Here is a 55657-nt window from a genome sequence, read left to right on the forward strand (position 1 = left end):
TTCGTTTCCGGCTCTTCCAAGGCCGGAATTAGAATATATCACATTTCATTATGACTTGTAAAGTCTTTTCTCGAAATATTTTTCGAGGTTTCCCATGTCTCTTGCGGCCGGAAAAATAATATATCATGTTGAAGAATTGTTTGTAAAGTGTTTTTTCGAGTATTCTCGACTTTCTACATCTGGAGATCAAATTATATATTTGAAACGTCTGCTTTGAAATAACTGCCCAATGGCTTAATGAAAAAACAAAAAACAAACAACCGACTAGTCAGCCGGCTGTCAACTTATTTTATTAGGGTTCACAGCAATTAGAGATGAATGACCACACCATACTACGCTTGCTACTCAAACTTATGGATAAAACAACTGATCCTTCTACGAGTTAAGTCACTCGTTCACCACTGATGACATGCCAATGCAGATGCTTCGAATCCTGGAAACTACCGAGGTTCGTCACAATTTTGGAAGCGCCCGTACGCTCCACCATATCGGCAGCGATCTTTTTAATGACCTGCATGATTTCAAGCATCAGCTCATCGTCATTCGTTTCTTCTTCTGAGATGAAGGATTGTATGTGGATCTTGGGAATTACAACAATATGATGTTCATAGAAAGGCCGGGTATGGTGATAGGCTAACACGTTATCCGTCTCTATAACAATTTCCACTTCCGTCTTGCCACTGAGGACTTCCTCACAATAAAAATCTTGTGTCAAATGGAACGATCCTTTCTTTAGTCGGATTTAATATAGCCTGCCTTTTTTAGTACATACTCTGTAAAGGGATTAATCTCCGGTACCGGCTGGTCCAGATCGAAGTATCGGAGTTCTAACCCTTCATCGTCCATAACCATTGGATTACCCTTGATTCCTTTAGCTTCATAAACAGCCGTCACATTGTATACTTCGTCTCCATGGGGATACTTATAATACATATCTTGACCCGAGAAAACGGTAATGAGCTTGTACGTCTCTGCCCTTAAACCCGCCTCCTCATACAATTCCCGTGCTGCCGCCTCTTCCAGCGACTCACCCGGTTCAAGCGAACCACCGAGCGTCCCCCAGTCGAGACTGTCTGTACGTCTTTGCAGCAACAGATGGCCTTCTTCGTTGAACACCAATACACAAGACCCTGCCATAATCAGCGGCCGCGAGCCAACCAGTTTTCGAAGTTCCATAATGTAGCCCATGAGTGCTCCCTCTTCTCCCTCAATGAATATGCCCAGTCCATCCGTGTTGCTATGATTTGGTCAGGATTCCCTGATCTATGGAATTTTGAATTAACTGCTGCACGTACGTCCACAATGTATCCGAAGCGTCTGCCATTTCACGATTTCTGTTGATGACTTGATCACTTGTAACGTTGTATTTTAGCCACGTATCTCCTTCATTCTGATAATTGTGAATCAGAGGCTGTAACCGATCCAGAGCCGAGGCAAATTGTGCCTCATTCGTTTCCTTTGCCTCAAACTCTAGCCATAGATTATGCATTTCTTCAGCCTGTTCCTTGGGCAGCATGCCAAACAACCGATGAGCTGCCTTGATCTCACGATCGAATTTATCCGTGTACCCAGTTGTATCGTAAGCAAAGGTGTCTCCGGCATCGATTTCAACCAGATCATGAATAAGAAGCATCTTAATGACTTTCAGGATGTCCACCTCCTTATTCGCGTGGCTCTGTAAAACCAACGCCATCATGGCCAGATGCCATGAATGCTCCGCATCATTTTCACGTCTATCGCCATGGATAATTCTTGTTCTCCGTTCAATTGTTTTCAGTTTATCAATCTCAATTAGAAATTTAATCTGATCCTGTAAAGATTCACTCATGATATATCCTCCTTTAAATGCGAAACCAACTCTATTTTATAAGATCATACCAGTAAACTTCGCCACACCAATTTCAACCGTTATCATATGTAGTCTCAATTCATTACAAGTCCGTAGGATGCTTCACCTTATCGAATTCAAGTTGATTAAGCTCAGTAATCATACGCCCATTCCCTCCCGAACTACACTCAGGAAATAGTCGCGATACTCCGGATGACAGGCAATCAGATAAGGCTCTGAACTCATACCTTCGAATAAATTCCCATCAAAATCCATAACCATGGCACCCGCTTCTTTTACCATCAGGATTCCTGAGTACAGATCGTCCCCCTCTGAATTGTAGAGCACAATACCATCGATATCTCCCTTGGCTAGCATACACCACTGCAGGGTCGGAGCCCATAATCTCATCACTCTCTTAAAACGTATATCCAGATGTTGTCGCAGCCGGACAGCATTCTCCTCATGCTGCACCTGATGACCCTGTATCCAACCAATCGTTCCCTTTAGAAGATTCTCTTTCTTCTTAACTGTCAGCGGATTCAAGTTACAACTTGCGCCTTTCCCCCGTGACGCCACAAATAAACGGTCTACCATCGGTTCATAAATAACCCCTAGAACAGGTTCTGAACGGTACATCAATGTAATGGAAACGGAAAATACGGGAAATCCTATGGCGTAATTATTAGTCCCATCTAACGGATCGATCATCCATAACCATTCGCTCTTCTGTCCGTTATGTCCCCGCTCTTCACTATGAATCTCATGCTCGGGAAAGGTATGGCTGATTGCATCACATATGATTCGCTCTGTTTCATGATCTACGTCAGTTACAACGTCGCCGAACTTGTCCTTTTCCACTGCACAGGTGATCTGGTCAAAGTGAACTCTGACGATCTGACCCGCTTCACGTATGACTCTCTCTGCGACTTCTTGTGCTAAACGAATGGTTTGTTCCATAAAAGTCCCTCCGCTCGGTTACTTGATCAGTCTTTCTGGATTTGGGACAAAGTCACTTCGAATGATCACTGGCAAGACAACCTTCTATGGAATGGATTAATCTCCCCATTTTCGTGAGAGGCACGAATAGTTTTTTACTTTCTTATGAGGAAAATGTTGATCCATTACAGCCCCTCCCGACACGTTCAAGTTGCATTTGTCTCCATTACATACTTATGAAGCAATTGTTGAATCTGTACATCATGCTCTGCCAGCCAGCTTATATTCCTTTCAAACTGATCTATCATAAACGTAAAAGGCGATTCAATTGCTGCTTCCGCATAATGCAGACCAATATAGAAATGCAACACGGCGACAAAATAGATTTGAGTTAGCAGCCGTAAATAGCCAAATTCAAAAGAGGAGTGCTTGCGAACATTTCCATATCCCTGAAGGAAGGCCGCAATCAAATCCAGGGAACCGCTAGACTCCTGAATAATATGATTCAGGCTAATCGTAAGCTCCATGAAAGCAGCGTCCATCCCTATAAAGTCAAAATCTAATACCCCTGTAATTTCACCCGATTCACCCAGTAGATTATAAATCAATACATCATGATGAACGAGCTGTCGCGGCAGCACTTCTAGATCAAGATGGGAATTGTCGATCTCAGTAATCATTGCTTGATAAAACGTAAACCGCTCTGCTGTTAATTCAAAAGGCAAATTTGCAAAAAAGGACTTCACCGAATCACGATTAGCGAGCGGATGAATGTTGTACATATTATAAAATGATATGCCCGTATACATATTCTTCTTCATCGGGAACTCACTCATTTGAAACGAAAACTCCCCTACCAACCTGCCGAACTTCTCGGCTTTGTCTACGTCAGACAATTGTGGAAGCTTCCCCTCCAAAAAAGTAGTCATTGCCGCAAGCGAACCATCTCTCATAACCACATAATCCTTACCATTACAAGTATGAAGAAAGATCGGGACTTCGAATGAAGCCTGTGCTTTATGTAGAAATGCTGTTACTTGGGATTCAAGTTCCAATCCACCAATCGTTTTGATGTGGCTGTTATAAATCCGTATAATAAACCTCTCTCCATTGACTTCAATGACTTTGGTTGTATTAGTCAAACCGAACGGAACGGCCTCCAAGGTATACTCCGCATATTGGAAGTAGTGCCTTATGACTTCATCAAATTTGCAGTTCATAGATTCTCGTCTCTTCATCATCGAGCAAATATCCTTTGCCAATGTAGGTCCAATCATTTTTCTCATAATAACCTTGTAAATCCGTGCACAAATAGAGTTTGTCGTATCCCTTCAACTTCACCTGATTTACTGCGTGCTTCTGTAATTGGCCTCCCAAATTCCTTCCCCGGTATTCCGGAGAGACATGAAGACATGCAAACCAGGGAAAGAGATCCTGCCGGCTGTTCAGGTCGCTTCTTAGCAGAGCATATCCTCCGATAATGCTATCTCCATCCAACATTACATAAAACCTTGGAACATCACTGTTCGTATCCACTGAACGCTCCATGCAATCCCGGTAAAAATGATAACTTGTTTCTGTACCCCACTGCTTCCAAAAGTATTGAACAGCTGCCTGAAGCATGTCTGGCTTTTGCCGGATATCCATAATCTCAAACATCTTTGCACCATCTTTCTTTCCTTATGATCTTGAATATTTCTGTGGTAGAAGCTGCCCAATTGTTGTTTTGGTGTATCCTTCTTCTCCCTGCAAAATGACCTGCGTGCTCTGCCCATAATCACTGATCAATTCTCGGCAGATACCACATGGTGAAACCACGTCCAATTGTGGATCAGCATTTTCCGTGGGATCATCCGGATTGATTTCCGGATGCCGTACAGCAACGATTGTCGCAAATTCGTGCTCCCCTTCCGAAATGGCTTTGCCAATCGCAATGGCTTCCGCACACACCGAGACACGACCAATGTAGGCTTCCAGATGTACCGCGGTATATATCTTTCCGGATTGAGTTCGCACTGCGGCTCCAATGTGATGTTTACCCTCGCAGTACAGATGCTTGATGATGTTCTTGGCTTCATGGATTAATTCCAAATCTTCTGTCGTGATTGTCATGATGTTTCTCCTTTTAAAAAAACTATTGATACTTGTAATGTTCAAATCAGTAATTGCAATTCGTAAATTATTGAATCGTTTATTTCTTACAGCTGTTGATTTCACTCAACATATAATCTGCATATTCCAACAGCAACGACTCACTGAGATTCAGGTTCTCCAGCTCTCCATTATATTTTGCAAGACATTGCGAGATAACGTTCTTATACTTCGTAGGAAGTCCTTCCAATGCCCACTCTCCGGCTTCTCGCTTGGAATAGATCACTGAATCTCTCATATACAGCAAAACACGCGACAAGTTCAATACATAGTAGACAGGGTTATCCACGATTTCTTCCGAAGCTGCACTGGCGTCTGACGTAATGGAGGCGAGCATATACTCACGTTTCACAGGATGGAAGAGTTCCTTAATAGGTGTGCCATGCAAAACAATTCCCCTGTCATAGATGACCGCCATGTGTGCGACGAGATCCGGATCATCATACCCTCCGCAGAGATAGTGCTCATCCGTTCGATATCTTTCCCGGTGATAAGCGGAGTAATGGAATTCGAACGGAGTTGGATATGCCAGGTTTGCGATTGTGGATTCCAGTACAATACTGAGCTCGAAGCCTTTAGTCATGTGCATCTCGTCTTCGATATGCATTAGCTTCTGTGCAGTTCTTCGATATAGATCAGCAGATTGTTTGTCCTGGCTGACCACCAAGATATCGATATCGCTCTGGTTCGGATGGAAGCACCCCATAGCCATGGAACCGTGCAAATAGATTCCCACGAGCGAATCCGATAATTCTTCTTTTAAAATATGAGTAACATCTTGCAAAACAATTCGTTCATCCAAGGAAAAGCCTCCTTTCAGGTACGTTGTTAAATATCCAATTCAATGTTCATCTCACGCACAAAAACAGCCGTCCCTTTAATTCTCACATCCATGCCCTGTCCTTGTCGGGTCACGCTCACTTCAACTTTTCCATCTCTTCCGATCTCATGTCCCTGCTCCACGACGAACTTGACCTGATCTGCTTCACGGTTCACATAGGTTAAATAGTAGGCACCCATCACTCCGGAGGCCGTTCCTGTTACAGGATCTTCCGTGGTACCTGAGTAAGGGGACGAAAAATGTCTGGCATGCATCATCGCCTCGGAATCACGCGTTTCGAAGCTAAAAGGATGCAAGGAAGCCTTGGGGTTTTCAAGCAAAATCTCAGGAAACTCAGCAGTATCCGGTTCCATTATAGAGAAAGAATCCAGTTTACGAATGGGAATCAACAACGTCCAGGTTCCTGTGCTCCCATACACGATAGGCATGGATAGATCCAGATCATCCGAGGTTAGATTAATACTGCTCGCCAGCTTACCGATATCACCTCTGAACGGTACAAACTGAGGTTGATCCTGCTTCATCTCCATGTTGATTGTGTCGCCATCCTGCTCAAACCGTATGGGCAATATGCCTACATTGGTCTCGATCGTGATTGGCTCTTGGTCCCCCAGTAGTCCACGTGTCTTCAAACCATACAGCGATGCCATCGTGGCATGACCGCACAGATTAATTTCATGGCCCGGTGTAAAATAACGCAATCTCACATCGGCTGTCCTGGAGTTAAGCACAAACACCGTTTCATTAAAACCAACCTTATGCGCAATCTGCTGCATGACCATCTCACTTAGATCATCAGCATGAAAGACAACTCCTGCCGGATTACCTTTGCCCGGAACTGCTGAAAATGCATCATAAAGGTAGACCTTAACCTCACCCATATTTAAATCCCCCTACTCCTAGGATCAATGAGACGCACATCCCCATATAGCTCTATTACATTTCCGTCGATTACGATCCCGTCGCCGTCTTGGCAGGCATAAACTTCCGTACCGATTGTATCTGCATAACTTCTGAGCGAATCGAGACTGTCTTCCTCTCCGTCCCAATGGGGTGCAAACTCGAAATCAACGAGTCCAAGAGCACGTTTGTCCTGAAGACTCACATGATTCTCGTCTGCCTCCTTGCCATATCCAGCTATTTCAATGGTTGGTGTGGTTAGAATACTGCCTGCGCTGACTCCGATCAGCATACCGCCTTTCTGCACATAGGAACGCAATAAATCCTGTACGTTTCTTCTCTGTAATAAATGTAGAAAATAAAATGTATTTCCGCCGGATAAATGAATCGCATCAGCTTCAAAAATCCGCTCAAACGAGCTTGGATCATATTCCTGGTCCAGATCATAATAATGAATATTCTCGATACCCATTTGATTATAGTAACGTACGGTATGCTCAAAATATTTCCGCTCCGGGTCGGAACAAGAAGGGATATAACCGATTGAAGGCTTGTCGCAACCGAGCAAATTCAATATCCTTTGATTCAATTCTTCATTTGGTTGAAAAGATAAATCACTTAATAAAACCAACTTGGTCATGCTCTTCCTCCTCTGCATATAAAGTCGAGATCCCGCTCTGTAACTGATCTTAGGCAAACCTTACTTCCTATCAATTCAAATGTCTCTCTATCCTTCTCATGACTACAGTTATAATACCAACACAGCTATTGCAACTGCCCGTTAACGTACCTTCTATGGTAGACAGAAGCATCCTGGGCCCACAGCAGCAATTCGTTCCTGCTTATAAAGAATTCATCCTGAACCTTGATAAAGGGGAACATTGCTCCGTTAAAGGAGCCCGATGCCGCAAAACTTCTTTGTTCAGCATGAATAATGCTCATCACCTGTTCTTCAGTCATACTTAGATACTCCGCTGTTTCCTGAATCGTCATTAACGCCTTATCCTTAGCAACTTCCTCCTGTGCTACTGGAGTTGGCTCGTTTACGCTCTCTTGATTCGATAGGAAGAAGCAGCCAATTATAAATGAAATACCTAAAACGACACTAGCAAGCAGAATTGAAACTGGAATAGATTTCATTGCTTAGCTGTCTCCCACTCTGTATTAAGTAATTCTCTACTAATATTCCATTTGGCAAGCATCGCCCTTTGTCTATTTTCCAGGTCAAGATATGGGGCTGCAACACAGGAAAGGGTGTCAAACAAATGGATGAAATGGGGACCTTCCTTGAAACGCCGAAGACCGCCATACTCTTCATCGTCCGCTGCCCATACAATTCTTTTGATTCCCGACATTAGTATGGTGCAAGAACACATGGGACAAGGTTCACAAGTCGTGTACAGTGTCAGGTTGTTTTTCGTGAATCTCTTCCGGTCTAAATCCAGCAAATGCTTTCCCGCTCGGCGAATGGCGTCAACCTCAGCATGTGCGGTAGGATCGCATTCGGAGAAAACTCGGTTCCTCCCTTTACTCACGACATCCCCATCCTCATCCACGATTACTGCGCCGATCGGATATGTCCCTTCAATAAACGCCTGATCTGCCTCTTCCAGCGCCAAAACTAAATACTCATAATCGGATAGCCTCATTTGGGATTCCTCCTTAAATTGGTTGTCTTATGAATTTGTTTACCTTTAAAAGTTCGTAATGGTGTACTTTCCCGCCTCACCAAGAAAATCTCTTCTTGATAGTCCTTTTTCTCCAAGTAAAATCCTGTAGTTGGTTATCGTGCCGTCATGTGAAATGATATAGGTGTTGCTACCCTGTTCCCTGCACCATTGGAGAAGCCCCTTAGCATGTACTTCAAATTGATGTCCATCCATCCGGTTAACACCTTCCTCCCAACACTCCAATCCAAAATCCAGTACGCTTAGCCCTGGGAACTGAGTATCCAGCTCCTCCTTGGAATAGATCTGATCACAGAGGAAGGGAGCGGAGTCCGGATTCTGAGGAAACATTCTTGGGCCAACAAGCGGACATATCGTAAGATGTTCTTCTCCGGTTAGAAGAAGTGCTGTTTCGATGGTACGTTTCGTTGGACTCACCAAGATAACGTCATTAGGATCAAGCTTCATCTGTTTACGCAGCGTTTTCACCTGACTCTTTCCCAGTTCGGTGAGACCCGGGTGAAGCTCATTTAATCGGTTCGGGTAATCTATCAGATGTTCACCATGACCATGACGAATAAATGTAATGTCCATATCTCCCTCTATTTCTGAATGAAATGTTGGATGCTCTTCACATCATGCAGATTATGCAGTTCCTTTTTCAAAAATACCGGGTAGACCTCCAGGTGCTCAAGCTCATCCAAGTAAAACCAACGGAACGTTAACTTTCCGTTATCCTCCAGCCCTTTGAATTCCATTCCACTAGAACTTATTGTTATTTCGCTCATATGAGATGTTATTATTGTTGGGATTCGTCATTGCACAAGCAAACCTCCGTTATGTATTGATATATCCCTACTCACTCTACTCGTAGATCTTGCCCATATACAGAGCTTCATTCTCAACTTCGTTGACAAGCTCGAATAACGTCTTTTTCATTTCCTGCGTCATTCTCCTTCCACATCTTTAAACGACTCATTCAAAATGTTCTCCAGTTCGTTCTGACAATCAGACCGGTTATATTCCGAATTATCCAGCCAATATTTGTCCATCTTCAGTATCTGATAAATCTCGGTTTCGAGCTCCTTTCTTGCCTGAAGCACCTTCACGGTGCCTGGAACCCCATGATATCCTCTTGAAGCTCCCCACCCCTGGTTCGTGTAATACTGAATAAATCCGTCAGACCATTCCTTGGGTCTTTCCTTCACTGCTTTATCAAAGGTATAAGCAATATCCTTCTGATCAATATAGATTAATAGTGGATTCAGTGCTTGAACCTTGCGTTCCAGCTCCAGCACATAGTTGACATTATCTTCTCGGGATTGATTGCATTTTACAAGACCCATCGTTAATGGGTTCTGGATAAAACAACATTCAAAGATAGTGACGGTATCATCATTAGCCGCTAACACGCTTTCGGTGAAGCTTCGCCATTTTGAAGTGATCAGATCTTTATTTTGTTCAAAAGATAATTCATAAATATCCCGGCTGAAAATCTCTTGCACCGTATGGTCAGGAAACGCCTCTCCCAGTTCCTCTTTTATTTTGCGATAAGGAATCAGATATCCATTACGATAAACTATGGCTCTGCTCTCCAATATATCTCTGCATGAATGATGAGCATCCAATAAATCTCCAAATTCATCTTCAGAGAAAAAGGCTACACCTTCATAATCAGCCGGGTGATTCAGATCCCCTTCCTGGAAAAGCTGTACTCGCAGCCCTCGCTGAATCAAGATGTCGGATACCATTTTGGCAATGGTAGACTTTCCTGAACCGGGTAACCCTTCAACCAGAATTAATTGTCTCGCCATAATTACATCACCTGAATTTCGTTTTAATTTAATAGACTTCCGGTATCATGACCTTATTTATCTTCAATCTTCAATCTTCAATCAATATCTGCAATAATCCATTGTGCCGAATCCCCCTCTTCTTTCTTTTTCCAAAAAACCATGGTTCGGCTGGATTCTTTGTCGTTCTCATCTAATTCCGTTACCGTTACTACTCCCTCGTAAAGCTTCCTTTGTTCACGAATAGTAATGTCGCTCATGGAGACAATCTTGCGAACTTTGGTTCTGGTCATGCCCCATACGGGCGACTGCGGATCAATAAGGCTCATGTACCCCTTCTCATCCTCTTCCCATATATAATGCAGGCGGGCGTTCATAAGTTTAACGATCTCCAGTTCATCACCTGTATAATTCGCTTCATCAATGTAAACTGGCGGGATGTCATGGGGCTCTGTTGGTGCCGTTACTTCTCCATTTTGTCCAGCTTTTACTGTGAGAACTTCCGGCGAAGGTTCTGCTGGGTTCTGTGCGTCTTCCATACCAGTTTTATTCTGACACGCGACCAAGAACAGAAATAATCCAAGCATAACGGTTAGCTTTCTCATATCCAGCCCTCTCATTATCCTTTTGTCTATTCTCCTAAACTTCCCAAAATCACGATCTGCGTTGGACGCTGAATCCCAACATTGTTCAGACGTTCCATGATGGAATAGCCGCGTTCTGCGAACACTTCATAATCTTCGAATGCTTTTGCCCGTTCCATATGCTGCTTACAGACCTTCGAGACCAACCGAATGTCCCGTTCTGCCATGACATCTTCTTTTGGCTCATTGAATTCATAGATTGAGCGGATGATAATACCATTGGTAGAGATGATATCCATAACCTCTTGGCGTGTATAGGTGTGACGATGATATATTCCCAACCGCTGATCTACATCTGCACCAAAATGATGGTAGAGGATGTGCGATAGCTGGGCTTCATTCGGATCATCACTGACCAGCTCATTTATGAGAAATAATCCGTTCCTTTTCACTACACGTTTCATTTCTTCGATGACATTTACGCCCGGGGGCAGATGGTGCAGTGCATTCGAGATGCAGACGGTATCAAACGTTTGATCCGCAAAATCCATCTTTGCTGCGTTCATCTGCATAAACTGGATCTTTTTATGGCTCGAATATGCGGCTTCTGCCTGTCGTAAAGAATCCGTGTCGGTATCAATACCCGTGATCCGTTCGATGCCGCTGAATATTTTAAGTAGGGTAGCCATATATTTTCCTGAGCCTGTGCCAACCTCCAACATCTGACCTGCCTGATACGTTGCCAACTGCTTTTTTAACTCATCCATGGATCACACCGTCCCCGTTATGACTTCCCCCAAACTTTCCAGACTCTACAGGATTTTCAGAACTTCCGTCAGATCCCTACACATAAATTCCGGATGGATATGCCGGGGCTTGGTTTTGCCTTTGCGGTTTAACCAGACAGCCTGTATGCCAGCATTTTGTGCTCCCTGTACGTCACTTGTCAACGAATCGCCGATATGTATGACATCTTGCCGGGACAGATCATATCTGGCTAATGCTTCATTAAACATCTCGGGTCTTGGTTTGTAAGAACGGACATCTTCACTGGTGATCACCCCTGCCGCCTCGATGCCATGCTTCTCCATTGCAGCTCTTACATCATCTGTATCGATATTCGAGAGGATATACACAGGGATGTCTACCGATTGCAAAAAGGGAATGGAATCCTCAAATATCCCCGGATCACGCCAGTGAGCCAATTGCTCCTGATTAAGCAGCTCCGCGATACCATCTGCTTGAAAATGTAGGAGTGTTGCTGTCAGGGACTGTACATTGAGTACTCGTTGGGTCGTAAACTGACTACCGTGGCTTGCATAGAACATTTCGGAAAATGCCTTCCACCAAAAATCACCTATTTCGGCTGTTGTACATTCAACACGCGCCGCAGCTTGTACTCGTTCGTAAATCACTGGAAGTATATCGTCGTCTTCATGAACAACCGTTCCATAGAAATCAAGAAAAATGCCCTTCATCCTGTTCCCTCCCATGTGTCAAAGATTCCAAAACCGTCCGATTCAAACTTCCTATGTATGTTACAATTTCTCTTTGATACATCATAACCCATAATGTGGAATTTGCGAACGCTTCAAGTATGCTATCTTTCATTCATTCTATTGAATAGAAAAACACGCCGCTCTGCATGGCTTGCCTCATGCAAAGGGCGTGGTATGGTGATAAAACTTGCTATCTACTTTCATCACCGGAAAAGCATCCGGTAGTTCCTCGCGTGTAACCGAAACAAATCCATTTTTCTCGTAAAATCGATGTGCTGCCACAAACTGCTGTGTCGTTCCAAGGTAAATATCATGCACAGCCTTCTCTCTAGCCCACTGAAATGCCTGATGCAGGAGACGACCCGAAACTTGAAGTTCCTTGCCTCTGTAAATTTGGGCTACAAACATCTTCCTAAGCGCAGCTTGCTCCTCTCCGATATCCAGCAGAGCAATCGTACCCACCACTTCTTCATTGGCAACTGCGATCCAGAAGTTCCCGATTCCTTTTTGATAAAAGGTTTCGATCTCAAGCAAATCCGGCTGATCCTCTCTGGTAATGGAAATTTGGTATTCCTGCTGCTGTATCTGCAAAATCAAATGGATCACCTGGGATTGATACTCGGCAGTGTACTCTTGTATATCGATAGTAGGGTTATTCATGAAGTAATCTCCTTAGGCGTCGTCATAATGAGAATCATCCCTCTATAACGCCATAATATTGCTTGTACTGGGCAATCCATTCCTCTTTCGAAAAGTCTACAAAATCATAGGGCTCACACTGTTTGAGATATTGCAGCTGCTCTTCTGCTTGCTGCTCACCCAATTGCTCCAGGTATATTGTCGTCTCCTCGAACCCGGCACCACACAGCAGTTGTACATCCACATAACTTCCCGTATCCTGGTTCTTTCTTTTGTCCTGCCAGATGAGCTGAGTGTCCTCTACATGACCGATTGCAAATAAAATGACACATAAGATTCTGAGGTAATCATTGTCCCTCGCACTTGAATTCTCGATCTCTTGTTGCAGTAGTGTACGAATACGCTCCCTGTCGCGGGAGCCCGGCTCCAAGCTGAACTCCTGAAGAACCTTTTCTTCATTCATATGCTTACTCCTTGTCTACTTCAGGATCTTGTTTAATTCTTCCGCTTTTTTCTTGCTATCCATTCTAGCATAAAAATAAAAGGCAATAGTGTGCAGCACAATCGACAAAAGCCACATGCCAGGGAACCACGGTGCGATAAAGTGGAACATCTCCTTTGAGAACAACCACACACCCGCCGTTCCTCCGAGAATGTTAATGGTAGACGAGATCACAATATTCCAAATGGGTTTTAACGTAAAGTAGTTCCACAGCGCATCATACATGACTCCAAATACCACGGCTGCGATGAACGCAATTCCGGCGAGGTTCCATAGATACCCCATCTGGATCGTCTGATCTTTGAAGAACAAGGTTATCAGCAGCGTGACCCATAGCGAAGTTAATGTAAATACCTGAAAAAACGAATGCTTGAGATTGGCGATCATAATAATTTCCCCCTGAAATTTTTGATATAGTACCTACTGACGTAGTAGCCGGATCCATCCTTAAGCTCAACCTGAATTCTGGCATGATCTGTGGCGGCGAACGCCTGGATGTGGTTAACATTGATCATCGTTGAGTTGTTAATCTTCAGAAAATGGGACGAATCCAAGTCTTCTTCCACATATTTAAGACGTTTGCCAAGCAGATAGCTCTCTCCCGAAATCACACGTACATTGCACATTCGATCCTCGGACTCAATAGCAAGGATGGAGCTTGGCTGAATCTGGACATTCCGGTTATTCTTCGGGTTGATGACGACCAGCTGTTTTTCCAAGTGGCTAAACGCCTTATCAATCTCCTCCCAACGCTGTTGTTCGGCAGGGTTGGTCACTACCTTGGCGAGCCTTCGTTCCATGGATGCATCTGTTTCAAATGTCACTTTCACGTGTTGCCCTCCTCTCATCACTCATATTACAGTCAAAACAAAAACCAGCATACTCAATTGCGTTTTGTTGCAAGAAGTTGCAGGTTTGTTGCACAATAGCTGACTAATGTATGTAGTTCAATCAAATCACCCTACTCTTCCACCACTAATAAACGTTGTTATGTGAATTCATATCCATTGTTTATGTACTCTAAAGAATGCTGTATGGGGAACGCTCAGTATTCCCCATTGTATTCTACATAACTTGTTGGCTTGAATCGAGACACGTGATAAGGCATATACACACTTTGAGAATGTGGCGACAAGCGTTCAATATAATCAATTGCAGCTTCTACCATCTCATCCGATGCAAAAACCGACTCATTCAGAAAACCACTCAATAACGCGGCATCCCCTTTATACTTCAGCATAAGGTAGCCATAACCCGGGTCGGCGATCACCAGGTTAACAATATTCTCTTCGGCAGGTTCTCTTGATCCATCATAAAACCTAACGATAACGTCCAGATCTCTATGAAACACATCCACATTGCACGAAAATTGTTGATATTCAAATTTCAATTTGCCGTCTCCTTATCCCTCAGGCACAATTTCAAAATACATCTCCTGATGTTGCAGAATCTCCTCATTTATACTCACGATCACTTCCTGAGCTTGAGCCCGATATAGAATAAACAGTTTCTCAATTAATGGATACAGTTTGGGATCTTGCTCCAGATCTGTTGGCGTAACCTCACGCCACTGGTCTCCGACTCTATTTTTATCTATAATCACACGCTCGATGTTGTCCAGCAGAGCTACCATTTCATTTTGATTAAAATAACGCATCCCATTTTGGATGCCGCTCCAACTCTTCATCTCTATAATATTGTAAGCCGAGAACCAGTAAAACTCCGCCAGACTTTTCGTATGGTTATGATAGGAGTAGAACAGGAATAGTGCTTGTTGGCCTTCATTTAACTGACGGTACACCTCTGTTTTCGCTGCAACATCTTTACCTCGAACGGAAATGAGCATCGGCTGGACACATAACCAGCTAAGTTGCGATGAACCCAAGTCTGCCTGTTTGATTTTGGCTCGCATCACATTCTCCTCTCTTTTCACCCACTGGTTAATACACTTCCTGCATTGGTATGGTTAATCTATTCGTTTATGAAAAACGAACTGGAGACCATGTGCACCAATCCTGCGAATCCCCGTATCGCGAAAACCCACCTTCAAATACAGGCTCTGCGCTGCAACATTCTGTTCATTTACAGCGAGGATGACGTCCTTCATCCCTGGCTCAATCTGCTGAAGCAATGGACCAATTGCCTTCATGGCAGCCAGAGCATATCCTCTCCCCTGATGTTCCAGTGAAATGGATAACGCTCTTATTAAGACAGCATTAGCGTATTTTTTTCCTTCGGCGTATTCCGATCTTTTATGTAAAATAAAGAAGCCAACCGGTGTCTCCTCTTTTAAAATCACAATGGGAATCTTGTCCGGGTTGGAGATCGCCTCCTCGATCACTTCTGCAGGCAATGCAGTAAAGGAGAACTGCTCTCCGGTCAGTGAAAAATTGGCCAAGGCTGTATCATATCTCTCATGATATTCGGTAAGGCGAATTAAATTGTTCATATGTAGCACCTCATTTTTTATATGCAGCAATGTTTTCCCCTACTTTACTCCTAGCTTGAGGTTTTGGTCTGTAAATCTTCAAACACGTTCCATTCCGTATACAATTGTTTTAATCTTATAGCAGTTGTATGAATGAAATCTTCTAAAACCTCCATGGATAAAATGCTCGAATCTTCCGCGGGCTCGTGCGCAGGATTATTCAAGAAATCTACTTTCACTTTCCTGTATTGAACCACCTCTTGCTCCAGCAAACCACCCAAATCATAGGCTTTTCCTGCATCCAGTTTATTCAGCAGCTCATGAGCACCGGATCGATTCCGCAAAATCATAAATTCCAGCTTCGTTACCTCCTGCGTATATCGCTTTCTGCCTTCAGGATGTGCTTCATATGCAGGGTAGATATCAAAGGTCCATACACGGTCCGTATAAATATGGGCAATGTATCCGCTCAAATACTGCCGGAATGCAGGATCAAGTTCCGCCTGCTGCCTATGGGATTCCCAAAAAGCCCGAAGCTCCTCATCTGTTGCGAACCTGCCTTCTTCGATCATAAGATGTGTTTTAGCTTTCTCACTGCGCACATTACTTCTCACGTGAATTGAATCAGGAGCGAGACTTCCCAGCAAGAATTCGGGGGATGGATTAGAACTGACTTCAGATGCAATCGCAAAATGTACCATTGGCCAAGGCATGCATATCACTCCATTTTCGTCATTCAATTTTCCTTAACGCAGAATACCCTGCTTCTCTTGTATCAAATCTATAAATACAGGCTTCTGCACCTTATTAATCATCTCGATCTCGATTTCATCCAAACTTGTAAACGTTAATCGCAACGATTCGTTATTCTGGTGTCTCTTCCTTCACTTCTCTGATCATGGTTTCTTCGATACGCTCTCCTGGCTCCATACCGCCACCAGGCAATCCCCAGTCTCCGTAATCGGATCTACGCTGCAGCAGAATTCTCCCATGATCATCTCTGATAATGGCCCCGCCTGTAACCACAATTCGGCTCGTCATCTCCGTTGCTCCTTCTCTCGTTAATTGAAACAAAGATGAACCCTCTAATCCTATATTCCAAAATGCACAATACACTTTCCATGTTCAACAGTATGTAGTGCCATCCTGGCAAGTTTTTTTAATTCAGTTATTAAGTCAGATTTGTTGTACACCCATTTCTTGTAGTGACCTTTTTCATCCCCATCACCAATACAGAAATCCCCTCTGAGTATGATTGAATAAGGTGCTGAATTGAATAAATCTATCCATCCATTCAAGATCTGATAAAACCTCTGCAATACTTGTTCCTCTTCAATAACTGTAATGCCGTAATTGTTCAGTCCCCTTAATCTCTCACCAGTGGATGGATTCCTGGTCTCTAACCATTGGAGTGAATCATGTATATACGAAATGAAGTTGTCGTCCAGGTGGGCCTGGTTGTCTGGCGTGAGTCCGTTTTTATGTAATTTTCCATTTCTGTCCCATGAATAAGAAGTATGGACATCCTCATTTACATCTAATTTATTCTCAATAACAAAGTTATGAATCATCGGCATATGCGTATCTCCCAGCCTATTGAATTTAACTTTTTGCTTCCTATCCACCCATCATAACCCATGTTTTGGAAATTGCGAAGATGCTTATGTTCGTAAGCTTGTAGTCCTGTCTGACGGACCTGCCATGTATAGCAAAAATGGATACGACCTCGTCGCATCCATGGATATTCTCATTTATTTGATTAGATAGTCTACTACAGGATATGAAATTACATTCCGATCTCTGTAGGTCGACGTCACCGCTTCCTGATGTGTGCTGAGAATCCCATTTTGCAGCATAACGGGTCTGAATCCTCGCTCCATCGCTCCATTATAAGTGAATAGAACACATTCCTCTGCGGCAAAACCGGAAATGATCACGAGCTCAACACCATGACTCTTCAGTATGGACTCCAGCTCTGTCTGCCAGAATGCATTGGAGCTTTCTTTGGTAACGGTGAGATCCTTCTCATCGACATTCACCTCGGAAATAATCCGATATTCCTCCGGAGATGATCCTTCCATCCCTTCGACGTCTTGCACATGAACCACCACATGATCACTTGAACGAAGCACATCTGTAACATGGTTGATATACTCACATGCGTAGTCTATACCTTTCTGTTCCACTCGACCTCGCACAACACTCTCTTGCATATCCACAATCAGAAAACCTATTTTCATCCGAACACTCCTTGAAATTTTGATTTACTGCCTTATTGGTGCTTCTAAATGAAGAACGCTCCCAATATATGTATTCGATTTTTCAGGCGGGACTCCTCTAAATCTGCTGCAACTTATTGTTATGCTGAGGTCATGACTTTCTTTTTCAGCATCATAATCTGCCCAATATGATACGCATTGTGAATGCACACATTCGATATGACGTTCCACCACGGAGCATTGAAATAGGAAGGGATGGTCAGCGCCAATTTTGCATCATCACTTTCTTGTACGGCCTGAATCCATTTAAGAAAAGTAGAGCCGACTCGTTCAATACTCTTCTGCCACTCCTCTTCGCTAACGCGGGAAGGGTCCACATAGAACGTTTCATCATTATTTATATGATGATCCATTCTTACTTCACCTTGGATAAAACGATCCAGCCATCTCTCATTCCAGAATATCAGATGATGCACCAGCCTCCAGATGGTTTGACCTTCCTCATTCGTCCATGCAGCCTGAGCAGCGGTTACATCACGTAACATCTCATCCAGCGGTATAAACCAGCTCTTATCATGATGACAGGCAGCCAGTTGGTCCAGCAATACTAATTTGAAACTCATGATCAACTCTCCTCCCAAAATGAATCTACAAAATCGTTCAAATACCTTTTCTCGTTATCCTTTCCCCACTTCTCCCAGCTAAATAAATCCGTATAATTGGCCCCTTCCAAATTCGATTCCTGGATTATTGATTTGTAAAGATACTCAGGAACTTCGTCGTAATACCCAAACTCAATCACATTAATATCCATTACTACATTAGATTCGTGACTTTGTTTGCGGAAACTCAACCAAGATTTCAAAGGAATTTCTGCTTCAATTACGTTTTTTCCATTTTCTGAATTAACATTAATATTACGTGCTCTAAGTGAAGTTAATACTGGCAAGTGATCCGAAATTTCACATTTCATTGTCGTCATGGACACTCTCATTATAGGCTCGAGAAGTATAGGGTTTGCTCGTTCAAAGCCATCACGGAATGCCAAAGCCGCAGCAATTTTAAACGACATTCCTTTAGAGTCGAATGAATGAAACGATCCATCCAAAAGTGTTACTTTTACATCTACCACCGGAAAATGGCCAAGTATACCTCTAACCGTCATTTCTTCGATTCCGCTCCTGATAGAAGGAATATACTCATGAGGAATTACATGATCATGGACAATACCATTTGTAAAATCAAAACCGCCATCTCTGGATTTGGGTTGAAGCTCAATCCAACAATGACCGTATTGATGAATCCCTCCCGACTGTCTTATGTACCTTCCTTCGGATTGAACTGTTTCTTGTATCGATGTCTTGTAGAGAACTTGCGGTTCTAAAGCGTCTATTTCCAAATCGAGTTCGTCTCTAAGACGTGATATCAATTCATGGAGATCTTTCTCGCCCTTGCCAGCAATAATGATCTCCTTCCGAGTATCGCGGGTGTATACCACAAAATTCAAACCTTCTTCTGCAAACTTTTTCATAGCCAGAAATATTTCCTTAGCCTCTTCTTTTGATTTTAGTTGCTGAATGGTAACCGTCATATATGGATCAGACAGATTAATTGCATACATCTGAATCACTTCCTTCATTAATCCTTGAACAGCTCGTCCAGCATACGATGCCGATTCTCCAAAAAGCTTCGCGTGATCTGGTAATGTTCCGTATCTTCATAAGCTATCTTTTGAATACAGCTATCATCAAAATTCAATATGTCTGCATCCGGATAACCCAGCAAAATGGGAGAATGTGTTGCGATAATGAATTGAGAAGTTCCAGACAGGTCATGGAGAATGCGCAGCAAGGATAGCTGTCTGGCAGGAGATAACGCGGCTTCGGGCTCATCCAGCAGGTAGATGCCTTTGGAGCTGAAGCGGTTCACAAACAGATTGAGAAAGGACTCCCCATGGGATTGCTCATGCAGCGAACGCCCGCCATAGTATTCAAGAGAGCCCACCTCATCAACATGGGATGCAAATTGATAGAAGGATTCCGATCGCATGAAGAAACCGTTCGAAATTTTGGGCAGCCAGGCCAGTCGCAGATAATCCCCTAATGAGGATTCCGAAGCATGCATCGCAAAAACGTTATTTCTGCCGCCCCCGGCTGTATTAAACCCACATTGATGAGCGATTCCCTCCAGCAGTGTGGATTTGCCCGATCCATTTTCGCCGACAAAAAAAGTAATGTTATTCCTGAATTCCAATCTCTGCAGGGACTTTATTGCAGGTATATGAAACGGATATTGATCCAGATTTTCCACTTTATCAGACAGTAACTCCACACTTCGAAGATACATAGGCATACTCCTATTCTTGTTAGATTTGCTCCATATACCCGAACTCGATCAACAACGGATTGGGCTCATTTCACCTTAAAAGGTGATCATGGCTTCTTTTTTATCAAATACGGCAGGTACCTTTCACTTACACATTTCCTATATTAAATGACGAACAGACGGATGACAAAATTATGGTTGACGGTGGCAGATCTGGTTCTATATTATGTAGGAAGAACGTTCTGCATAAAACATAAAATGAATTGGCGTGTTACCCCCCCAGAGGGCATGAGCCAAGAAGCGAACATGAGACTATACTCGCTTCTTGGCTCTTTTTGCGTTCCGGAGGCATGAAAGCGTTAACTTTAAAAACGAGGAGGCGGTGAACCGTGAGTAAAGGAATTATTCTGCAGGTGGAGCGGGTCGTCGGCAGTAATATTGTTCTGGCCCGGTCGCACCAGAATACCAAGGAGTATGTACTGATTGGCAAAGGGTTGGGATTTGCGTTCAAGGTGGAAAGCACCGTCCAGGCCGATGATCCGCGGATTGAGAAAAGGTTCAGGCTGGAAGACCGGGAGGAGTGGGGGCAGGCGCAGGAGCTGATGAAGGACTTGGACCCCAATGTCATCGACATCTCTGACCGGATTATCCGTCTAATCGCTGATCAATTTCCCGGCAAGCTGAATGACAAGATCTACCTTGCTCTTCCGAGTCATATTCAGTTCACCTTATATCGTATCCGCAACGGGATGGAGATTCTGAATCCTTTCCTTACGGAGACAAAGCTCAGTTTTCCGAAAGAGTTCGAACTTGCCTCGAAAGCAGCGGCCATGATCGGAGAGGCCTTTGGCGTAGAGGTACCGGAGGATGAGGCCGGGTTCCTGACATACCATGTGTACTCCTCCGTAAATCACGTCCCTGTCGGACAGCTGGTTAAGGTATCCAATGTGATCAGCAAGCTTCAGTCCATTATTGAAGAGGAGGGTGGCGTTCGATTTGACCAGGGCAGGCTTAGCCAGGCAAGACTCATGATACATCTGCGCTTCTCCATGGAACGCCTGTATCAGCAGCCGATGGCGGCCCCCACCTTCGCACAATATGTGAAAAATGAATATCCGTCCGAATACCAGCTGGCCAGAAAACTGAGCGCTGTAATGGCCGAGGATTTGGGTAAAGAGGTACCCGAGGAAGAAACGGCCTTTCTCGCCATGCATTTATATCGGCTTTTTCAAACCCATGCCAAAACCAACAACAGAAAGGACAACACACAATGATCTGGAAATGGAAAAACAACAAATCTGCCAAAATATCTGAAACGATATCCGTCGCCTCCCCACTCACCGGAACCTGTGTCAGTTTGGAAGAAGTGCCTGACGAAGCGTTCGCGCAAGGACTTATGGGACCGGGAGTTGCAGTGATTCCCCAGGAGGGCAGGCTGGTCGCCCCTATCGACGGCACTGTGGTGCACCTGATCAAATCGCACCATGCCGTAATGATTGAGCATGCTTCCGGGCTGCAGCTGCTGCTGCATATCGGTATGAATACTGTGAGCCTGAAAGGACAGGGCTTCACCCCCCAAGTGCAGACCGGGGATCAGGTCGCTGTCGGTCAGACCCTGATTGAATTTGACCTGAATGCGATCACTTCGGCCGGTTATCCGGTCATCACCCCTGTCATCGTTGCGAATGCGGCAGAACAGCCGTGGGAGTCGCACCCGGAGTATGGCAGCGTAGAAGCAGGCATGGAAACGATCATGAAGGTCAGCTTGTCCAAATAACCTAAATCAAAAAAAGAAAGGAAGAACAATATGCTGAAAGCACTGCAAAAGCTGGGAAGATCCTTGATGCTTCCTGTAGCAACCCTGCCTGCGGCAGGAATTCTTCAAGGCCTCGGTCTTCTTAATTATGAAAAGGACATTCCGCTCGGTCCCGTGATCGGGGGATTTCTTAATCACTATGTAGTTCCATTCCTGAATGAGGGAGCGGGGGCGATCTTCGGCAACCTTGCGCTCATCTTCGCCATTGGGGTGGCAATCGGACTGGCGGGGGATGCGGTCGCAGCGCTTTCCGCCCTGATCGCTTATATGGTGCTGACGCGGATTCTGGGAGCCGTTCCAGGTGTATTCGGCTATATTCCTGACGATGTCAAGCTGGATATGGGCGTATTGGGCGGGATATTTGCCGGACTGCTTGCAGCCTATATGTATAAAAAATACCATAATATCAAGCTTCCTGACTGGCTCGGCTTCTTCTCCGGCAAACGCTTTGTGCCGATGGTCACCGCCGGCTCCATGCTGGTGTTGGCCATCCTGTTCGGCATGATCTGGAGCCCGATTCAGGATGCCATTGGCGCTTTCGGCGCCTGGATTGTAGGCTTTGAAGGCGTTGGTTCCATGGTGTTCATGATCGCCAACCGCCTGCTCATCCCGCTCGGTCTGCATCATGTCCTCAACTCCATCGCCTGGTTCCAGATCGGAGATTATACCAATGCAGCCGGGGAAGTCGTGCACGGCGACCTGACCCGCTTCTTCAACGGAGACCCTACGGCAGGCATGTTCATGTCTGGCTTCTTCCCGATTATGATGTTCGCTCTTCCGGCGGCGGCGCTTGCCTTAATTCATACAGCCCGGCCTGAAAAGCGCAAAATGGTCGCTTCGATCTTTATCGGCGCAGCGGTGGCTTCGTTCTTAACGGGTATTACCGAGCCGCTCGAGTTCTCCTTCATGTTTGCGGCGCCTCTGCTGTACGTGGTGCACGCTATTCTTACCGGTGCAGCGGCCCTGATCATGTACCTGCTGAATGTTAAGCTGGGCTTCGCCTTCTCAGCAGGTCTGATCGATTACCTCGTGAACATGAAGCTGTCGACCAATCCGCTGCTCATGATCCCGGTCGGACTCGCATTTGCGGTCGTCTATTATTTCCTTTTCCGGTTCATGATTGTCAAGTTCAACCTGAAAACGCCGGGACGCGAGGATGACGCTAATGATGCCGATGCCCCCACTAATGCTTCCGCCGTGGCAGCGGCGTCTGCCGACACCAAGGCTAGCAAAGTGCTCGCGGAGATCGGTGGCGCAGACAATATCGAGAGCATCGACGCCTGCATCACTCGCCTCCGGCTAGTTGTTAGGGACGACAAAGCGGTCAACGACCAGGCGCTCAAACAGCTTGGCGCTTCCGGCGTCATGAGGCTCGGTGGCGGAGCTGTGCAGGTCATCTTCGGCACCCAGTCCGAAATCCTGAAGGATGAGATTAAGAGGCTGATGTAACGCTCGTCCTCCTTTGAGTTTAAAAGGTCGAGAACAAGGGTATGCTGCCCTATTCTCGACCTTTTTTTGTTACCAAGAAGCGCAGGATATTCTTTTGAAACGGTTTTGATTGAAAAAAGAGAGCAAGCTATACGCTCACTCTCTCTGTGTTAATAGACAAATTTGCGCTGTGCCCAATAACTGAACAAAAAGATGGACACCTCCGTCAGCACTTTGGCCGCGATGAGGGGGATAATCAGTTTTTCGTTATAGAAGTATAGCAGTCCGTAATTTAATAGCAGTACCAGAATGACCAATGAAAAGTATTTCGGTAATGACTGGCGCACCTTGGACGTTTTCCCGGCTGAAAATACATATTTCCGATTGATCGTATAGTTGAAGATGGAGCTGCATAATCTCGCTGTAACGACCGATAGAAACAGATTATGGGTGAAGTACTGAATAACGAACAGCAGTCCAAAATCGATCAGCGCGGACAGTACCGATGATGTACTGAACATGAGAATCGGCATATAAATGCGGAACGAGTCTACCAGCGGGCGAAAATGAGAGGATTGGTTATGATCCAGATATACCGTGTCAATAAACTCCTCGGTGATTTCGTATCCCTCTTTACGTGCAGTTAATAACATGTTCATCTCATACTCAAAACGATCACCCGGGATCTCACATAACCAGTCCAACATCGAATAGGGAAAACCACGCAGACCGGTCTGTGTGTCATATACTTTGGTCCCCGTTGTGAAAGAGAAGACCGCTCGTGTGACGGTATTACCGAAACGACTGCGTGCAGGAATCGTGCCGCTGAAGCGGCGGCTTCCGAGTACAATACCTGGTGCGGTTTGCTCCAGCAGTACATCGAAGATACGCCGGATATCATGCGGCAGATGCTGACCGTCACTGTCTGCACAGACGATCCCACCTTGTGGTCCGAATTCTTTGATGTACTGGAATCCTGTCTTCAGTGCTCGTCCCTTGCCGAGATTCACCGGATGAGTCAGCACGGTGCATCCATACGCCTCAGCCGTCTCAAAAATCCCTCGGAATTCCTGCCCGCTGCCATCATCCACAATCACAATCGGCCCCAGTTGGAACGTCTGCAATTGCAAAATTAGATTTAATAAACGCACATCCGGTTCGTAGGATGGAATTAATATGGTCATGATGATTGTCCCTCCTTGAGGTAAAGGATGTCACTTACGCCGCGTTCCTGATTTCTGCCCAGAGGATTATTCACGACTCTGCCCATGAAATACATGGTGGATGAACCACCGCCGTCCAGGTTATAGGCCTCTGTTGCTCCCAGGCCCTTCATTACATCCGCGAGCTCTGCCAGCGTCATTCCCCGGCTGTCATCCTGCCGTCCGTCCACGACAACAAATACATAATGATTCGGAGCAATCATGCCGATGGCCGTTCTCGGATTCGCATCCTGAATGGAACGATTACCGAAGTTGTTATCGATTTTTACACTGCTAAAATCACTTACGATCTCCCCGTCCTGAATCAAAATGGGTCCAAACGACAGCGTATTGGTTGCACCTTCGGCCAGCAGCTCCGAAGAGGAAACCTCCGTCTCGTTATACGTCTTCATCGTCCCGTCAGCAAACAGTGCCATCGCATCACGAACCGGATCATCCCGGTATACCGTACCGTTCCTAATAATTACGCCATCACTACGAAAACCATAGTAATCACCATTAATAGCGAAAATCGCGTTGTTCGCTGCAGCAATCTCTGAGGTGTTCTCCGTAATGTTGGTGCCGAAGCTATTATCCGCCAAAGCCGATTTCAGACTGCTTGCGTCCGTCATCTGCACATCTGCAACGTAATACGTAATCTGATCTGCACCGGAGCCGGTCTGCACCTTCTCGATGCTCACCTGCATATCGTCACTGGAATAGTTCCAGTCATCTGAGGTTGCATTGACCTCTGCGGCTGCGTTTGACGCATCATTTGCACTGCTGCTAGTGGCCGAAGCGTTATCATCCGCCAAGACTACTTCCACATGCCGAATCAGATAACGGTCAGCCAGACTGTAGACAATTCCGCCGATTCCAAGGATAACGACAAGCGTGGCAATCAGCCATTTACGCCTTTTATTCGGGATTGCTTTTCTATGTGGATCTTTCGGATTGGGTTTATCATACATTCTCATCATTGAAGCCACCTCTTCATCATCTAAGTTCTTAAGGCCATGATAGGCGGGATAGCTTAAATGAATCTGAAACCTATCCAAAGGCAAAAAAAGAAGGTCACCTCCTCCCTTTTAGGGGGCAGATAACCTTCACACGAATGGATACATTTATGAAAGACTTCGAAATAAGATTGGCATAAACAAGAATGGGACCAGACTCCTTTCAATCATGAGACCCGATAGGTTCCCTCCTGTCTTCACCTACTCACCTGCAAATAGTGCATCGTACGCAGGACATGGCCGCTTCTCCAGGAAATCTGCTAATGCGGGCGGCTGCTTGGCATAAATTCCGTTCAATGGTGTTCCATGGTAGATGTTGCCGATCACAACCGGATGACACAGCTCACAGATAAGAATATCTCCGTTGCCATGCAAATGCAGCTGCTTCGTTCCGTCCACACAATTGGAGAAATACACGCCTGGCTGCTCGTGTAGCTCCAACAAATCAGCAAAGCGATCCATACAGGTGAAGTATAAGGTGGTGTCTTCCTGCTTGGTTTCAATCAGCTCATTTACGGATCGAACGAGCGATTCCCTGGAAACAATGCTGCTCCAATCGCTGTGGGACATCATGATACTGTTCTGAATCTCGTGAATCCGTACACCAAGATCATAGACCTTTTGGCTAATGGCCAGCATATTCGACTGTGTTCCCTCAAACAGCAGGGTTTCCAGCACTGTCTCCAGCCCAGCTTCCGTACACAACCGGATATTCCGCTCCAGCCTCTCATACATGCGGGGATGCACACGATAATAGGTGGAATAGGCATTCGCATCGGTATAGTTGAACGAAATATGAATATTGGACAACCCTGCATCACGCAACGCATGAATTCGCTCTTCCGTCAGTAAACTAGCATTTGTATTCAATTGCGTATCGATTCCATGAGCTGCACAATACGTAACAATATCCAGACAATCCTGATACTTGAGTGTTACTTCTCCCCCGGACAAACGCACGCGTTTCAACCTTGGGAGCTCACCGATGATCCGAATAACTTCCTGTGCATCAATACATTGTCCATCATCCCGGTTATAGGCACAGCAATAGTCACACTTGAAATTGCAATTGGAAGTCACCCCGACTTCCAGCCCTTCCAGTTCGTATAACCCGGGCGTTTCCAGCTCGAGTGATTTATATCTGTTTTTTGCGGTCAATTCCATATACCTCCTGGTTCCTTCATCCCATGTGATTACAACCTGGAGATTATAGCGGAAGCATGCAGGGTTCGGATATGACATTATGTACGCTAAGTACGATGAAAAATAAAATAAAACCCATCTCTCCGATGTTCGGGAGTGGGTCAGATTCGTACAAACATTTAGATTAGATAATATAAAATATGATGCCTTGCCCTTGGGAAGCTGCCTTTCGGTAGAACGCTGCAATGTTATCCAGATTCATTTTGAGATACTCCCAGAATCCTTCTATGTCCTCCTCTGAGAAAAGCGGGTAAATCTTCTCTTTCACGAACGTTTCGCTTGTGTATTTTTTTCTGAGTTCCTCTGGTGTCAATGCATTAAGATAGGTAACAGCCTCTCTCACTTGCTCATCATGGAGATAGAACGCACCAAAATCCAAGAAATCAAGAAACTGGTCATCCAATAAAGGCACAACGTATCCTTCGGGAGGACTACCGTTGTCTATTTCGTTGCATAACAGGAAGTGAACTCCTTCCCAGGATCTATCGATATCCAGCCCTTCATAATCGTTCCGATTCAACTCCTCAAATGACCGCTTTCCCTGTGAGAGTTCCAGGATCTCCTCCTGAGAAACCGCCATATACTGCCCGATGATTGCCATCCTTGTTACCTCCTTACTCTATGTGATTCCATTCAGGATGGTATGCAAATTCATGCTCTGCAATCATCATAAATGACAAGCGTCCCTTCTGATCGAAAGCCATGGATAAGATCTTTACATTTTCGTATCCACCTTCCAGAACGAGGTGATCGAATGATGTTATCGTGTTGTATTGTCCTTGTTTATTTTTCTCAAAAGCGTATGTGATACTGGTGACCTTTCCTTTTTTGGAATCCATAAAAGCTTTTCTTCCATATTGATGGATTACATCTTGATATGTACTGCCATAGCCTATTCCTCTTGGAGTTTTGAATTTTCGGGGGTTCATAGCTGTATCATAGATCATAATCCCGTCCACAATACCAGTTTTATAGTGGATGCTCACATTATTACGATACTCATATACGTTGGTATGAGCATAATAATCCACGTAATTTCCTAGTTTTCGCTCAACCTCTTCTCGGGTATCACCGATTTTCACAGTAACATCCTTCGTTTTGTTTTGAATTTGAAACTCTGATTCGGTAAAAACACCTGACGCAAGAGATTGATTTGAATCCAGTGAAATTTCATTGGATACTTCTGTGTTTGTGTTACTCAGTAAAGTGATTAATAAAACAAAATATAGAATTCCTTTGCTCAACTATAACAACCCTCTCAAGCACGCTCATGTACTATACCGAATGGATATCTTCTTTTAGAATGGCGTACATCTTCAAATCCCGAAGCTCATTTTTTACCTTCATATAATTTCGCAAAATTCCCTCGAACTTCATGCCTACCTTCTCCATCACCTTGGCCGAACCTGTATTATCCACCATGCATCTGGCTTGAATTCGTTCCAATCCTACTTCCTCGAATCCAAACTGAATGATCTTGCTCACTACTTCAGTCATGATGCCTTGATTCCAATACTGGTCGGACAACACATAGCCCAATTCTACTCTCATACTGTTGCTGTCACAGCCTAAATAATTGCAGCTGCCAATCAGCCTTTTGGACTGTTTATCCACAATTCCCCAGGGCCCGAGCTTGTCCGCCTCATAACGGTTCATGACAAAATCGATAAAGCCCTTGGTATCCTCCTTACTCTGATGAGCTTCCCACGTGGTGAATTCGGCAACGGCAGGAACCGAGCAATAGCTGTACATATCGTCCAGATCATCGTAGGTGAGAGGGCGAAGTAAGGTTCGTTCGGTTTCCAATACGGGAAATGGGTCAAAATATCTTTCAATCGTATTCATACACGTCCCTCCCTAGAGTATTAGAATAAAGAAACATACTGAACTCGTTTAGATAATGTACGTTCTTTTAATATAAAAATCATGGCCACAATCTGTGCTGCTTCCACTGCCCATCTTGCAGCTCGTACCGAATTCGTGTATGTTTTCGCCCCGAATCCCCCTGCCAAAACTCCATTTCTCGAGCATTCACAGCATATAACCGCCAATGGGGCGTAACCATATCCGGTTCACGTTGAATCCGTTCTTTCTGAGCTTCAATGGAAGTATTCAATACTTCCTCGCTCTCCAATTCCTGACTCTGGCGCCCTGTCATGGCAACCGCTCTGGCTCCAGCCGAGCGTTTCCGGAAATCATCTGCTCCTGCTTCATTTCCCATATCCGCAGCTGTACCCCTTATACGAACCTGCCTCCCGAGCGCAGGCCAATAAAATGTCAGTGCCACGTGCGGGTTTTCCTCCAACTGCATTCCTTTCCGACTCTCGGAACTTGATGCAAAGTAAAACGCCTCATCAATAACATTTTTCAAAATCAATACGCGCGCATCCGGATAGCCATCTTGATCTACCGTTGAAATTGTCATGGCATGAGGTTCCTTCACATTGGTCTTGATTGCCCCTTGCAACCAATCCAAAAATAACTCCCCAGGACGATCCGGCAAATGATGGATGTCCCAAGGAGGGAAAGGCCCAGACAATGCATGCAAGCTCCGCAACAACTCATTCGTTTCACCGCTCATATGATCACCCCCACCTTCCAATTCATTCCATTGTATCGCAATTGTAGTTTACTGGAAACTCCTCTGAACCAAATTCAATACAGATGGCTCACCATATTCATGCTGCTCAATCTCCAACCGTTCACACTCTTCTCAATCGTGTGCATACTGGTATGATCGATCGGATGAAAGCTGGATTTATTGCTCCATTCCCGCTTATCAAGCAGATAATAGAGGATATTAATCACTCCGCCGTGCGTAATCAACAGAACGTTGGACTTTATCTTTTGTTCCTCCATGTCTCTGCAGAGTGTATCGAAAGATGCACAGATTCTGTTATAAAAATTCCGTGGACTTTCTCCTCCTGGAAAAGGAGATTCCATTTCAAGAGCATTGAAATAAACTCCTGGGTAATTCTTTTCAGCCTCCTCATGGAGCATGCCCGCCAAATATCCATTATTCATCTCTCGCCAATCTTTCACAAAGCTGCTCGGAATATTTAATTTCTGCTCAATCTCCCTTGCCGTCTGTACTGCACGAGGAAGATCACTACTAATAATCGTATGGATATCATACTGCTCGGCATGATGATGCAGATAATTACCTAATTGTTCGGATTGAATGATCCCTTGTTCCGTAAGCCCTCGCCGGCTCCACCCACCTCGATACCCTTCGTCATCCGCGCCGTGTCTTACTAGAAAGATCTTCAAGGCTATTCCTCCTTAACCTGTTCACGTTAAAATATTACGCCAGATTACTTTTCCTTGTTGGTTCAAGCTCTGCGACTTCCCTGAAGTTCATTACAAGTTCTACGCCTTCAACTCAGACTCTTGTCCCCTTGTATACTTCTTCTATAATTCTATGTAGAACGCTGTACCTACTACGGGAATGAACAGTATGGCCTGAATACCAAAGTGTTTGATTGAATAGAAATTCAATTCGGGATTTTCTGTTCTGTTCAGAGTGTCCAGCTGACAGCGAATGGAACGATCTGGACTAGTTACTTTGACGAAGGCATATTCGGCAATTACGGATGGACCGATCCCCCAGGACGACTGACGAAGGGGCAAAGATTGAATTGGTCAACGAAGCCAATAAACCATTGAAGCAGGCACGGCAGGATTTTCGCGAGCAGCGACTGCTCCTTAGTGAAGGGAATTTATTGTACCAGTTGACGATCGATGAATTGGTTTCCCGTCTGGATTAGTGGTCATTGGAGTGGAGAGGGTTATTTCGGAAAGGACAAACCCTCTTCGTCCAGTGCTTGTCTAAGTTTGGGTATCGCAGATGGGCCTATACCATGAAGCTTCAGGATCTCTTTCTCGGTATATCTCGAAAGTATAGCCAACGTTGTAATCCCCTCATTTTCTAAGGCACGTCTGGCAGGTGCAGACAATAAGGCCAGGAATCCTTCTTTCGGTTTACGTTCAGATTCGCAGATCGGACAAGTTGGGCAGTCACTTTTTTTGTAATATGAATGTCCATGTTCACATGTTCTTAGTGTTCCTTTGTCGTTTGTCATTTGGGATCTCTCCTTACCGAGTTACATACTCATCCAATTCTCAACCTCTGGGATTATACGATCATATCGTTTTAAGTCCTCTATAGTACCTATAACTTGTGCTGTTCCCATTCGCTGTTCATCTTGATCTGTACATTCAATCCACAACGAACGTCTCAGGCTATATTCGAGCCAGTCTAACTTCCCAATAAAACCACTTTCCAAAACCATACGCCAGTCGGCACTTAAGCAGCTCACACGTTTACGATATCCATTAATAAAGGTTAAAAATCTGTCTTTATCAACATTTCCAGTGTTGTCTACGGACCAATACATAGCTGTTTCCATCAAATCATGCATGGGGTTGATGTAGCCTGCCGATTCCCAATCAATAATTATTGGGCTATTATGCTGCCACATCACATTCTTGGGCTCCAAATCCCTGTGACTAATCACTGTATCTGAAGATAGGAGTTGCAATGATCTCTTTGCCCTAGCATTCCACTCATACAACTGTTGGATCGTTGAATCTAGAAGCTCATTCCATTCCAGACTCTCATTTTTTCCTTTGTTCAGATAAAACGCCCAGTCTGTTTCTTTCGAAACATCCTTTGGTGGCCTTGCCATATCAAGTTGTGAAAAATCGATCTTATGCAAATCCGCAAGAATCGTACCCATTTGATCACAATGCTCGTTAGTAACTTCATTATGTTCTAGACTTCGACCATCAATCCAATCGAATATAAGATAGAATTGATTATCTATGTTATGGACCGAAGAGTTATTAATTCTTTTTGCTGGTTGTACAGGAACATGTTTATTCGCCATATTTGCTATTTTCTCTGAATATATATAATTTTGCATAGCTTCAGACCTATTCATAATCTGTGGATTCAATGCCTTAATTGCATATTTATTTCTTCTTGTCTCTATGACATACATTCGATGTAAGAGTCCACCCGATATTGGTTTGGGTGTACTTATCAAGTCACCAAGATTTAATTGATCGCACACTTTCTCAAAATTCAGATTATACTGAATATCGCTCATAACGTTACATACCTTCCGTTAATTATTGTTGTCTCACATGAGTATCTGTTAAAAATCAACGAACAAAGCGTTACCGTTCTACATGAACATATTTCTCCAACCACTCTTTTGCCTCTTGCAGCATCCCCAACGTTATTTGATGATTTACGCCTGCATACTCCACTAATTTAAGTGATGTTTGATTATCTTTTACAGACATGCGTTCCATAAAGTATCGCTGGCTTTCGATGGGAATGGTTGTATCTTCTTTTCCATGCAGCAAGAGGAATGCTTGGTCATTAGAATCGTTAATATTAAACAAAGGATCATATTTCCTGATATTTTCGGCTTCGATTGCAATCATCGGACTTCTACCGTCATGTTGACGAAAAATCTCCTCAGACCTTAACCAGGCACAAGAAGCATTCATGATTACTGCAGACTTTACATTTGAATTTGTCGCACAAACTCCACCTGCTATAAATCCACCTGCCGAATTTCCAATAATGCCTACATGACGGTCTGTATTCAGGATATCTGCAACAATAGCGCTTGCCTCTTCAACCGCTTGAATCACGACTGACCAAAAGTGTTGTTGTAAAATAACGGTATCAAAGTACGCTAGATTACCACGTTCACCGTGGTGAGGCAGCTCAGGAATGATTACTTTATATCCCCAATCCGAAATCATTGATCCAAAAAACAGATAGTCTCGTATAGTGGACCCCCAACCATGATATAGGATGATTGTGCCTACAGGCGGTAAGTATGGATCTATCTGTAAGCAAGGCACTCCAGCAATCGTACATTCATTTATTATTCTCATAATCCCTCGCCATACTTAATTATTAGGATGAATTTATCGTTAACATGCCGTGAATTACTTTCCCACGCTAAGATCTAATATTTTCACTACTTCTGGTGTTTTTCTAGAATTGACATGATCATTTTTGTCCCCTCTATTGTTCTTGTGTATTGTGGTCTACTAATTGGTTCTCAACTAAATAATCCTTCAGTAACTTTAGGTATTCTTTGCACGTCCTAATATAGTCCGTCTCTTCAAAGTCTCTAGCTTCCAGTTCCTTGTTAGCTCTGTTTAGCATAACAACTATACCGTCATACGAACCACTGACAAACAGAGCTATCGAATGATTTATCGCGGTTATTAAATTATAATGTGATGAATTTCTTCTAAGGCCATATACGGGCAACATATCTTTGGTATTCAGTTTTAGAATGAGTTTCCATATGTTATCGTCAATTCTCTTCACATACTAGCCCCCTAATTTCTTAATCATTAGTAAGACTTATACAACTCTATCAACCACGCAGCGAACTGCTCTTTTTCCTCAAACTGAGGATAGTGCGCCGAATGTTCAAACACCTTGAACTCTTTGCTCGGAGCGTTCAGTTCATTGAAATACTTCTGTGCCGCATTCACCGATGTCATATAATCGTATTTTCCCATGACAAAGTAAGTCGGAATCTCCAGCTCTTCTACAAGGTCGGGTAAGTGCTGGCCTGATTCCTCTTTCAAAAGCAGTTCCTGGGTAGCCTGAATGCCCATGAAATATCGAATGACATCCAGTGCATTGTATTCAGGACCGAACAGAAAGCCGAGTATATAATCCCTATTTTCATCGATCTGTCTGGCTGCACCGCCGTATTTGCGCACCATATTCCTTGGCGTATATTTCTCCCCTCGCTCAATTGACCCTCGTAGACGTTCCAGACTTGCCACGTCCTCTGCATTACCAGCCTGCTTCGCCTGAGCGAGGGTATAATTCAGACTGTCCAACTCACTCTGCACGTGATCAGCAACTTGTCCAATACCGATGTAAGCATGGAATTTGTCTGGTGCCTTGGCGGCAGCCTTCGTTCCTATGTATGTACCAAATGAATGACCAACCAAACTGACTTTATCCTGTCCAAGCTCCGCGGTCACATAATCGGTTAATGCCAATAAATCCTCTACAAGCACATCCGTTGTCAACTCCGAATAATCCTCCAGAAAGTGATAAGACTTTCCGCTCCCGCGTTGATCATAATGCACAATGGTAAAATGCTGTTCTAGCGCCTCCTGATATTTTCTGACATAAGGAATTTCGGAGCATCCCGGACCACCGTGTACAAAGATTAGGATAGGATTGTCCCGATCCGTTCCCCGAATCATAACCTCATGACCTGCACCGTTGATCTCGATTTGCCCCATCGTGCTAATGCTGTTCTCTCCCCTGATTCCTGGTGTCCATGTCGGAAATATAAGTGAAAGTATGGCCATAAGCAAAATGAGAATCAGGAAGCGTTTGGATATTTTAACGAGCTTCTTACGCATTGCGATATCTCCTTTTGCACAATGATTCGTTGAAATGGAATTCTGCTGAGTAACGTTACTTTAATGGACTGATTTTATAAAAATAAGGCCCACACATGTCTTCGTGCGTATGTACGTAGGTCCAGGTAAACTCCTGGTCAAAGATATAGATATCTTGTTCAGAATTAAAGTCCGCCGCAACGACTGCTTTCGCATTCTCATAGACCTGGATAAACGGCGTATGTTGATACATGATATATAAGTCATTTTTGAGCTCGGCATCAAAAGCATCTCGTGCTGAATCGCCCGTTAAACACGCTTGTTTCTTATAACTAAACATATGCCATTTATATTCGCTGTAGTAGATCGCGTCTTTTGCCTCGTCATCCAGATTGCCGGCAAATACCTCATCCCACTGCTTAACAATGCCCTCCGATTCCTCACACAGCTCCGTCACCTGAACTCCCTTATTCGCCAGATTTTGCTCAAACATATATCTACGGTATACAAGCTCGATCCGCGAGTACGCCACATTCAGTTCACTTTCAGGCAAAACGTCTAACATCTTGTTAATTTGTTCTCGAATCACGTTGACCTCCGTTTGAAATGAAATTAGGTGTGTCTTCGACCTGAACCACATCCCTGTTTCTTACCGTCTAGCTTCTTCTCGCAATACATAAGCCAACTGGTACATCTCCGCTATATCATATCTATTCTGCTCCTGGAATCTCCGAATGGCTTCTGCAATCTCTACAAGCTCTACGGCAACAACCTGCTCTCCATCCACCGGATTCAGCGGATTGCCTACAAGTTCAACATCTCCATATCCAATCACTCTCACAAAATGAGGATGTGGAATATGTGGTCGATACGGTTCAGTGGCACCAGATGTGCAATAGAACTGACCGAATATCTGATAGGACTGCAGCTCCGCACCCAACTCTTCCATCACTTCGCGCTTTAATGCATCCGAATATTTCTCTCCAGGTTCTAATGTTCCTCCTGGCAGCTCCCATTTGCCATTATCCAGTTGAAACACGACGCACTGCTTCCCTACGAACGGGATAATGCTCACGTTGCTCACCAGCACTTCATCCACGATATCGTTCAACCTGAACTCCGCAGTCACCGTCCCCCAATGAATGGAGGCACTCAGTGCCGGAAAATGTTCAATATTTAAGCTTTGCATCCGCATCAGCCCTTCTCTAGATAAAGTAAAATCTTCCACTTCATTCTTTCTCCAATTATAGATGAAAGGATAGAAAAAAGGCCACCTTCCCTCATGGAATAGGTGACCTTTCTCATAATAGATACAGAGAACAATTTCGTCTCAGGGTATGCGCCTTATTTGTGCACCAGTTTCCCGTTTTCCAAAAAGAGAACCCGATTACACAGCGGAAGAACCCGCTCATCATGCGTAACCATTACCGCACTCTTGCCCTGCTCTGCAACCAGCTTCGCAATCATGCCAACAATATCGAGCCCCCGTGCTGCATCCAGACTGGCTGTCGGTTCGTCCGCCAGCAGCACAGCCGGATCATTCATCAATGCCCGCGCAATGGCAACCCGCTGACGCTCCCCGCCAGACAGCTTCTCGGCATATGCTTTACGACGGTGAGATAAACCTACCGTATGAAGCAGCTCATCCACTCGCTTCCCAGCCTTGTTTTTGTCCGTTCCGGCAAGCTTCGCAACGACCATCAGCTGTTCTTCCACTTTCAGATAAGGAATGAGGTTGGCACTTTGAAAAATAAAACCGAGCTGCTGAAGCCGCACATCGGAAATGTCCTGCTTGTTTTTGCCCATGATGGATACACCATCAAGCAGAACCTGCCCCTCCGTTGCTTCAAGGAGTGCACCTGCAATGGACAGAAATGTACTTTTGCCTGACCCGGAAGGACCCATAACCGCAACAAGTTCCCCCTCGGCAACTTCAAGATCCAACTTTTCCAAAATCGTACGTTTGACCCCGCCATCCTCAAAGGTCTGTGTAATTCCCTGCAATACCAATCGGTTTCTCATGCTGCTGTCCTCCCAATTGCATCAAGCGCATCAATTTTGGTAACCTTCCAGACCGAGAACAACGAACCTGCCATAGACATAATTACAAATAACATGCAGGTCAGTGCCAGGGTGGACAAGCCTAATTGAAACGGCATCGAAGCTGGCAGGATGGACTCAAACAGTCGGACCAGCAGAACACTGATCACCAAACTGCCGACGGACAAAAGTAATACTTGTAATGACACACTGCCAGCCAGATACGCATTGCGCGTTCCGATGGCCTTCAAGATGCCAAATTGACTCGTTTTCTGAATGGTGATGACATAGAAAAATACCGCGAGTACAAACGCCGAGATGACAAACAAAAAGGCGATCATCATGAGCAGCGACCCCTGCTCTTCCTTATAGCCAGGAATGGCCGATACCGCATCGGACTTCGTAATCACTTCCGCATTCGGCAGTGCAGCACTCAGGCTATCCACCTTCTCACCTGCATCCTTAATGGCAATGGCATTGTATGACGAAGCATTATTGCCGGTTGTATCTGGGCTAATACGCGAACTTCCTTGCAAAGCAAGCCATTCCTGTTCATTCAGGAACACGACCGGTGAGTGGCTGAAGGACTCATTTTGCACAAATCCACCGACTGTCCACTCCGTCCCCGACGCTTGATCCACCAGAACCGTCCCAATGGTCACGCCAGACTCCGACAGCTTTTGATCTACTACAACTTGTCCGTCCTTCTGATCCGTCATCAGAACTCCTTCAGTGACGGTTGGCGCAAGCCAGCTTCCTGGGTTCACCATAAACAGAGTGACATCTATTTTCTTGGTGTCGTCAGCCGGGCTAACGGTTGTCATTTTCACACCCAGCGGCTCTGCATGTTCTTGCCCTACCACCGAGCGCGACTGTTCGAGCTGATCCTGATTCACCTGCGAACGGGTAAAACGATGATTAGAATCCTGTTCGAGAACGAAATGGGTTGCTGCCATATTTTTGATCGACGCGGCGTTGTCATACGCCAGCCCCTGCGCAAGACCTGTAACAAACAGTACCAAAAATGAAACCAGTACCATAATGGTAGCAATTAACGCATACCGCCCTTTGGCAAACCTCATCTCTCTAATAGCCAAGTACATATCTCTGACCTCCTCTTGATAAACCAAGTATAGGAGGTGAAAATGAACGGCAAATGAATAACAGATTACATCTGCGGAAGAGTCACAGTGAAGACGGTACCTTCGGACGAACTGGAGACTTCAATCGTACCGTCATGAATCCGGACAATTTTCTGCACAATGGCGAGCCCAAGCCCGGTTCGACCAGAAGAACGCTCCCGCGCACGGTCCACCCTATAGAAACGATCGAACAGGAATGGCAGATGCTCTGCCGCAATCCCGTCTCCTGTATCCCGAATTTGGATTACACAGAGATTATTGATCTGCTCTGCTCGGATCTCTATGCTTCGTCCATGCGGAAGATGATTCACTGCATTGCCCAGCAGATTCATCCATACCTGCATGAGCAGTACTTCATTACCGACCAGCTGGATGGATTCGGGTACCGATATCCGGAGCAGCAATTCCTTTTCTTCCAACTGCCATTGCAGCACCTGAACAGCTTGACGAAATTGATCGCGCAGAGAGAATTCTTCTTTGGTCAGATCCTCTTGGCCTTGTTCGAGGGATGACAGCAGAAGCAGCTGTTTGCTGAGCAACGAGAGATGACGGCTCTCTTCCTCAATAATGGATGCATAGTGCTCCCTCTCCTGTTCAGGAAGATCCCGATTTGAGAGCAGTTGGGCAAATCCCTGGATCGAGGTCAGTGGCGATTGAATCTCATGCGAGACGTTTGATACAAACTGTTGACGCGCCTGATCTACCCGCTCCAGCTCACGACTCATAGTCATAAAGTGCTGAGCAAGCTGTCCAATCTCATCACGTCTCTTCGTGGGTAATTTCAGATTATAATTCCCTTGTACAATTCGCTTGGTCGCCTCCGACAGGCGCTCAATTGGATTGACCAAGTAGCGCGTACTGATTAGAAAGATCAAGATGCTAATACCTACCGTAAGCGCCCCAATCAGGGCAAAAAAGATACGCAGTTCGCCAAATTGCAAAATGACGTCCGGGCGCATAAACAGGCCATAGCTTGTATTTCCGATCTGTAGTTTAACACCAACGGTATTGCTTAACTGATTGTCAAAGAAACCCGTAATGAAGGGTTTACTTGGAAACTGGGCAACACCATGGTAGACCTCACCGTCAAGTACCATATCTACTGCTCGCTTGTCCAGATCCTTCTCGCGGAACTCGCTACCGTAGAATTCATCATTCCCCTTGCCATCTGTCATATAGATCTCGTAACCGAGAGCTGCGGCATTGTCCAGATACGGCTGCATCATGTCTGGCTCTCGCTCCACAAACTGCTTCATTTCCATGGCGATGCCTACCAGCTTCTCGTCATTGAAGGACTTAAGCTTCGCATGATAATAGATATTGGATAAAAGAAAACCCAGCATGCCGCTGACCACAATGACAGCGATCGTAATGAGGAAGACTCGAACATACAAAGTCCTCACTGGGTCTTCACCTCCATCTTGTAACCGATCCCCCGAACCGTGTGAATTACAAAGTCATCTGTATAATCCGCAAACCGATCGCGTAACCGCTTGATGTGCACATCCACCGTACGGTCATCACCTTCGTAATCTGCGCCCCAGACCAGTCTAATTAATTCATCCCGCGAGAATAAACGACCTGGATATTGTGCCAGCTGGGAGAGCAGCTCGAACTCCTTCATGGGCAAAAACAGAATGGATTGACCATCAGATACCTCCACGTTATTCCGGTCAATCACTATGCGATTCATGCGAATGATATCACTTGACGTGCGGTGATAACGGCGAAATAGTGCCTTAACCCTGTAGATCAACTCTTCGGGTTCGAAAGGCTTCGTCACGTATTCATCCGTGCCTTTCAGATAGCCCTCCCTCTTGTCGGATAGCTGGTCCCTTGCCGTTAGCAGCACAATCGGTATGTCATACTGCTGCCGGATGAAATCACATAACTCCAGTCCGTCCATGCCTGGCATCATCACGTCCAGGATCGCCAGATCAATCGGTGTTTCTTTGATTAGCTTGACCGCTTCTATCCCATCCTGCGCTTCATGCACCTGATACCCCTCTTTGGTCATGACATGCCGAAGGAGTGCTCTAATGTTGGCGTCATCATCCGCCAGAAGCAGGTGTTTCATATCGTTGTCCGCCCCTCTATTTCTAAGTTGAATGTATAATGATCATATCCATTGGTTTGAAGTTTGTTACGAGTACTTCCGCACATGGATCCTGCACAGATGGTAGCACAAAAGCCAAAGCGTTCGCCAGCACACACCACAGGAAGCAATGCTTTCGTGTTTATATTTTCTTGAATCTGGTTGACACTACTATTAGGCACATCTATAATAAAACCATAACATATGAATAAGCGCTCATATATTCATTTGATTAATTAGATTCATGCAAGGGATATCCTAAGCCACAATAGCAATCACATTATTACATAACGGAGCCATGCTCCAAAGGAGAGGATCTCGTATGTCCGGACATCACCACAATCACGACCATGGACACCAACATGCTCATCCCAATAACAAGAAAGTGCTCCTGTTTTCCTTCATTATCATTACGCTGTATATGATCGTTGAAGCTGTAGGCGGCTTTGTGACCAACAGTCTGGCTCTCATCTCCGATGCAGGACATATGCTGTCAGATGCAGTCGCTCTGGGAATTGCCTTACTAGCGTTTACCTTTGGGGAAAAGGCAGTGAATACTGGTAAAACCTACGGATACAGACGATTCGAGATTTTGGCTGCTACCTTAAACGGAATTACCTTAATCGCCATCTCCCTATACATCTTTTACGAAGCGATCGGCCGTTTCATCCATCCGCCGGAAGTAGCCACGTTCGGTATGCTGATCATCAGCATCGTTGGATTGCTCGTGAACATTCTCGTTGCTTGGATCATGATGCGCGGCAGCGACACGGAGAATAACCTCAATATGCGGGGTGCCTACCTGCATGTCATCAGCGATATGCTTGGGTCCATCGGGGCCATAGCGGCAGCACTGCTAATGATGTTCTTCGGCTGGGGCTGGGCAGATCCACTCGCAAGTGTAATCGTGGCCGTGCTGGTTTTGCGAAGCGGATTCTTCGTAACGAAGTCTTCCCTGCATATTTTGATGGAAGGCACTCCGGCGAATGTGGATGTTAATGATCTTGTGCAAACGATTAAAAAAGTTGACGGTGTCCATGGCGTTCACGATGTGCATGTATGGTCCATCACAAGTAACCTGAATGCACTGACCGCTCATATTGTGGTCAATGGAACATTGACCATCTATGAAGCTGAAACGCTTGTGCAGAAGATTGAACATATGCTGGAGCACAAAGATATCAAGCATGTCACCTTGCAGGTGGAGTCCGAGAAGCACCTTCACGACAGTTCAGTATTATGTACGGTTAAGGGCGATGCACCCGATGCGCACGCACATCATCACCATTGAGAATGGTGCAACATATAGCAGTAAATTATAAACAGGGCTGATTCCCTCAAGAATGCCCTGTTTTTGTTTTGTGTAACTTTCATTTCAATTGGTTGTTATGTATTAGAGACGAATAACATAATGTATCTGGGAATACACCTGACATGGAAATATTATGAAAGTGAGGGTCAATCATATCATGAGTAAATTTCAAAAATTACTGTCAGTAACCCTTGTACTAATAACTCTGCTGCTGGTTTTAAACTATTTTGAACTAAGAGAGATAAGTAGACTACAGCGCATAATCATTGAAGGTGTGTTTAACTAACCACGATCTTACAACCTTGACTAAACATTAGCTTCATCCCAATACAACATGACATAACCAAACTGGAACAAAAGGATAACACACGATAGCTGATGTTGATGAAGAAGCTTGTTTTTTAATTTCTGGGTCCTCATTACTCAAGCTTAACGTCGAACCTCTTTTTTAATTTTGTTCTCTCTCCATAACAAAAGTGATAGCTCTAACCAGCTGGCAGAAGCACTTCAACTTCCATTGTTACATAAAATGGAGCCATGGCATGACAAGAACACATCATGTTTTGCACATTTCGGGTATCCTGGCGGGATTGTTGGTTGATCATCATCCTCTTCAATCTCGGACCACTCCAGATAATTGTCCAGATTAACGTCGTCTCTATAGAACGCATGAATCATCGTTTGAAATTGCTCCAAGCAGGGTATGAGCGACTCTTTTCGCGGTTTATAACTTAACTTCTCCCACCCCCTTTCAGCAATTGCATATGCAATCATGCGGTGCATAAAATCCTTTTCCTCTTCAAAGGTATCTATGGACCAAGGCATCTCATCGATGTCGAAGCCAACCGTTCCGATGCCTACGATGGACTGATCCCTCTGGGCCAACCAGATGGTCATTTCCCTCTCACGGTTCGTCCTGGCTAGCATCGAGCCACTGATGGAGAGCACTTCTATAAACACTGATGTTAACCCATTGGACATTCCGATAGATTCGATCACTGGTACAACATGTTCAGGCATTGAAATGGTATTTCCGATTCTGCTCACCCCTTATAACCAATACTATTCATCCGATTCAGTCCAGATGGCAAATTCGCCATACCCCAAATACTCACGTACTTCAAGAACCTGATGACCAAGCATAACAATCTCCATACCATTCTCCGTGTCCCAATCTGTGCTGCCACCTAGTATGGCTCCCAGGATCTTATCCTTCGGATCAGCCGGATTCCGATAAAGTTCAACTTCGCCAACCGCCATAAACGCGAGTATCCCCCTGCCCTCCACTTCGGCTAAGCCTGCAGGGTAGTCCACCGTATCACTTGACATTTTCTCTGTTTTCCATTCATAAGCCCGGTTGCATATGTCGTTAACCGTGTCATCGGGTAAGCGATTCAGCACATTTTGGATATACCACTCTGCTTCTTCTAAACTGATGTCTTCCGTATTAAATCGATACTCCACCTCGGATTGGAACAGCTCAAGCATCCCGTATCCAGACACCCGATTCTCATCTGCTGGGTCTTCTATGTCAACACGTTCCAAATGAAATCTATCCGTCATACGATCCCTCCTTCATTAATCTCCGCCTCCGCCACAAGATGAACAGCTGGATGAGCTGCAGGAAGAATCGGAAGACGAACCAGATGATGACCCAGAATCTCCAGAGGAACCACTGCTGTCGTTACAATGATCGGCATAACAGCTTGAACTGCTTGAACAACTGCTGCTTGACGAAGCTCCTTGGGCTGCCTTTTCCGGTGGGATAAGTTCCTGTTCGAGACGACCCATGTGCACTCCGAACGTTGCCTCATGATACATGGAGTGATATACCATGGCACTGGCCATGATAAGAGCCACATCAACCGAACCTGAGGATTCGAGGGATAGCTCTTTTTCGTTTAGACTTGCCGACCTCTGCAGCCTATCCATCAAATAAGAAATGACCTGTGCAGCTTCAGGATCTTCCTGCATGCGTCTCGTGTGGAAAAATTGATTCACCAATTCAGTTCGATCTCCCTGAGCGATCAGTTTCTGCAGTTCACCGGATATCGGGTAGCTGAAGAACTCCCCCCAGATTGCGGAGCTATATGGAGTGAACTCGAATAATTGACAGTACACCCAGTCAAACCATGCACGTGCACCCGGATTCTCACGGCGGGTAACTGCCGGCTCATGATGTACCGTGGAACCCATAAATTCTGCACAAAAATCAGCGTAGGATTTGGTAAACATCAGCATTTCGTGCCATAACTCGTCTACCTCATCGCTAAACATCGGGACCTGTTTCAGCAGAGAAGCCATAACGAAGTATCTTTTAAGCTCGAGCAGCTTCCATCGATACTCCAGCTTTTTCATGTGAGGATATTCCTGCTCTATACGGAGCTTTAGTTTATTCGAAAAATGCTTATTAAAGCTCTTCTCCAATTGTTGAACGGTTTTATCGTAGGAAATGTCATCACGCAGTCCCAGATTCAAAGGTAATTTTTTGCGTCTATACGTAACTCTCGTGTGCCTTCTGCGTCTTCCTTTCGAACGAAAAATCCTGATCCTGCGCCGAATCACCAAGGCTGCAACCACCAGTAATCCTGCTGCAATGTAGTAGTAGATAGGCATAATAGCGCCTCTCCTCTCCGTTGTTCTTTTCTATGTATGGGTGAAACTCCCATTAGTATAAATGACGATTCAAAACTATTAAAGAGCCCTTAGGCATACAAGCCAGGGCCCTTTAATATCATAGATCCTTCGATGTCAATGAACTTTCGATAATCAGAATCGCAGTCCTCTCAGCATCAATGCTGCAAGCGTAGGTTTAAACTTTCTACTTATGCTGTAACTGTAATCGTTGATCGTTAACAAATGCTTGTAAAAAGAACATCTCGTTTTCATTGGGAGTCCGCTCATGTTCTTTCTCGAAGTTTGTTATTGCGCTATCTAATGATGTAGATGTCACTGCTCTATTACAGGAAGTCAGTTCTCTCCAAAACACGTTCATCTCATCCAGGTCGCATATGGATTCATGCCCGAGTAGGAAATGATCCGCATCATACTTTTGAATATCCTCTATCATCGGTAACAACATAGCCTGCTTAAAATGAAACAATGAGTTGGTTGTTGTTCCATAAGGGCTGTCTCCAAGGAAAATAGTCTTATCATCCGGAATGTATACGATCGTTGAATCATCTGTATGTGTGCTCCGAATGGTTTCAACCCTACAGACCTTATTGCCCAAATCAAGTTCAAGAGAACCTTCAAAAATGATATCAGAATCATTTAATTGAAAGGAGTCTCTCATTGGTATTTCACTCTTGATAATTTCCATGCAGTGTAAACTCATCTTGTTTGACTCTACATATTCATTGAGTGAATGGTCATCAAAAGAAAAGTTTCTCCAGATATTTATCTTCTGTTGAGTGAGGTGATTAACAATAATCGTCGCATTGAATTCATTCATTCCTAAAAAATGATCCCAATGCGCATGCGTGATAACCACATATTTGATAGGTGGTACATCTAAACGGCTTATTTCCTGTAAAAACTCTTGGGCATGCTGAACCGAATTCCCACCATCGATTACTAGGCTGTATTGATCTCCACATACCAATCCTAAAGTCGGTCTATCTTTATCATTTTGGTTAGATAAGTAATAGATCGATTCACTTAATTTATTTAACATGTCAATTCTCCTCTAATTGTATTGTTGGAGTAAGAGAAAAATCGCATGTTAATGTATATTAACCATGGATCTTTCTCGTTTTTATCGATTTACCAATGGAATCACCCCGATTTCATATTTAGGTAGGACGTATGTAAATGCTTTTTAAGATAAGGCAATAATCAAACTGGTAATAAGGAGCAGTATCGTTACCGGAGCCCAGATTCTTCGTTCCCATACGCTGCGTGTTATCAGATTTAGGATTGTTCCCAGCACCAGATACCCAACAATAAACCAAATTGCTGTATTTGCAAATGTAGACCACTCAGGCAATAGCATACCCGCTCTACTCAGTACAACTAAACCAATGAATACGAGAATAGTGATCTGCAACAAACAGGAATAACGCATGGTTGTAGGATATTTCCCGGGAAACTTCCCACCCATCGCTACCTCTCCCCACGGCATACCTGCAGCGAGTGCCACTTGAAAGAGAATGACAATCAGAATTAGGACAGCAAACAATATCGAAGACACCAATATCACCAATTCACATCCCCACATCTAAATGTAGTTTCTTCTCCTTATACTTTATTGGTGCAAATCGGTTAGTATTCTTCAAACCACAATCGATAAAATTCTTCTGAAAACCAGAACCATATGAAACCCAGAATCACCATGATGCATCCTAATATTTTAAATATCACTTCGATCGTCTTAGGGATATCCATGCTCTGCAAGTTTTCTTCAAATTCGCTATTCGGGAAAGAAATAAACCACAATGCCTGTCATAAACACCGGAATGGATAAGTAACCAAACATACTGGTCGTCCATTCAACTTCGATTCCAACCATTTTCTTAGCAAATAAGTTCATTGGATTATCTATCAAAATGCGCTCGTTCTTCTTGAGTGGAACTAAAAATATAATCCGGGTAATGATTGGCTAAAGGTGGACGTTCATGCTCAGAGAAAAATTGCAAATCCTTCATCTCTTCATTATTTGATGTTAATTGCCCCGATTGGATTCTGCATTCAAATACAATGGTTAAATATTCAACTTGATGACCGTTATGATATGTAAATCGTTGACCTTCTCCACCGTAGACACCAATGATCTTTTCGAGCTCAACGACAAGACCTGTCTCCTCCAATGCTTCTCTGACCATCGCTTGTGCCGGTGTTTCACCAATCTCAATTGCTCCAGCAATTAACCCCCATGTTGATTCATTGTGTTTACGTCCAAAGAGGATCTCACCATGTTCATTTCGTATAATACCAGCCACACCTGGCATAAATATGAGATCATTCCCAATCTTAGCTCTAAGGTTTTTATAGTAATCAGACATGCTCATAAATGCTGTACCTCCCTCTAGACACCGTTAATAAAATGCTACAACTGCAGACAATCTTCATTCGTTATGTCGTCACTCTTCTTCTACAACAATATCCTGGCACTGAATAATCAGTTCAGACATTTCTTCACCATCAAAAAGCATATGTATTTCATATCCATTTTCGATACAATACAGTTCATGATAGAGCCAGTACATACCGACAATGTCCCCCTCTTGCTTGATGATCTCAGGTGCAATAAACGTAATCTTATTTAAATTCGTGAACCCTCCACGGGTATCGAATCGAATGACCAAGTCCGAATCCGAGACCAATTCCGTCACGGTGCAATCATGAAAATGGACCTGGTTACGAATATGTTCAGGAATAGGTTCAGCTAGCTGCGCCTCTCTATATTCCTTCGAGATCAGCTGCATTTGAGCATCATTTAATTTGCTCTGTTTTTTCAACTGTTGCATGACCTCTTTAGTGCAATAACCCAGGGAAAATACACGGATATCTGCAATTTGGTCATAGATCTCTTTCGGTAGTTGTGCAATCTTGTTTTCGCAGTTCCATTCCAGATTACTTTTAAATTCTTGTTTGCTGCCTAACTCGTCAAAAGGTGGCCTCGCATCGTAATCTGCAATTAACTTCTCTATATGCTCTCTTTCCTCAGCCGGCATATGATAAACCATCGTATCCTCTTCCGATACATCATCCCCACTAATAAATTCCTCCGCACGCACAAGAACCGCACCATCCTGCTCCAGCATAAAACGGGGATCAACATTGTAAACATCGCGTTGAAACTTTACATGCTCTTTTTCTTTTCTTTTGTATAATCGATGATAAAGCTCTTCATCCATTTGTTGAGCTCCGCTGTGTACTCGCATACCAAAGTGAAGATGTGTGCGTTGGCACAGTTCATACCATTCTTTTGTAAGATATTTCATGAGCACCCTCTCCTATTTCAATTCTTCAGTTGGCTTGGATGATCCAATGAACTGCATCTAAAATATCTTCTGCTATGTAATCAGGTTCCGTTTCCATCCACTTGTTTCTGTACGTTGTTAATGACGATTCTCCCCACCCTGTTCTTACAAGAACCTTCATGGCTCCTATTGCGTGAGCTGCAAGCATATCCGTATCGCCTACGTCACCAATAACGATACATCTTGATAAATCTAAATGGTGTTGCTGTGAAGCCTCTAACAACATGCCCGGTTTAGGTTTTCGACAGCCGCATTCTTGTTCATGTGGGCATATATAGGATTGATCGAATCCGTATTCATTAAATTGTTCTTCAAACTCCTGGATCGTTGCCTCTCCACGCGATATCCGATACTGATTCGTTATAGCAAATACCTTGATTCCATTTCTCTTCAGAAGCGCTATAGCTTCTTGTGCATTAGGGTATAACTCAAATTCTCTAGGGTGAATAAAGTGACCTGTGCCACCGATGGTTCCATCTCTGTCCATAAAAACAGCTTGTATGTCCAAATTTGGTTTGATCATGGTTTATTCCTTTCTCCGTGAGATGTGTAAATATTTAGTGCATACCAATCGATCATCTATACCAGTTAACTACCGAATAAAATCATGTTATTTTTATAATAAATGTTATAAAATGTATTTACAAATAAATAGAGGTGATTGTATGAACTTATCATTTTTAGCTTTATTTTTTGTTGGGATAATAACCATTTATGCTATCGCATTTACCCTGATAATTAAGCTGCTTGGAAGGAAATTTAAAGACAAATCCAATATGTATTTTCTTTATGCCTCTGTTATTCTAGTTATTCAATCTTATCTTCTAATCAAGGATTTTTCTGAAAATCAGTCTATACGTTCAGTCAATATCTTATTTTTCTTAATGGCGTTCATGCTGATTTTCCAAGGATTAAAACGGAAGAAATCAATTAAGTAGAAACTGCTTCTTCAGTAGTGCATAGATAACCGTATCCACAAACTGATTCTTCCAATAATAATGTTCTTTTAAAATTCCTTCTTCTCTGAATCCAATTTTCTCAAGCAACTTTCTTGATCCCGTATTCTTTGGTTCTACATAGGCTTCCATTCGGTTTAATGCAAGATGGCTAAATCCAAATTCAATGATTTGTTGAACCGCCTCGGTCATATATCCATGGCCCCAATACTCCGGTGCTAATTCATAGCCTATGTGAGCTTTATAATGATTTTTCACCCAACCATGAAATCCACATGTTCCAATCACCTTGTTTTCCGATTTCAAAGTAATTCCCCAGCGAATGGCCTGTTCTTGATTAAATCGATCATTCCATCTTTGAATGAGTTCTTCCGCTTGTTCAACACTCGTAAAACTCTCTACATCATAAAACTTCGTCACTTCATCTGAAGAAAAATAACGAAATATCTCTCTTGAATCTTCTTGTTTAATCTCTCTTAGTACGAACCGTTCTGTCTCTAATACAGGAAATTGAGGCATATTCTTCTCCTTTCGTTAGCGATTCATTTCTATTAATTCTTCTCTCGCTGCTATAAGCCAGGGATGTACTAATTTAAGCTTGGAACGTTGCTCCCATACATGGTTCAGATAGATGAGTATTCCATCATTGAGTTTGTATTCATTTACTTTATCTCGTATCTCTTGCAGGTAACCATGCTCCACTGGTAAATTCCAAGATATCTTGTCTGAAATAAAAAGTACTTTATCCAGCAAACTTGATTGTGGTTTAAGCGTGGTATGACATTCGATTGCACTTAATATTTCAAGATCGTTGATATGAAATATTCCTTTTGCCATAGCTTTAGATAACTTCTGGTGAATGATTCTATCATACTTATATTCTTCATCCATGATTTCAATTGATAATGCCTTGGCCAGATTTAACATTTCACTTACTGGAACCACATTACTAATATCGTGCAATAATCCTGCTTGTTCAGCCTTTTCAGGGTCAGCTCCAAATAATCCGGCTACTCGTTTTGCTTCTGCGGCAACGTCTAATGTGTGTTTCAGGGTTTCTTGATCATTATGAGCTTCGAAGAATGAGTGAATATTTTGACTTAGATCACTGGATAATTCCACATTCAATACATATGGCTTAAGAATTGGATTCATGTTTTGACCACCTATACGTTAATTTAGCTAACAGTCCATCCCTACACGATTAGTGACATTTACCGATTCCAATCACTCGATAACATACTATATGTAACAATATTCTCATAATGATCGTGAAGCCATTGTGCTTCTCTAGAAATCCCCTCATTGATGAAACCAATCCGTTCTGGTATCGATCTGCTTTTAAGGTTAGTTTCTGCACATTGTATAATTACACGATTTAATTTCATCTCATTGAATAAGACATCAAGTAGACTTGTGATGCTTTTTGTAATAATCCCTTGACCTTCCGCTGACGCCCCTAAAAAATATCCAATACTAGTCACTTTATTTTTCCAATCAATATAATGTAATGCGTTCATTCCAACCAGTTTACCATTGAACCACAAACCAGCATCAAAGCCGTTCTGATCTTCATAATTTTGTTTCCACATCTCTATTACTGGATCTAAGTCTTCTGGGGATTGTCTCTTATCCACCCATAGCAACCATTCTCGAAGATGCATTCTGTTCTCATCAATTAATGTGTACAGTTCATCTCTTTCTTGCGGTTGAATTAAATTGATAACTATCGATTCATTCACTTGAAACGGTAACAAATTAATCCCTCCATCAACATCAATCTAGGGTCAATGACCTGCAGCGTAAAGATTAAGATAATCGAAGTTTTCTATTCGTTAAGTATATTTTCAAACATATTCATACTTATCATCGATTCTTATATATCCATTTATTTGATCTGGCCTTCTGTTAAATATTCCTGATTTATTATTAAAATTTCCTTCTGCCGTTATAACCTTATCCTGTTCAGGTCTTAGCACCACTCCGATATGATCATTCGGGCCATTCCCCACAATGTTGTCAAAAATGATTAGGTCCCCTTGTTCTGGAACGAACGATCGGTCACTTATATGATGGTAGAAGCCATACAACTGGCCCCACTCTAACCATGCTTCTACCCACGCAAAATTACGTGTGACGGGTTCTGGATATCGAACAGGTAAGTTCACATCGGCCATAGTACAACAATGGTATACGAATGCAGCGCACCAATCGAAACCTATACTTTTGTCTTCCCTGGGAAAACATCTCAGCATTGGCTCCAAATCCGGACCTAACTTTTTTTCATCTCCGATCAACGGCCTTGAAGCTAATTCTTCAGCTATCTCTGCAATCCTCTTTCTTCTGCTCATTTTCCATCCTCCTATATATTTGGTTTAATCGTACTGCCATTTAAGTTCTCCTTTTCTTATCTTTGCTGCATATATAATTTGTCCTGTGTGATAGTGTATCTCTCTAACCATCGCTATCATTAAGTTCAGAACTGTTGTCTCATTATTGACTTGGCTGTATGTAAGGGGCGGGCGATTGATGAAGGGTTGAAATAATAACAATTGCGGGTTAGAACTGAGATGTTCCAGATATTGAATGACGATATCAAATGCTTCCTTGGTCATGTTATAAGCATGTTCATTAGACAATTTAAGTCCTCGTTCAAACTCCTTGTCTCTATCTCTTGTATCTACGATGTCTAAGAAGATTGTTTCGATTCGTGAGTGGACGCATCCGCAAATATGAGAGATCAGGTTCGCAATACTATTACTATCTGGATTTGGTGTCCAATTAATATCTTCTTCCGATAGTTGGGCTACCGCTTGAAGAGTCCATTTCCTTTCGGATTTAAACTTAACTATCATACTCTGAATTACTTCGGATGTTATTTCCATCAGCATTCTGCCCTCCACTAAATAAATATACGCCCCGACCTGAGATATTTCTAAACTAGGTGGGGCGTTTGATTTCCAAACCTCATCTTATTCCATTTTTATACATCTGGCAAATATAAACAAAAAATCCAATGTATGAATACTTTGTTAGAAATAACATCCTTCTCCACAGAGGATAAAAAGAATTATTTTAAGAGTCTGATGATTAGTTGGTGCCTATATGTTTATTTTTAATTTTCACTAAAGAAACAAAGTAATTCGATAATGTGGCATATTTATCTTTTATCTTCAATGCTTGTTCATTTTCTTGGACATATCGTATGATTAAGCTAGTATCTGTTTGTATTATTTCCTGTCTAAGCTTTTCAAGCTCTTTAAACTCTTCTATCTGTTCTGTCGTGAAGCCTGACAATCCACTATGTATTGTTTCTTCTTTTGCTAAAACCAATGACCTGACATCATCCCAATCCACGATTCCCTTGGTTAAAAGAATGTCCAATGACTCTAAATCGGTCTCTTCATAAAGATCCAGTAGTTTTGCCATAACTAACAGTTCACTTTTGACTGTTTCAATGGTATCCTTTGACCACTTTGAGACCAGTTCGGTAAGCATCCAGTATCTCCAAACCATATCATCAGTTAGTAAAACTGTCTTCACATACGGAGCTACTTCCCCATCATGTTTGTTCAAAAATTCAACGATGCGATGTGCATTAGGCCAATTGATATCTTGAATTTCTTCCAGCAATTCAGGGAGGTATTGCAAATATTCTTTTGAACTTAATATGAACTCAAGCCTTGCATCGTTTATCATATAAACTCCTTGTGAAAACAGCGATTTGATAATAATGTAGTTAGTTTTTTCCTCTTCAAATTATTCAGAATTTAGGTAGCCTCTCTTTGTACATCTCCAAAAATTCGATCTCTACCCATTTTAACTTGTTCAATCATGTGCCCGATGTTCCCTTCACCAGCAAAGACCGACATATCAAAAAAATCCTCATTCACATCGGACCAATATAATTCATTTTCATCTCCAAAGACCACTACATCATAATTCAGCCTACCAACGTAAACCTCAACATAACATTCTTGAACATAGTATTTAAAATCCATTAAATGATGCAGAATAATATCTCTGCTCGATATGCCGGTCTCTTCAAGAAGTTCTCTATATGCTGCCGTAATGCCTGTTTCTCCATGTTCGATCTTCCCACCGACCAGATTACTCAAACCTTTATATGGATCTCTTAATCGCTTACACATAAGCAGCTTATCTATATCTTTGTTGTAAACCATGAGCACATTATAACCTTGCATTTCCCTGTCCCCTTTTCATAAAACACTTGCTAGTCCTTTAAATGGTGCATCACAATTTGCTTTGTCTTTTTAAATCCTGTCCCATCGTAGAAACCCGCCAAATCTTCAGTACAAAATAAACTAATAACATCTATATCTTTCAATTCAATCACAAGCCTTTCAATCATTAGTTTACCTATCCCTTTATTTCTGTAACTGCTTAATACAACAACATCTTCTATATAAGCTCGAAACACTCCATCTGAAATAGATCTACAGAAACCAATTAACACGTCATCCTCCCAAGCTCCTACCGTTATACCACCAAAAGAGAGGAGTTTTTGTATCCCATTAGTGTCCCGATCAGGCCACCAACCAGCATCGTGATAAAGGTGCATTAGTTCGGATGGTGAGATCGGTTTCTCCGTATATAGTTTTACGTTTATCATAAGTAACCTCCCAAAATAATTATAGTTGATACTTCCACTTTAGTTTTCATACAAAGATACGACCTCAAGTGTATCAATACAGTTAGTCCGTGCGAATATGTCCGTTCAAATCTCTAGCTTCATTTGTATAGTTATCATCCTTTTTTGATCTTCTAATTTGGTTATTCTCATATTGATAGGTTTAAATCCATGCTTATGATAAAAAGCTAGTCCTCTGGAATTCGTGCTATGACATGATAACAATAAATTCTTTACTCTATAAATCGATTTTGCCTTCATTATCATCGTCTCTAACAAATACGAAGAAGCACCTTGCCCTCTGAAACTCTTGGATACAATAACGTTGCCTAGCCAACATTCATCGTCCTTATAATTATACAAATTGGCATAGGCTACAATTTGATTTGACTCTTTATGAACTATAACTGTAGGTTCGTATCGATTCTCAAGAAGTTTCACTATCTGATCTGGTGTTAGCGGATATTTAAATTGAGGACTAACATAAAACAATTCTTCATCTGACTGAGGGAAAGAGCTTATATCTTTTAAATCGTCATTTATTAAAGACCTATAGGAATAGATGAATTCCATCTCCTTTCTCGTTTTGAATAATTCCTGAGTATTTGTTTACACATTTTTCTTAACATAACTCATCGAAATGAACTCTAATTCCTTCTCTTCATACTTGCTCCTAAAATGTGTTTCTTTCACAAACCCAATCCGTTCATACACCTTGATAGCTCTCTCATTAAATGCTGCAACGACTAATTGAATGTGACGATTAATAAATTGATTGTTCAAAAAGGAAAGAACCGCTGTTAGAAACTCCTGACCTCTACCTTTTCCTGTGAAATCAGGCTTCAAGCCTAAACCAATGTCTAACTTCCTCAGATCTCTATAGATACCAGCTGCATATCCGCCTGGGACCCGTCCTGATTCGCCTACGCATATAAAACCAATTAGATCATCGTGTTCATCTAACGCGTAATAATATTCTCCATTCATCAACTCCAAAATGCTGTCCTCACTACTATCCATGTCATACATTGAATACGGATATTCGTACTGCCACTTTGAAATCTGCAAGGCTCTATCCTTGGTCATGGGGTAAAAACGGTAACGAGACACTTTTCAACCCACCTTCCTTTAGTAAATATTTAAATACAATTCTGAAAATTCATTTCAATTCCTTAGCAAAAACGAATTCATCCTCCCGGTCATAACCTGCTTTTTCATATGTTTTTATCGCCTTAGCATTCTTATTTCCTGTCAAAATTTTGATGTGTTTCACTCCTGAATGATTAAAAATCCCTTCCAGTCGTTCAATCATCATTCCAGCCAGTCCATTCCTGCGTGCAGATTCTTGTATGTACATTTCAGTGATCTCAGCCTGATGCTCTGCATAGCAAAACGATTTATAGATCTGTCCGCATGCGAATCCGACGACTCGCTCGTCCATTACAGCTACTACAATAACTTCTCCTCCATTTAAAAGGTCCGTTTCCACCTCTTCCCGGCTTCGACGAACTCCATTAAATTGATCATTCAATTCTATCAAAAATCCTTCACGGCTTCACGAACGAGCAAATTAGGAATGGACAATGAAATACCTCCTGATCATGTTATAGAACTGGGACTATCATTCATCACTAATAAGATTGGTCATTTGGGCTTATGTCCATTAAGTTGCTCCCTGGCTAAGATCAGACAAGGAACATTCAAATATATGAAAATAGGTGCCTTCCCCATACCCATCCTTCACTTCATGCAAATGAATATGTTGAAATCCATTTTCTCTAAGAATATCTTCAAACTCCCTCATATCATACAAACGAAGAGGGAAATTCATCACTTCGGTCTTTTGGATTTTGTCGTCTTTGACTAACTCATATTTCAGCTCCGTTACGAGCATGGATTGTTCTTTGCGATACTGAACTTTTTTGGATAAGACAATTAATTCATCGTTTACAACCTTGCGATCCGTTTCTCTCCATTCTGGAATCTCTTCCACGTTGTTCCCTTTTAACATAATCGTCAATAGAAGTTTCCCTTCAGCCTTAAGCGCAGATTGCAGATTGGCAAGGCTTTGGTTAACTAATTCACTGGGAAGCAGCGAGAATGATCCAAATGGAATCATAATCAAGTCGAATTGTTCGGAGCTTACGAAATCTTCAATCTTTTGATAATATACATGAGGCTTCAGATTAAATCGGTCACCTTTTTCTCTACATACCTTCAGCATATCTTCGGATATATCAAATCCCTCTATCTGTATTCCACGCTGCATAAAAGGGATCAGCATTCTTCCGTTTCCACACATGGGTTCAAGCACACGCATATCTGTTCTGTCAACAAACGAAAGGTAAAAGTCAAGCTCTCTGCCTTCCGCTAACGATTTGTCACTTTCATATATCTTCGTACAAAGTTCTCCATAATAACTGTTCACTGGCGTTCCTCCCTTCATTAGCTCATCCATCGCCTGAACAGCCAGTTCCAATGCTTGCATTCTTCTTATGAGAAGAGTTCTCTGAGGACTGCCTTCCTTAGCCTTAGCAAGTGAGTTGTCAATGGATGGCATTAAACCCGTAAGAACACTGCGAGCTTCAATCAGATCTCCGGAGGTATATGGATGAGGTTTGTGTTGCCACACATGTTCAAGCATAGATAAACCAATACGGAGAGCCTTAAGTCTCTTTTCTATTAAAGTTGTATTTGCCCCTTTCTGAGTCATCTGCGTTAAGGCATTTTCGGATTTCCGGATGGTTGATTCGAGGGCTTGTATGGATTGCGATTGAATTCGTTCTGATACGTTTTCCATAATAGATCTGTCTCCTCCTTTCGATTACTGGCTATGTACTTGTATGCTTCTGTAGATCAACTTTCAGGGTTTATAGATATTGAGCGTATTTGCTAACCATATTTCCAAATGTTTTGATATCCTCTAAATAATCATACCTTGCTGGATTGGGACCGGTTTGATTATACATTCTTACTGCTACCGTTCTATACTTCGGAATGACAAGACAGGCACAGCCGGTGATCCCCAAGGTTTGAAAAGAACCGGATGGAAGCTCATCCCCGAGTTCCGTCGAAGCACGCGGCTCATCCTGC

General features: G+C 43.4%; 76 protein-coding genes and 1 pseudogene (1 of these 77 cut by a window edge). 5 read left to right on the forward strand and 72 right to left on the reverse strand.

Annotated elements, in window-relative coordinates; translation table 11 throughout:
- Positions 1-382: 382 nt before the first annotated feature.
- The 31 genes from PIL01S_RS22515 to PIL01S_RS22670 form a co-directional block, all read right to left on the reverse strand.
- The gene (locus PIL01S_RS22515) at positions 383-715 is read right to left on the reverse strand and encodes an HIT family protein (protein ID WP_127539471.1); all 333 of its coding nucleotides are present in this window, start codon (positions 713-715) and stop codon (positions 383-385) included.
- A gap of 17 nt (positions 716-732) precedes the next feature.
- Positions 733-1188 carry an NUDIX hydrolase gene (locus PIL01S_RS22520; RefSeq protein WP_127539472.1) on the reverse strand — a complete coding sequence of 152 codons (456 nt, stop codon included), beginning with the start codon at positions 1186-1188 and terminating at the stop codon, positions 733-735.
- Positions 1189-1237: 49 nt separating this feature from the next.
- Complete coding sequence (locus tag PIL01S_RS22525; RefSeq protein ID WP_127539473.1) at positions 1238-1828, reverse strand: HD domain-containing protein; 591 nt, start codon at positions 1826-1828, stop codon at positions 1238-1240.
- Between the two features lie 159 nt (positions 1829-1987).
- The gene (locus tag PIL01S_RS22530; RefSeq protein ID WP_127539474.1) at positions 1988-2788 is read right to left on the reverse strand and encodes an inositol monophosphatase family protein; all 801 of its coding nucleotides are present in this window, start codon (positions 2786-2788) and stop codon (positions 1988-1990) included.
- A 185-nt stretch (positions 2789-2973) separates the two neighbouring features.
- Entirely contained in the window at positions 2974-3987 is a 1014-nt protein-coding gene (locus PIL01S_RS22535; protein ID WP_164764313.1) for a phosphotransferase enzyme family protein, read from the reverse strand.
- Positions 3971-4426 (reverse strand): GNAT family N-acetyltransferase, encoded by a 456-nt coding sequence (locus PIL01S_RS22540; RefSeq protein ID WP_127539476.1) that lies wholly within the window; start codon positions 4424-4426, stop codon positions 3971-3973. Before PIL01S_RS22540 ends, PIL01S_RS22535 begins: the two co-directional genes overlap by 17 nt.
- A 21-nt stretch (positions 4427-4447) precedes the next feature.
- Positions 4448-4879: a cytidine deaminase gene (locus tag PIL01S_RS22545; RefSeq protein WP_127539477.1), complete on the reverse strand. Its 432-nt coding sequence runs from the start codon at positions 4877-4879 to the stop codon at positions 4448-4450.
- Positions 4880-4958: 79 nt separating this feature from the next.
- The gene (locus PIL01S_RS22550; protein WP_127539478.1) at positions 4959-5720 is read right to left on the reverse strand and encodes an aminoglycoside adenylyltransferase domain-containing protein; all 762 of its coding nucleotides are present in this window, start codon (positions 5718-5720) and stop codon (positions 4959-4961) included.
- A 26-nt stretch (positions 5721-5746) separates the two neighbouring features.
- On the reverse strand, positions 5747-6640 hold the full coding sequence (locus PIL01S_RS22555; protein ID WP_127539479.1) for a PhzF family phenazine biosynthesis isomerase: 894 nt from the start codon (positions 6638-6640) through the stop codon (positions 5747-5749).
- A 2-nt stretch (positions 6641-6642) separates the two neighbouring features.
- Entirely contained in the window at positions 6643-7299 is a 657-nt protein-coding gene (locus PIL01S_RS22560; RefSeq protein ID WP_127539480.1) for a Type 1 glutamine amidotransferase-like domain-containing protein, read from the reverse strand.
- Between the two features lie 125 nt (positions 7300-7424).
- Positions 7425-7799, reverse strand: a complete 375-nt coding sequence (locus tag PIL01S_RS22565) for a hypothetical protein (protein WP_127539481.1) — start codon at positions 7797-7799, stop codon at positions 7425-7427.
- Positions 7796-8308 (reverse strand): nucleoside deaminase, encoded by a 513-nt coding sequence (locus tag PIL01S_RS22570; RefSeq protein ID WP_127539482.1) that lies wholly within the window; start codon positions 8306-8308, stop codon positions 7796-7798. The genes PIL01S_RS22565 and PIL01S_RS22570 overlap by 4 nt, the downstream gene beginning before the upstream one ends.
- A gap of 45 nt (positions 8309-8353) precedes the next feature.
- Positions 8354-8920, reverse strand: coding sequence for a phosphoglycerate mutase family protein (locus PIL01S_RS22575; protein WP_127539483.1), 567 nt, complete (start codon positions 8918-8920; stop codon positions 8354-8356).
- Between the two features lie 353 nt (positions 8921-9273).
- Entirely contained in the window at positions 9274-10140 is an 867-nt protein-coding gene (locus PIL01S_RS22585) for an adenylyl-sulfate kinase (protein WP_127539484.1), read from the reverse strand.
- A gap of 77 nt (positions 10141-10217) precedes the next feature.
- Positions 10218-10724, reverse strand: a complete 507-nt coding sequence (locus PIL01S_RS22590) for a hypothetical protein (RefSeq protein ID WP_127539485.1) — start codon at positions 10722-10724, stop codon at positions 10218-10220.
- Positions 10725-10750: 26 nt separating this feature from the next.
- Positions 10751-11470, reverse strand: coding sequence for a class I SAM-dependent methyltransferase (locus tag PIL01S_RS22595; protein WP_127539486.1), 720 nt, complete (start codon positions 11468-11470; stop codon positions 10751-10753).
- 45 nt (positions 11471-11515) lie between these two features.
- Positions 11516-12181, reverse strand: coding sequence for an HAD family hydrolase (locus PIL01S_RS22600; RefSeq protein ID WP_127539487.1), 666 nt, complete (start codon positions 12179-12181; stop codon positions 11516-11518).
- Between the two features lie 177 nt (positions 12182-12358).
- Positions 12359-12862, reverse strand: coding sequence for a GNAT family N-acetyltransferase (locus PIL01S_RS22605; RefSeq protein ID WP_127539488.1), 504 nt, complete (start codon positions 12860-12862; stop codon positions 12359-12361).
- A 34-nt stretch (positions 12863-12896) separates the two neighbouring features.
- Positions 12897-13304, reverse strand: coding sequence for a hypothetical protein (locus tag PIL01S_RS22610; protein ID WP_127539489.1), 408 nt, complete (start codon positions 13302-13304; stop codon positions 12897-12899).
- A gap of 15 nt (positions 13305-13319) precedes the next feature.
- Positions 13320-13730: a hypothetical protein gene (locus PIL01S_RS22615; protein WP_127539490.1), complete on the reverse strand. Its 411-nt coding sequence runs from the start codon at positions 13728-13730 to the stop codon at positions 13320-13322.
- Positions 13727-14173 (reverse strand): LytTR family DNA-binding domain-containing protein, encoded by a 447-nt coding sequence (locus PIL01S_RS22620; protein WP_164764314.1) that lies wholly within the window; start codon positions 14171-14173, stop codon positions 13727-13729. The genes PIL01S_RS22615 and PIL01S_RS22620 overlap by 4 nt, the downstream gene beginning before the upstream one ends.
- Before the next feature lie 215 nt (positions 14174-14388).
- Positions 14389-14733: a hypothetical protein gene (locus tag PIL01S_RS22625; RefSeq protein WP_127539492.1), complete on the reverse strand. Its 345-nt coding sequence runs from the start codon at positions 14731-14733 to the stop codon at positions 14389-14391.
- A 12-nt stretch (positions 14734-14745) separates the two neighbouring features.
- The gene (locus tag PIL01S_RS22630) at positions 14746-15255 is read right to left on the reverse strand and encodes a hypothetical protein (protein ID WP_127539493.1); all 510 of its coding nucleotides are present in this window, start codon (positions 15253-15255) and stop codon (positions 14746-14748) included.
- Between the two features lie 54 nt (positions 15256-15309).
- Complete coding sequence (locus PIL01S_RS22635; RefSeq protein WP_127539494.1) at positions 15310-15792, reverse strand: GNAT family N-acetyltransferase; 483 nt, start codon at positions 15790-15792, stop codon at positions 15310-15312.
- 50 nt (positions 15793-15842) lie between these two features.
- Positions 15843-16484: a hypothetical protein gene (locus tag PIL01S_RS22640; RefSeq protein WP_127539495.1), complete on the reverse strand. Its 642-nt coding sequence runs from the start codon at positions 16482-16484 to the stop codon at positions 15843-15845.
- Positions 16485-16635: 151 nt separating this feature from the next.
- Positions 16636-16812 (reverse strand): NUDIX domain-containing protein, encoded by a 177-nt coding sequence (locus tag PIL01S_RS29925; protein ID WP_246058515.1) that lies wholly within the window; start codon positions 16810-16812, stop codon positions 16636-16638.
- A gap of 50 nt (positions 16813-16862) precedes the next feature.
- Positions 16863-17348 (reverse strand): hypothetical protein, encoded by a 486-nt coding sequence (locus PIL01S_RS22650; protein WP_127539496.1) that lies wholly within the window; start codon positions 17346-17348, stop codon positions 16863-16865.
- Positions 17349-17522: 174 nt separating this feature from the next.
- Positions 17523-18011 carry a cysteine hydrolase family protein gene (locus tag PIL01S_RS22655; protein ID WP_127539497.1) on the reverse strand — a complete coding sequence of 163 codons (489 nt, stop codon included), beginning with the start codon at positions 18009-18011 and terminating at the stop codon, positions 17523-17525.
- Between the two features lie 119 nt (positions 18012-18130).
- Positions 18131-18613, reverse strand: coding sequence for a DinB family protein (locus PIL01S_RS22660; protein ID WP_127539498.1), 483 nt, complete (start codon positions 18611-18613; stop codon positions 18131-18133).
- A 2-nt stretch (positions 18614-18615) separates the two neighbouring features.
- A complete protein-coding gene (locus PIL01S_RS22665) occupies positions 18616-19611 on the reverse strand; it encodes a translation factor GTPase family protein (RefSeq protein ID WP_164764315.1) in 996 nt (331 codons plus the stop codon).
- Positions 19612-19628: 17 nt separating this feature from the next.
- Complete coding sequence (locus PIL01S_RS22670) at positions 19629-20336, reverse strand: AAA family ATPase (RefSeq protein WP_127539500.1); 708 nt, start codon at positions 20334-20336, stop codon at positions 19629-19631.
- 368 nt (positions 20337-20704) lie between these two features.
- On the opposite strand from PIL01S_RS22670, the gene PIL01S_RS22675 reads away from it, so the two are divergent.
- From PIL01S_RS22675 to PIL01S_RS22685, 3 genes are read left to right on the forward strand one after another with little or no spacing between them, the layout of a single operon-like run.
- A complete protein-coding gene (locus PIL01S_RS22675; protein ID WP_127539501.1) occupies positions 20705-21589 on the forward strand; it encodes a PRD domain-containing protein in 885 nt (294 codons plus the stop codon).
- Entirely contained in the window at positions 21586-22092 is a 507-nt protein-coding gene (locus PIL01S_RS22680; protein ID WP_127539502.1) for a PTS sugar transporter subunit IIA, read from the forward strand. The genes PIL01S_RS22675 and PIL01S_RS22680 overlap by 4 nt, the downstream gene beginning before the upstream one ends.
- A gap of 30 nt (positions 22093-22122) precedes the next feature.
- Positions 22123-23580, forward strand: coding sequence for a PTS transporter subunit EIIC (locus tag PIL01S_RS22685; protein ID WP_127539503.1), 1458 nt, complete (start codon positions 22123-22125; stop codon positions 23578-23580).
- Positions 23581-23729: 149 nt separating this feature from the next.
- On the opposite strand, the gene PIL01S_RS22690 is transcribed toward PIL01S_RS22685, so the two are convergent.
- The 8 genes from PIL01S_RS22690 to PIL01S_RS22725 all read right to left on the reverse strand — a co-directional run bounded on the left by PIL01S_RS22690 (position 23730) and on the right by PIL01S_RS22725 (position 30250).
- Positions 23730-24743, reverse strand: a complete 1014-nt coding sequence (locus PIL01S_RS22690) for a bifunctional glycosyltransferase family 2/GtrA family protein (protein ID WP_127539504.1) — start codon at positions 24741-24743, stop codon at positions 23730-23732.
- Positions 24740-25738, reverse strand: a complete 999-nt coding sequence (locus PIL01S_RS22695; RefSeq protein ID WP_246058516.1) for a phosphodiester glycosidase family protein — start codon at positions 25736-25738, stop codon at positions 24740-24742. Before PIL01S_RS22695 ends, PIL01S_RS22690 begins: the two co-directional genes overlap by 4 nt.
- 240 nt (positions 25739-25978) lie before the next feature.
- Positions 25979-26935, reverse strand: coding sequence for a radical SAM protein (locus PIL01S_RS22700; RefSeq protein WP_127539506.1), 957 nt, complete (start codon positions 26933-26935; stop codon positions 25979-25981).
- A 169-nt stretch (positions 26936-27104) separates the two neighbouring features.
- Positions 27105-27581 carry a YfbM family protein gene (locus PIL01S_RS22705; protein WP_127539507.1) on the reverse strand — a complete coding sequence of 159 codons (477 nt, stop codon included), beginning with the start codon at positions 27579-27581 and terminating at the stop codon, positions 27105-27107.
- A gap of 13 nt (positions 27582-27594) precedes the next feature.
- A complete protein-coding gene (locus tag PIL01S_RS22710; RefSeq protein ID WP_127539508.1) occupies positions 27595-28224 on the reverse strand; it encodes a hypothetical protein in 630 nt (209 codons plus the stop codon).
- 31 nt (positions 28225-28255) lie between these two features.
- On the reverse strand, positions 28256-28825 hold the full coding sequence (locus tag PIL01S_RS22715; RefSeq protein WP_127539509.1) for a GNAT family N-acetyltransferase: 570 nt from the start codon (positions 28823-28825) through the stop codon (positions 28256-28258).
- Between the two features lie 79 nt (positions 28826-28904).
- Entirely contained in the window at positions 28905-29561 is a 657-nt protein-coding gene (locus PIL01S_RS22720) for a pyridoxine/pyridoxamine 5'-phosphate oxidase (protein ID WP_127539510.1), read from the reverse strand.
- Positions 29562-29635: 74 nt separating this feature from the next.
- Complete coding sequence (locus tag PIL01S_RS22725; protein WP_127539511.1) at positions 29636-30250, reverse strand: histidine phosphatase family protein; 615 nt, start codon at positions 30248-30250, stop codon at positions 29636-29638.
- Between the two features lie 368 nt (positions 30251-30618).
- Between PIL01S_RS22725 and PIL01S_RS30090 the strand changes: the two genes are divergently transcribed.
- The gene (locus PIL01S_RS30090) at positions 30619-30747 is read left to right on the forward strand and encodes a hypothetical protein (RefSeq protein ID WP_281280817.1); all 129 of its coding nucleotides are present in this window, start codon (positions 30619-30621) and stop codon (positions 30745-30747) included.
- Positions 30748-30768: 21 nt separating this feature from the next.
- On the opposite strand, the gene PIL01S_RS22730 is transcribed toward PIL01S_RS30090, so the two are convergent.
- From PIL01S_RS22730 to PIL01S_RS22780, 11 genes are all read right to left on the reverse strand, one after another.
- Positions 30769-31062, reverse strand: coding sequence for an RNA polymerase alpha subunit C-terminal domain-containing protein (locus tag PIL01S_RS22730; RefSeq protein ID WP_127539512.1), 294 nt, complete (start codon positions 31060-31062; stop codon positions 30769-30771).
- Between the two features lie 21 nt (positions 31063-31083).
- Positions 31084-32091, reverse strand: coding sequence for a phosphotransferase (locus PIL01S_RS22735; RefSeq protein ID WP_127539513.1), 1008 nt, complete (start codon positions 32089-32091; stop codon positions 31084-31086).
- Positions 32092-32161: 70 nt separating this feature from the next.
- Entirely contained in the window at positions 32162-32896 is a 735-nt protein-coding gene (locus PIL01S_RS22740) for an alpha/beta hydrolase (protein ID WP_127539514.1), read from the reverse strand.
- A 133-nt stretch (positions 32897-33029) separates the two neighbouring features.
- On the reverse strand, positions 33030-33341 hold the full coding sequence (locus PIL01S_RS22745) for a hypothetical protein (protein WP_127539515.1): 312 nt from the start codon (positions 33339-33341) through the stop codon (positions 33030-33032).
- A gap of 26 nt (positions 33342-33367) precedes the next feature.
- Positions 33368-34405, reverse strand: coding sequence for an alpha/beta fold hydrolase (locus PIL01S_RS22750; RefSeq protein WP_127539516.1), 1038 nt, complete (start codon positions 34403-34405; stop codon positions 33368-33370).
- A 55-nt stretch (positions 34406-34460) separates the two neighbouring features.
- On the reverse strand, positions 34461-34973 hold the full coding sequence (locus tag PIL01S_RS22755) for a DUF4275 family protein (RefSeq protein WP_246058517.1): 513 nt from the start codon (positions 34971-34973) through the stop codon (positions 34461-34463).
- A 60-nt stretch (positions 34974-35033) separates the two neighbouring features.
- Positions 35034-35573, reverse strand: a complete 540-nt coding sequence (locus PIL01S_RS22760; protein ID WP_246058518.1) for an NUDIX hydrolase — start codon at positions 35571-35573, stop codon at positions 35034-35036.
- Positions 35574-35728: 155 nt separating this feature from the next.
- Positions 35729-36406 (reverse strand): ABC transporter ATP-binding protein, encoded by a 678-nt coding sequence (locus tag PIL01S_RS22765; protein WP_127539518.1) that lies wholly within the window; start codon positions 36404-36406, stop codon positions 35729-35731.
- On the reverse strand, positions 36403-37527 hold the full coding sequence (locus PIL01S_RS22770; protein WP_127539519.1) for an ABC transporter permease: 1125 nt from the start codon (positions 37525-37527) through the stop codon (positions 36403-36405). Before PIL01S_RS22770 ends, PIL01S_RS22765 begins: the two co-directional genes overlap by 4 nt.
- 65 nt (positions 37528-37592) lie before the next feature.
- The gene (locus PIL01S_RS22775; protein WP_127539520.1) at positions 37593-38969 is read right to left on the reverse strand and encodes a sensor histidine kinase; all 1377 of its coding nucleotides are present in this window, start codon (positions 38967-38969) and stop codon (positions 37593-37595) included.
- Positions 38966-39643: a response regulator transcription factor gene (locus PIL01S_RS22780; protein WP_127539521.1), complete on the reverse strand. Its 678-nt coding sequence runs from the start codon at positions 39641-39643 to the stop codon at positions 38966-38968. Before PIL01S_RS22780 ends, PIL01S_RS22775 begins: the two co-directional genes overlap by 4 nt.
- A gap of 340 nt (positions 39644-39983) precedes the next feature.
- Between PIL01S_RS22780 and PIL01S_RS22785 the strand changes: the two genes are divergently transcribed.
- A complete protein-coding gene (locus PIL01S_RS22785) occupies positions 39984-40952 on the forward strand; it encodes a cation diffusion facilitator family transporter (protein WP_127539522.1) in 969 nt (322 codons plus the stop codon).
- A gap of 528 nt (positions 40953-41480) precedes the next feature.
- Here PIL01S_RS22785 and PIL01S_RS22790 read toward each other — a convergent pair.
- From PIL01S_RS22790 to PIL01S_RS22895, 22 genes and pseudogenes are all read right to left on the reverse strand, one after another.
- Positions 41481-41993, reverse strand: coding sequence for a hypothetical protein (locus PIL01S_RS22790; RefSeq protein ID WP_246058519.1), 513 nt, complete (start codon positions 41991-41993; stop codon positions 41481-41483).
- Positions 41994-42035: 42 nt separating this feature from the next.
- The gene (locus PIL01S_RS22795; protein WP_127539523.1) at positions 42036-42536 is read right to left on the reverse strand and encodes a DUF6985 domain-containing protein; all 501 of its coding nucleotides are present in this window, start codon (positions 42534-42536) and stop codon (positions 42036-42038) included.
- A 15-nt stretch (positions 42537-42551) separates the two neighbouring features.
- Positions 42552-43589, reverse strand: a complete 1038-nt coding sequence (locus tag PIL01S_RS22800; protein WP_127539524.1) for a glycine-rich domain-containing protein — start codon at positions 43587-43589, stop codon at positions 42552-42554.
- A 205-nt stretch (positions 43590-43794) separates the two neighbouring features.
- Entirely contained in the window at positions 43795-44649 is an 855-nt protein-coding gene (locus PIL01S_RS22805; RefSeq protein ID WP_127539525.1) for an MBL fold metallo-hydrolase, read from the reverse strand.
- 144 nt (positions 44650-44793) lie between these two features.
- Positions 44794-45174, reverse strand: a complete 381-nt coding sequence (locus PIL01S_RS22810; RefSeq protein ID WP_246058520.1) for a hypothetical protein — start codon at positions 45172-45174, stop codon at positions 44794-44796.
- Positions 45175-45508: 334 nt separating this feature from the next.
- A complete protein-coding gene (locus PIL01S_RS22815; RefSeq protein ID WP_127539527.1) occupies positions 45509-45982 on the reverse strand; it encodes an NUDIX domain-containing protein in 474 nt (157 codons plus the stop codon).
- Between the two features lie 72 nt (positions 45983-46054).
- On the reverse strand, positions 46055-46918 hold the full coding sequence (locus PIL01S_RS22820) for a DUF4085 family protein (protein WP_127539528.1): 864 nt from the start codon (positions 46916-46918) through the stop codon (positions 46055-46057).
- Between the two features lie 25 nt (positions 46919-46943).
- Positions 46944-47480: an HAD-IIIA family hydrolase gene (locus tag PIL01S_RS22825; RefSeq protein WP_127539529.1), complete on the reverse strand. Its 537-nt coding sequence runs from the start codon at positions 47478-47480 to the stop codon at positions 46944-46946.
- Between the two features lie 403 nt (positions 47481-47883).
- A complete protein-coding gene (locus PIL01S_RS22830; RefSeq protein ID WP_127539530.1) occupies positions 47884-48432 on the reverse strand; it encodes a GNAT family N-acetyltransferase in 549 nt (182 codons plus the stop codon).
- A gap of 15 nt (positions 48433-48447) precedes the next feature.
- Complete coding sequence (yqeK, locus tag PIL01S_RS22835; RefSeq protein WP_127539531.1) at positions 48448-49068, reverse strand: bis(5'-nucleosyl)-tetraphosphatase (symmetrical) YqeK; 621 nt, start codon at positions 49066-49068, stop codon at positions 48448-48450.
- A gap of 59 nt (positions 49069-49127) precedes the next feature.
- Complete coding sequence (locus PIL01S_RS22840) at positions 49128-49670, reverse strand: GNAT family N-acetyltransferase (protein ID WP_127539532.1); 543 nt, start codon at positions 49668-49670, stop codon at positions 49128-49130.
- A 90-nt stretch (positions 49671-49760) separates the two neighbouring features.
- Positions 49761-50264 carry a CHAP domain-containing protein gene (locus PIL01S_RS22845; RefSeq protein ID WP_127539533.1) on the reverse strand — a complete coding sequence of 168 codons (504 nt, stop codon included), beginning with the start codon at positions 50262-50264 and terminating at the stop codon, positions 49761-49763.
- 24 nt (positions 50265-50288) lie between these two features.
- The gene (locus PIL01S_RS22850; protein ID WP_164764316.1) at positions 50289-50798 is read right to left on the reverse strand and encodes a DUF1572 family protein; all 510 of its coding nucleotides are present in this window, start codon (positions 50796-50798) and stop codon (positions 50289-50291) included.
- Between the two features lie 205 nt (positions 50799-51003).
- A complete protein-coding gene (locus tag PIL01S_RS22855; RefSeq protein WP_127539535.1) occupies positions 51004-51612 on the reverse strand; it encodes a DUF5071 domain-containing protein in 609 nt (202 codons plus the stop codon).
- Between the two features lie 71 nt (positions 51613-51683).
- Positions 51684-52118 (reverse strand): NUDIX hydrolase, encoded by a 435-nt coding sequence (locus PIL01S_RS22860; RefSeq protein WP_127539536.1) that lies wholly within the window; start codon positions 52116-52118, stop codon positions 51684-51686.
- Between the two features lie 29 nt (positions 52119-52147).
- The gene (locus PIL01S_RS22865) at positions 52148-52546 is read right to left on the reverse strand and encodes a GNAT family N-acetyltransferase (RefSeq protein WP_127539537.1); all 399 of its coding nucleotides are present in this window, start codon (positions 52544-52546) and stop codon (positions 52148-52150) included.
- A gap of 105 nt (positions 52547-52651) precedes the next feature.
- Complete coding sequence (locus PIL01S_RS22870) at positions 52652-53137, reverse strand: GNAT family N-acetyltransferase (RefSeq protein ID WP_246058521.1); 486 nt, start codon at positions 53135-53137, stop codon at positions 52652-52654.
- 36 nt (positions 53138-53173) lie between these two features.
- Positions 53174-53674, reverse strand: a complete 501-nt coding sequence (locus tag PIL01S_RS22875) for a GNAT family N-acetyltransferase (RefSeq protein WP_127539538.1) — start codon at positions 53672-53674, stop codon at positions 53174-53176.
- A gap of 49 nt (positions 53675-53723) precedes the next feature.
- Positions 53724-54095, reverse strand: coding sequence for a GNAT family N-acetyltransferase (locus PIL01S_RS22880; RefSeq protein WP_246058522.1), 372 nt, complete (start codon positions 54093-54095; stop codon positions 53724-53726).
- 132 nt (positions 54096-54227) lie between these two features.
- Positions 54228-54992 carry a class I SAM-dependent methyltransferase gene (locus tag PIL01S_RS22885; protein WP_127539682.1) on the reverse strand — a complete coding sequence of 255 codons (765 nt, stop codon included), beginning with the start codon at positions 54990-54992 and terminating at the stop codon, positions 54228-54230.
- A gap of 18 nt (positions 54993-55010) precedes the next feature.
- A pseudogene (locus PIL01S_RS22890) lies at positions 55011-55364 on the reverse strand (hypothetical protein); the annotation flags it as partial.
- 70 nt (positions 55365-55434) lie between these two features.
- Positions 55435-55657 carry the 3' portion of a serine hydrolase domain-containing protein gene (locus tag PIL01S_RS22895; protein ID WP_127539540.1) on the reverse strand. 773 nt of this gene lie beyond the right edge of the window, so the window shows 223 of its 996 coding nt (coding positions 774-996); its start codon lies beyond the right edge, outside the window — the gene reads right to left on this strand; the stop codon is at positions 55435-55437.

This window comes from Paenibacillus illinoisensis NBRC 15959, from assembly GCF_004000925.1.
GTDB lineage: Bacteria > Bacillota > Bacilli > Paenibacillales > Paenibacillaceae > Paenibacillus > Paenibacillus illinoisensis.

Coding starts and splice junctions, on each gene's coding strand:
- PIL01S_RS22765 (WP_127539518.1), bottom strand. CDS start 36,406: ATGAGAAACCGATTGGTATTGCAGGGAATTACACAGACCTTTGAGGAT.
- PIL01S_RS22615 (WP_127539490.1), bottom strand. CDS start 13,730: ATGATCGCCAATCTCAAGCATTCGTTTTTTCAGGTATTTACATTAACT.
- PIL01S_RS22525 (WP_127539473.1), bottom strand. CDS start 1,828: ATGAGTGAATCTTTACAGGATCAGATTAAATTTCTAATTGAGATTGAT.
- PIL01S_RS22845 (WP_127539533.1), bottom strand. CDS start 50,264: ATGAGCAGAAGAAAGAGGATTGCAGAGATAGCTGAAGAATTAGCTTCA.
- PIL01S_RS22575 (WP_127539483.1), bottom strand. CDS start 8,920: ATGGACATTACATTTATTCGTCATGGTCATGGTGAACATCTGATAGAT.
- PIL01S_RS22715 (WP_127539509.1), bottom strand. CDS start 28,825: ATGAATACGATTGAAAGATATTTTGACCCATTTCCCGTATTGGAAACC.
- PIL01S_RS22695 (WP_246058516.1), bottom strand. CDS start 25,738: ATGAGAATGTATGATAAACCCAATCCGAAAGATCCACATAGAAAAGCA.
- PIL01S_RS22705 (WP_127539507.1), bottom strand. CDS start 27,581: ATGGCAATCATCGGGCAGTATATGGCGGTTTCTCAGGAGGAGATCCTG.
- PIL01S_RS22730 (WP_127539512.1), bottom strand. CDS start 31,062: ATGACAAACGACAAAGGAACACTAAGAACATGTGAACATGGACATTCA.
- PIL01S_RS22770 (WP_127539519.1), bottom strand. CDS start 37,527: ATGTACTTGGCTATTAGAGAGATGAGGTTTGCCAAAGGGCGGTATGCG.
- PIL01S_RS22685 (WP_127539503.1), top strand. CDS start 22,123: ATGCTGAAAGCACTGCAAAAGCTGGGAAGATCCTTGATGCTTCCTGTA.
- PIL01S_RS22805 (WP_127539525.1), bottom strand. CDS start 44,649: ATGTTAAATAAATTAAGTGAATCGATCTATTACTTATCTAACCAAAAT.
- PIL01S_RS22825 (WP_127539529.1), bottom strand. CDS start 47,480: ATGATCAAACCAAATTTGGACATACAAGCTGTTTTTATGGACAGAGAT.
- PIL01S_RS22740 (WP_127539514.1), bottom strand. CDS start 32,896: ATGAGAATAATAAATGAATGTACGATTGCTGGAGTGCCTTGCTTACAG.
- PIL01S_RS22820 (WP_127539528.1), bottom strand. CDS start 46,918: ATGAAATATCTTACAAAAGAATGGTATGAACTGTGCCAACGCACACAT.
- PIL01S_RS22785 (WP_127539522.1), top strand. CDS start 39,984: ATGTCCGGACATCACCACAATCACGACCATGGACACCAACATGCTCAT.
- PIL01S_RS22520 (WP_127539472.1), bottom strand. CDS start 1,188: ATGGGCTACATTATGGAACTTCGAAAACTGGTTGGCTCGCGGCCGCTG.
- PIL01S_RS22590 (WP_127539485.1), bottom strand. CDS start 10,724: ATGAGAAAGCTAACCGTTATGCTTGGATTATTTCTGTTCTTGGTCGCG.
- PIL01S_RS22600 (WP_127539487.1), bottom strand. CDS start 12,181: ATGAAGGGCATTTTTCTTGATTTCTATGGAACGGTTGTTCATGAAGAC.
- PIL01S_RS22790 (WP_246058519.1), bottom strand. CDS start 41,993: ATGCCTGAACATGTTGTACCAGTGATCGAATCTATCGGAATGTCCAAT.
- PIL01S_RS22800 (WP_127539524.1), bottom strand. CDS start 43,589: ATGCCTATCTACTACTACATTGCAGCAGGATTACTGGTGGTTGCAGCC.
- PIL01S_RS22760 (WP_246058518.1), bottom strand. CDS start 35,573: ATGCAAAGCTTAAATATTGAACATTTTCCGGCACTGAGTGCCTCCATT.
- PIL01S_RS22855 (WP_127539535.1), bottom strand. CDS start 51,612: ATGATAAACGATGCAAGGCTTGAGTTCATATTAAGTTCAAAAGAATAT.
- PIL01S_RS22665 (WP_164764315.1), bottom strand. CDS start 19,611: ATGTATGCAATTAATCTGTCTGATCCATATATGACGGTTACCATTCAG.
- PIL01S_RS22565 (WP_127539481.1), bottom strand. CDS start 7,799: ATGAAATCTATTCCAGTTTCAATTCTGCTTGCTAGTGTCGTTTTAGGT.
- PIL01S_RS22610 (WP_127539489.1), bottom strand. CDS start 13,304: ATGAATGAAGAAAAGGTTCTTCAGGAGTTCAGCTTGGAGCCGGGCTCC.
- PIL01S_RS22680 (WP_127539502.1), top strand. CDS start 21,586: ATGATCTGGAAATGGAAAAACAACAAATCTGCCAAAATATCTGAAACG.
- PIL01S_RS22560 (WP_127539480.1), bottom strand. CDS start 7,299: ATGACCAAGTTGGTTTTATTAAGTGATTTATCTTTTCAACCAAATGAA.
- PIL01S_RS22865 (WP_127539537.1), bottom strand. CDS start 52,546: ATGATAAACGTAAAACTATATACGGAGAAACCGATCTCACCATCCGAA.
- PIL01S_RS22860 (WP_127539536.1), bottom strand. CDS start 52,118: ATGCAAGGTTATAATGTGCTCATGGTTTACAACAAAGATATAGATAAG.
- PIL01S_RS22635 (WP_127539494.1), bottom strand. CDS start 15,792: ATGAACAATTTAATTCGCCTTACCGAATATCATGAGAGATATGATACA.
- yqeK (WP_127539531.1), bottom strand. CDS start 49,068: ATGAATCCAATTCTTAAGCCATATGTATTGAATGTGGAATTATCCAGT.
- PIL01S_RS22630 (WP_127539493.1), bottom strand. CDS start 15,255: ATGCGAGCCAAAATCAAACAGGCAGACTTGGGTTCATCGCAACTTAGC.
- PIL01S_RS22585 (WP_127539484.1), bottom strand. CDS start 10,140: ATGGCGAGACAATTAATTCTGGTTGAAGGGTTACCCGGTTCAGGAAAG.
- PIL01S_RS22595 (WP_127539486.1), bottom strand. CDS start 11,470: ATGGATGAGTTAAAAAAGCAGTTGGCAACGTATCAGGCAGGTCAGATG.
- PIL01S_RS22795 (WP_127539523.1), bottom strand. CDS start 42,536: ATGACGGATAGATTTCATTTGGAACGTGTTGACATAGAAGACCCAGCA.
- PIL01S_RS22815 (WP_127539527.1), bottom strand. CDS start 45,982: ATGAGCATGTCTGATTACTATAAAAACCTTAGAGCTAAGATTGGGAAT.
- PIL01S_RS22655 (WP_127539497.1), bottom strand. CDS start 18,011: ATGAAAATAGGTTTTCTGATTGTGGATATGCAAGAGAGTGTTGTGCGA.
- PIL01S_RS22540 (WP_127539476.1), bottom strand. CDS start 4,426: ATGTTTGAGATTATGGATATCCGGCAAAAGCCAGACATGCTTCAGGCA.
- PIL01S_RS22555 (WP_127539479.1), bottom strand. CDS start 6,640: ATGGGTGAGGTTAAGGTCTACCTTTATGATGCATTTTCAGCAGTTCCG.
- PIL01S_RS22735 (WP_127539513.1), bottom strand. CDS start 32,091: ATGAGCGATATTCAGTATAATCTGAATTTTGAGAAAGTGTGCGATCAA.
- PIL01S_RS22830 (WP_127539530.1), bottom strand. CDS start 48,432: ATGCCTCAATTTCCTGTATTAGAGACAGAACGGTTCGTACTAAGAGAG.
- PIL01S_RS22605 (WP_127539488.1), bottom strand. CDS start 12,862: ATGAATAACCCTACTATCGATATACAAGAGTACACTGCCGAGTATCAA.
- PIL01S_RS29925 (WP_246058515.1), bottom strand. CDS start 16,812: ATGACGAGCCGAATTGTGGTTACAGGCGGGGCCATTATCAGAGATGAT.
- PIL01S_RS22720 (WP_127539510.1), bottom strand. CDS start 29,561: ATGAGCGGTGAAACGAATGAGTTGTTGCGGAGCTTGCATGCATTGTCT.
- PIL01S_RS22530 (WP_127539474.1), bottom strand. CDS start 2,788: ATGGAACAAACCATTCGTTTAGCACAAGAAGTCGCAGAGAGAGTCATA.
- PIL01S_RS22650 (WP_127539496.1), bottom strand. CDS start 17,348: ATGCCGATGATTCATAACTTTGTTATTGAGAATAAATTAGATGTAAAT.
- PIL01S_RS22640 (WP_127539495.1), bottom strand. CDS start 16,484: ATGCCTTGGCCAATGGTACATTTTGCGATTGCATCTGAAGTCAGTTCT.
- PIL01S_RS22660 (WP_127539498.1), bottom strand. CDS start 18,613: ATGAGTTTCAAATTAGTATTGCTGGACCAACTGGCTGCCTGTCATCAT.
- PIL01S_RS22750 (WP_127539516.1), bottom strand. CDS start 34,405: ATGCGTAAGAAGCTCGTTAAAATATCCAAACGCTTCCTGATTCTCATT.
- PIL01S_RS22780 (WP_127539521.1), bottom strand. CDS start 39,643: ATGAAACACCTGCTTCTGGCGGATGATGACGCCAACATTAGAGCACTC.
- PIL01S_RS22690 (WP_127539504.1), bottom strand. CDS start 24,743: ATGACCATATTAATTCCATCCTACGAACCGGATGTGCGTTTATTAAAT.
- PIL01S_RS22670 (WP_127539500.1), bottom strand. CDS start 20,336: ATGTATCTTCGAAGTGTGGAGTTACTGTCTGATAAAGTGGAAAATCTG.
- PIL01S_RS22850 (WP_164764316.1), bottom strand. CDS start 50,798: ATGGAAATAACATCCGAAGTAATTCAGAGTATGATAGTTAAGTTTAAA.
- PIL01S_RS22545 (WP_127539477.1), bottom strand. CDS start 4,879: ATGACAATCACGACAGAAGATTTGGAATTAATCCATGAAGCCAAGAAC.
- PIL01S_RS22570 (WP_127539482.1), bottom strand. CDS start 8,308: ATGAGGCTATCCGATTATGAGTATTTAGTTTTGGCGCTGGAAGAGGCA.
- PIL01S_RS22535 (WP_164764313.1), bottom strand. CDS start 3,987: ATGAACTGCAAATTTGATGAAGTCATAAGGCACTACTTCCAATATGCG.
- PIL01S_RS22870 (WP_246058521.1), bottom strand. CDS start 53,137: ATGGAATTCATCTATTCCTATAGGTCTTTAATAAATGACGATTTAAAA.